A 56,947-nucleotide genomic window follows, 5' to 3' on the forward strand; every position below is an offset into this window, starting at 1 on the left:
GCGCACGGCGCACGGCGCACGGCGCACGGCGCACGGCGCACGGCGCACGGCGCACGGCGCACGGCGCACGGCGCACGGCGCACGGCGCACGGCGCGTCAGGATCCGAGCAACATCGGCGATAGTGCTGCTTCCGGCGGGCGGGCGGCAGCAGTTTCGGTGTTGTTGCTCGGATCCTGGACAGCCGGGGGGTCGGGGCAGCGGGTCAGCGGCCGCTGGCACGCTCGGCGAGACGGGCCTGGTGCGCCTCGTGCAGTCGCCGCAGCGCGCGGACCCCGTCGACGGCCAGCTCCTTGTCGGCGGCCTGCAGGGCAACCATCGGCAGGAGATCGTCGTCGTGCAGCTCCAGGCTGGCCCACGGGGCGCCCCGGTCGAAACGGACTCCCCGGACAACCTCCCAGGGCAGCTCGTAGGAGCTGATGACGTTGCGGACCCGAATGCCGCGAGCGTCCGCCTCCACCCGCGGACGGGTGAACAGCAGGAAGCCCAGCGCGCCGAAGATGCCCAGGCCGATCATGGCGATCTGGTCGCCGCGTTGGAAACTGCCGTAACCGTCGCCAGTCGGCCCACTCAGCGAGGTGGCGACCAGGCCGAACACGACCACCAGCGCGACCGCCGCCGACCAGCAGACCACGCGGATGCGGCGGGGCTTCAGGTGGACCAGTTCGGTGTCACTCACCCCACCAGTCTGCCATCCACACCCGCCCGTCGAGCGCACCACCCGCCGAGCCACCGCTCAGCCCGCACCGCCCGCGCAAGCCGCACCGCCCGCGCAAGATCGTGCTCGATCCGGGATGTCAACGCCGTTGCGTGAGGCGGAATGACTGTTCGTCAACCGATCCTGCATCGCGATCTTGCACTTTCTGCCCCGACATTAGGGTGCATTACCGCCTAAATCGGCGACAGAAGGTGCAAGATCGGCGCGATTCTCCTGCTTGACGTGGCTTGAGCATCGGTGGCGCTGGAGGCCACTGAATCGATGATCGAGCGCGATCTTGCGTGGGCGGTGCGCCCACCACGGGCGTCGACACCGCCGCCCCGAACCCCGCGGCGGCGCGAATGACAGATCCACTCGGCATCAGCGAAACGGGGGTGTCCCAGGCATTCGGACACCCCCGTTCCAGCGAGACCGAGTTGATCAACCGCCGGGGCCCAGCGGTGGATGCCGCCGGTCAGAGGCGACAGGCGTGGATGTTGGTGACGAGGATGGCGCGGGCGCCCAGCTCGTACAGCTCGTCCATGATGCGGTGGACGTCTTCGCGGAGCACCATCGCCTGCACCGCCACCCACCCCTCGCGGTGCAGCGGCGACACCGTGGGCGACTCGATGCCGGGGGTGAGCCCGCTGGCCCGTTCCAGCAGACCCGCCGGCACGTCGTAGGCGAGCATCACGTAGCGGCGGGCGACCAGCACACCGTGCAGGCGACGCAGCAACTGCGCGGCCTGCGGGTGGGCCGGCGCGGCGGCGCGGCGGACCAGCACCGCCGAGGACCGCAGCAGCGGCTCACCGAACACCACGAGGCCCGCCTGACGCAGGGTGGCGCCGGTCTCCACGACGTCCGCGATCACGTCGGCGACGCCGAGGCGTACGGCGTTCTCCACCGCGCCGTCGAGGCGGATCACGTCGGCCTTGACGCCCACCTCGCCGAGGTGCCGCTCGACCAGCCCGGGGTACGCGGTGGCGATCCGGTGCCCGCCCAGGTCCCGCACGGAGGCGATGTCGTCGGGGCGGGCGGCGAAGCGGAAGGTGGCCTGCCCGAAGGCGAGGTCGACGACCTCCTCCGCCGGCGCGGCCGAGTCGATCAGCAGGTCCCGGCCGGTGATCCCGAGGTCGAGGTCACCGGACCCGACGTAGGTGGCGATGTCCTTGGGGCGCAGGTAGAAGAATTCGACGTCGTTGGCCTCGTCGCGGCAGACGAGGTCCTTGGGGTCGGTGCGCTGGCGGTAGCCCGCCTCACGCAGCATCTGGGCGGCCGGCTCGGCCAGGGTGCCCTTGTTGGGAATGGCGACACGCAGCATGACGGGAGTGCTCCTTCGATCCGGATGGCGATCAACGGGTGGGGATGCACTCACAGATGTCGGTAGACGTCCTTGAGGTCGAGACCACTGGCGAGCATGAGCACCTGGACCTGGTAGAGCAGTTGGGAGATCTCCTCGGCGGTGCGTTCCGGCCCCTCGTGCTCGGCGGCCATCCACGACTCGGCCGCCTCCTCGACGACCTTCTTGCCGATGAAGTGCACGCCCTTCTCCAGGGCGGCGACGGTGCCCGAGCCCGGGGTGCCGGCGGCGGCCTTGGCCTGCAGCTCGGCGAACAACTCCTCGAACGTCTTCACGGTGGACGATTCTTCCAGCCACCGGGGCGGCACCCCGCGTCCGGGTCCGCCGAAATCCAGCAAGCGGACAATTCCCTATCAACATGGTGGGATAAAACCCCAAGCAGACTGGTCGATACCTCTACGCTGTCGGCCATGGCCAGCAGCTCACGTCTCCTCGCGCTCACCCTCGCCGGTGCCGCCGTCGTCGCCACCGCCGGATGCGCACCACAGGAGCCAACCCCCACTGTCACCGCGCCGTCCTGCGCCAAGGACAGCCTGCCCACGCGGACGCCGGGCAAGCTCACCATCGCCACCGACCAGCCCGCGTACGAGCCGTGGTTCGCCAAGGACAAGCCGGACAACGGCGAGGGCTTCGAGTCCGCCGTCGCGTACGCGGTGGCCGAGAAGCTCGGCTACGCCCGCGCGGACGTCTCCTGGACCCGGGTCAAGTTCGACACCGCCATCGCACCCGGGCCGAAGGCCTTCGACTTCGACATCAACCAGTTCTCCATCACCGAGGAACGCAAGCGGGCGGTGGACTTCTCCGCGCCGTACTACCTGGTCCGGCAGACCGTGATCGCGTTGAAGTCGTCCAAGATCGCCGGCCGGAGGTCGTTGGCGGAACTTCGTGACGCCCGACTCGGCGCCCAGGTCGGCACCACCAGCCACCAGGCGATCGTCGACGTGCTCAAGCCGACCAGGAAACCCCAGGTCTACAACAGCAACGACGACGCCAAGAAGGCCCTGCAGAACGGGCAGATCGACGGTCTGGTGGTGGACCTGCCGACCGCCTTCTACATGACCGGCGCGGAGCTCACCGACGCGACGATCGTCGGGCAGGTGCCGCAGGTCGGCTCGCCCGAGGCCTTCGGGCTGCTGCTGGACAAGAACTCGCCGCTGACCTCCTGCGTCACCGGCGCGGTCGGTCAGCTCACCGAGGCGGGCACGCTGAAGGAACTGGAGCAGAAGTGGCTCGCGCAGGTCGCGGGGGCGGCCGAGCTGCGGTGACCCTGCTCCAACACGTTCCCTCCGAGGCGCAGCGGCGGCGGGCGGCGTACCGGCATCGGCAGACCGTCTACAGCGTGCTGGTCGCGGCCAGCTCCACGGCGGCGCTCGGCACGCTGCTGGTCGTCGCGCTGACCGGCGCGCCCGGCTGGGACCGGGTCCGGCAGTCGTTCCTGGACCCGGCTGTCGCCTCCGACGCGCTGCCGGCGGTGCTGGGCGGGCTCTGGCTCAATGTCCGACTGCTGGTCTGCTGTGCCGTCGGCGCGCTGGTGCTCGGGCTGGTGATCGCGGTGCTGCGGACGTTGCGCGGCCCGATCTTCTTTCCGGTCCGGGCGCTGGCCGCCGGATACACCTACACCTTCCGCGGTCTGCCGCTGATCATCGTGCTGTACGTGCTCACCCTCGGCGTGCCCGGCCTGCGCCTGCAGGGCATGCCGCCGGCGCTGGTGCTCGGCGGGCTCGCGCTGGTCCTCACCTACGGCGGGTATCTCGCCGAGGTGTTCCGGGCCGGAATCGAGTCGGTGCATCCCAGCCAGCTCGCCGCGGCCCGTTCGCTGGGCCTGACCTACCGGCAGACCATGCGGCACGTGGTCCTGCCGCAGGCCGTCCGCCGGGTGGCGCCACCGCTGCTCAACGACGTGGTGGCGTTGCAGAAGGACGTCGGGCTGGTCTCGCTCGCCGGGCCGATCGACGCGGTCCGGGCCGCCCAGATCGCCACCGCCCAGACCTTCAACTACACGCCGTACATCGTGGCGGGGGTGCTCTTCGTGCTGCTCGCGATCCCGTTGATCGCGGTCACCGACTGGGTGACGCTGCGGGCGGCCCGCCGACAGTCGGGAGGCTGACCATGGCGGTGCTGCGGTGCCGGGGCCTGCGCAAGGAGTTCGCCGGTCAGGTCGTGCTCGACCAGCTCGACCTGACGGTCGCCGAGCATCAGGTGGTCGCGCTGATCGGCGCCTCCGGCTCGGGTAAGTCCACCCTGCTGCGCTGTGTGAACCTCCTGGAGGAGCTCGACGACGGCACCATCGAGTTGGACGGGGAGGACATCTCCGATCCCCGGGTGGACCCGGACCGGGTCCGCCGGCGGATCGGGATGGTGTTCCAGGCGTACAACCTGTTCCCGCACCTGAGCGTGTTGGACAACATCACCCTCGCGCCGCGGCGCGTACACCGGCGGGATCGTGCGGAGGCGGAGGCGCAGGCCCGGGAGTTGCTCGACCGGGTGGGTCTGGGCGCCCGGGCGGACGCCTACCCGGATCGGCTCTCCGGCGGTCAGCAGCAGCGGGTGGCGATCGTCCGGGCACTGGCGAACTCACCTCGACTGATGCTGCTCGACGAGATCACCTCCGCGCTGGACCCGGAACTCGTCGGCGAGGTACTGGCGATGATCCGCGACCTGAAGGCGGACGGCATGACGATGGTGCTGGCCACCCACGAGATGGGCTTCGCCCGGGAGGTCGCCGACCAGGTCTGCTTCCTCGACGCCGGGCGGGTCGTCGAGAGCGGCCCGCCGGAGCAGGTGTTCGGCGAGCCGACCCAGCCCCGGACCCGGCAGTTCCTGCACCGGATCATCGAGGCCGGTCGTCTCTGAGGGCCCACCCTCAGACACGACCGGGGCGGCACGGGCGTCAGCCGCTGAAGCCGACCCGCTGGGCGTTGCCCGCCGCGACGGTTCGCACGGCAAGCGCCGCGTCGAGTGCGGCCACCGTGGCGGCCCAGCCCTTGTCCTCGGCCGAGCCGGGCAGACCGGCCCGGTCGCGGGCCTGCTCGATGGTCTCCACGGTCAGCACCCCGTGCGCCACCGGCTTGCCCTCGTCCAGCGCCACCCGGGTCAGCCCGTCGGTCACCGAGCGGCAGACATAGTCGAAGTGGGCGGTGGAACCGCGCACCACCACGCCCAGAGCGACCACCACGTCACAGCGACGCGCGAGGGCCTGCGCCACCACCGGCAACTCGACCGAGCCGGCGACCCGGGCGACGACCGACCGCGCCCCGCACGCCTCGGCGGCGGCCACGGCCCGCTCCAGCATGTGGTCGGTCAGGTCACCGTGCCAGCGGGCGGCCACGATCCCGACGGTCAGCCCCGCGGCGTCCACCGCGTCGACTCCCGGCTCACCAAAACCCGCCATCGTCATGCTCCGATCTCGTCGTTGGCGACCGGGCGCCCCAGCGGCGCCTCGGACACCTCGTCCAACTCGTCCAGCAGGTGACCCATCCGGTCCCGCTTGGTGCGCAGGTAGCGCAGGTTCTCCGGGTGCGCGCCGGCCGGCAGCCCCTCCCGGCCGGTGATGGTCAACCCGTACCCCTCCAGCCCGGCCCGCTTGGCCGGGTTGTTCGTCAGCAGGCGCATCGAGCGCACGCCCAGGTCGTAGAGGATCTGGGCGCCGGTGCCGTAGTCGCGGGCGTCGGCCGGCAGGCCCAGGTCGAGGTTGGCGTCGACGGTGTCTCGGCCGGCGTCCTGCAACTGGTACGCCTGCAGCTTGTGCAACAGCCCGATGCCGCGCCCCTCGTGTCCGCGGACGTAGAGAACCACGCCCCGGCCCTCGCGTCCGACCCGGGCCAACGCGGCGTCCAACTGCGGCCCGCAGTCGCAGCGCAGCGAGCCGAACACGTCACCGGTCAGGCACTCCGAGTGCACCCGGACCAGCACGTCCTGGCCGTCGCCGAGGTCACCCAGCACCATGGCGACGTGTTCGGCCGGATCGTGCGCGGCCCGGTAGCCGAGCGCGCGGAACACCCCGTGCCGGGTGGGCATCCGGGCGTCCGCGACCAACTCGACCTGCTTCTCGGTACGCCGCCGGTAGGCGACCAGGTCGGCGATGGTGATCAGCGTGAGGCCGTGCTCGGCGCAGAACTTCTCCAGGTCCGGCAGCCGCATCATGGTGCCGTCGTCGTTGACCAGCTCGCAGAGCACGCCCGCCGGGCGCAGACCGGCGAGCCGGGTCAGGTCGATCCCCGCCTCGGTGTGCCCGGGGCGCCGCAGCACCCCGCCCTCGCGGGCGCGCAGCGGCACCACGTGTCCGGGTCGCGCCAGGTCGGTCGGGTCGGTCGCCGCCGAGGCGAGCAGCCGGCTGGTGTGCGCGCGGTCGGCCGCCGAGATGCCGGTGCTGACCCCCTCCCGGGCGTCCACGGTCACCGTGTACGCGGTGCCGCGCCGGTCCTGGTTGGTGTGGTGCATCGGCGGCAGGTCGAGGCGGTCGGCCTCGCTCTCGGTCAACGCCACGCAGACGTACCCGGAGGTGTAGCGCACCATGAATGCCATCAGCTCCGGCGTGGCCAGCTCGGCCGCGAAGATCAGGTCGCCCTCGTTCTCCCGGTCGGCGTCGTCGACCACGACGACCGGCCGGCCGGCGGCGATCTCCGCGATCGCCTGCTCGATGCTCCCAAAACTGGTCACGCGACGGCCTCCGTGTAGGTGGGACGGACCGGGGCCGGTCGGGTGGCGCGCGAGGTGCGCCACCAGGCGGCGAAGCCCCAGGCGCAGATGGCGCCGTAGACCAGGTACATGACCGCCGACGGATAGAAGCCGCCGCGTAGCAGCAGCGGCACGCCGACGGCGTCCACCGCGATCCACAGCAGCCAGAACTCCACCCAGCCACGGGCCATGCCGTAGGTGGCCAGCAGGCTGCCGGTGAGGATCCAGGCGTCGGGCAGCGGACCCCACGAGCCCAGTGCCTTGAGCACCGGGTACGCCGCGGCGGTGCCGACCACCGCGGCCAGCAGCAGCATCAGCCGCTCCCGCCCGGTGGCCCACCGCGGGACGACCGCCGCCTGGCCGTCGCCGGCGCGACGGTTCGACTGCCAGCGCCACCAGCCATAGACGCTGACCGCGAAGAAGAACACCTGCCGGCCGGCCTGCCCGTACAGGTCGTGTTCCTGCGGGGTGGCGAACACCCCGCCGAGGAAGACGGTGAGCAGCAGCGCGTTACCGACCATGCCGACCGGCCACGCCCAGACCAGCCGGCGCAGCCCGAGCAGCGCGGAGACCAACCCGAAGGCGTTGCCGACGATCTCCCGGGCCAGCACCGGCGAGCCGGCCACCTGCACCTGGGCGTCCAGCAGCCAGCTGAGCGGACCCATCAGGCCACCTCGCCCAGGGTCGAGGCCGTCGGGCGAGCGTCGGTGAGCCGGTCGCCGAGCAGCCGCTCGACGTACTTGGCCAGCACGTCGACCTCCAGGTTGACCGGGTCGCCGACACCCTTGGCGCCGAGCGTGGTCAGCGCGAGCGTGGTCGGGATCAACCCGACGGCGAACTCGTCCGCGCCCACCTCGGCCACGGTCAGCGAGACGCCGTCGATGGTGATCGAGCCCTTCTCCACCACGTACCGCGACAGCGCGGCGGGCAGGCGGAACCGGACGGTCTCCCACTGCTCGGCCGGCTCCCGGGAGATCAGCTCGCCGACGCCGTCGACGTGGCCCTGGACCAGGTGCCCGCCGAGCCGGCTGCCGAGGGCGGCGGCCCGCTCCAGGTTGACCGGGTCGCCGACGTTCAACGCGCCCAGCGCGGAGCGGCGCAGCGTCTCCCCCATCACGTCGGCGGTGAAAACCCCGTCGGTGACCTCCACGACGGTCAGGCAGACGCCGTTGACCGCGATGGAGTCGCCGTGCCGGGCGTCGGACGTGACGAGCGGACCGCGAACGGCGACAAGCGCCGAATCGCCTGCCGTCGCCGTGACCCGGACGATCCCACCCAACTCCTCGATAATGCCGGTGAACATGTCAGCCCTCCCTTTTGCGGGGCGAAGCGGTGATCCGGAGATCCGGACCGATCTGCGTAACGTCGACGAACTCCAGATCGATGGCCTCGGCGATGGTGGTCACTCCCGCGTCGACGAGAGCTGTCGGGCCGGCGCCGAGCAACCGGGGCGCGACGTAGGAGACGATCTTGTCGATCAGGCCGGCCCGCAGGAACGCGCCGGCCAGTCGGGGGCCGCCCTCCAGCAGCACCGCGCGGACCCCGCGCTGGTGCAGCGCCGCGAGCAGCGCCGACAGGTCGACGCGGCCGTCCGGGTCGGCGCCGACCTCGTCGGCCGTCGCGATCCACGTCCGCGCGGCGCCGTCGCGGACCCGGGCGTCGGCCGGGGTACGCCCCGAGCTGTCCACGACCACCCGCAGCGGCTGCCGGATGGCCAGACTGCCGTCGCGCAGGTTGCGGGCGGTCAACCGGGGGTCGTCGGCGAGCACCGTGCCCACCCCGGCGAGCACCGCGTCGACGGTGCCGCGCAGCGCGTGCACGTCGCTCCGGGCCGCCTCCGAGGTGATCCACATGCTGGTGCCGTCCGCCGCGGCGGAGCGCCCGTCGAGCGTGGCGGCGTACTTCCAGATGACATACGGCCAGCCGCGGCGCATCGAGGTCAGCCAGGCGACATTGCCGGCCTCGGCGTCCTCGCCGCGTACCCCCAGGTCGACCCGGACCCCGGCGGCGCGCAGCGTGGCAGCGCCCCCGGACGCGACCGGGTTCGGGTCGGGTACGGCGATGACCACCCGGGAGACCCCGGCCTGGACGAGCGCGGAACTGCAGGGGCCGGTGCGGCCGGTGTGATCGCACGGTTCCAGAGTGACGATCGCGGTGCCGCCCTTGGCGCGTCGCCCGGCCTGCGCCAGCGCGACGATCTCGGCGTGCGGCCCGCCGGCGTACGCGTGGAAGCCCTCACCGACGACCTGGCCGTCCTCGTCGAGCAGCACGCAACCGACCACGGGGTTGGGACTGGTGGTGCCGAGCCCGCGTGCCGCCAACTCGATCGCACGCCGCATCGCCTCGTCGACGGAGACGCTGGCCATCGCCCTGTCCTGCCCTCTCACTCGCCGGTCCGCGCGCGGCGGTCAGGGAGGCTGCGGCCATGGGGCCGCGGGCAGGCGGTGGCGGATCCGGGAACGGCGCGAGCCGCCCACGGATTCCGGGAACGGCACAGCCGCCCCCGGAGGGTCGGCGCGGCACGCTGAAGCCAGCGGCCGGCTCGGACCCGTCCGTCCCGCGCGCTGTCTCCCATCCGGACTGTCTGGGAGCGGACGAACCGCTCCCAACCGTCGGCCCCGGATTTTCACCAGGTCCACCGGGCAGCAGAGCCGTCCGGGTCGCGGGCTGACCACGGTTGGACCGTGGATCACCGCCGGTTCGGAATTTCACCGAGTCCCGCCAGCGCGTGGTGGGTACAGGAAAGTGTTGCACGTCGACGGGCGGGCGTCGCCACCTAGGCGAGCTACTTCACAGGGCCGTCATGCTCACGTGACACCACGGCGCCGGTCCACCGCGACGTACGACCCCGGTTGACTCTTGGCCACCGTCTTCATCTCCGAGGCCACCGCGATCGCCTCCAGGGGGTCGGTGAACCGCTTGCCGGCGTCGGAGAGGGACACCCCGATGGAGAGCGTGACCAGGGCGGCGCGGCGGATGGTGCCACGCCGGTCCTTCAGCTCGACGAAACCGCGCTCCCGGTCGGTCGGGTCGTAGAGCGTGTCGGCGGCGTTCTCGAAGTCGACGACCGCCCGGGACGTCAGTGGGCGCACCTGGTCCGGTGCGCAGACGATGACGAAGTCGTCGCCGCCGACGTGACCGAGGAAGGCCGGTGGCAGCCCGACGCCCACCACCGCCCGGTGCAGGCTGCGGGCCAGCGCGGAGATGAAGTCGTCGCCCCGCACGAAGCCGTACCGGTCGTTGACGCTCTTGAACCGGTCGATGTCGACGTAGCCGACGGCGTAGTCCACGCCGTTGCGGACCCGGTCGCTGATCTCCCGACGGATCCGGCTGTTGCCGGGCAGCCCGGTCAGCGGGGAAACCTCCCGGAACTCCTTGTTGCGGCGCAGGGTGGACGAGACCCGGGCCACCAGCTCGGCGGTGTCGAAGGGCTTGACCAGGTAGTCGTCGGCGCCGGCGCTGAGCCCGTGCACCTTGTCGACAGTCATCCCCTTGGCCGTCAGCATGATCACCGGAAGGGCGGAGGTCATCGGGTCGGCGCGCAGCCGCCGGGTCAACTCCAGCCCGTCGATGCGGGGCATCATGAGATCGACCACCGCCAGGTCGGGTCGCTGACGCTCGATGACCTCCAGGGCCTCCTGGCCGTCGCTGGCGTGGATCACCTCGAAGCCGTGCAGCCGCAGGTTGAACTCGACGAAACGAGCGATGTCCGCGTCGTCGTCGACGACGAGGATGATGTCCTTGCGGTCGACCTCGGGTTCCACCTCAGGCCCCGGGAGCCGCGCGTTCCGCCAGCGCCCGCAGGTGTCGTACCGCCTCCGCCGGGTCGGCGGCGCCGTACACGGCGGTGCCGGCCACGAACGCGTCGGCGCCGGCGGCGGCCGCCTGCTCGATGGTGTCCGCGGCGATCCCGCCGTCCACCTCGATGCGCAGCTCCAGGTGCCCGGCCGCGACGTGCCGGCGGGCGGCACGCACCTTCTCCAGCAACTGCGGAATGAACCGCTGCCCACCGAAACCGGCCTTGATCGTCATGATCAGGAGGGTGTCGAAGCTGGGCAGCAGGTCCAGATACGGCTCGATCGGAGTGTCCCGGTCGATGGCCAGGCCGGCCTTCGCACCCGCCGAGCGCAGGTCCTTGGCCAGCGCCACCGGGTCGTCGGCCGCCTCCGCGTGGAAGGTGACGTTGTACGCCCCCGCGTCGGCGTAACCGGGCGCCCACCGGCGCGGATCCTCGATCATCAGGTGCACGTCGAACGGCATCGCGGTGACCGCCCGCAGGCTCTGCACCACCGGCAACCCGATGGTCAGGTTCGGCACGAAATGGTTGTCCATCACGTCGACGTGCAACCAGTCCGCGGCGTCCTCGACGGCACGGACCTCTTCGGCGAGATGGGCGAAATCGGCGGCCAGGATGCTCGGCGCGACGATCGGCGGCGGTACGGTCACGGGGCCAGTGTACGAACGCGTTCACGCGCGACCCGCAGCGCGGCACCAACTCCGACGCGTTGTGATGCGACAGTGACCAGTGGTGCAGAATTAGGCGCTCCGGACTGCCGAATCCGGACGAACAGACATGAGTGGCTGGCCGATCGACGGAAACGCGACGACACTCCAAGCGGGACGGTGCCGAAGGGCGCACGCCCGCCGGGGTTTCGCCGCGGGGCGCGGTGACCGGCCGCCAGCTCCCGAAAGGGCGGACAATGCGACGGTGGCTTCCAGCGCTGGTGCTGGCCGGCGTCACGACGATGCTGCTGGCCGGCTGCTCGCCGGCGCGGGGCGCGGACGGTGACCTCACCGACGACTGGCCGGCGCTGCGGGACCCGACGCCGTTCACCCCCGCCACCGACACCTGCCTCCCCCGGATCACCGGCGTCGTGCAGGCCAGCACCTACGAGACGGTGGACTGCGCGCGCAACCACCTCGCCGAGGCCATCCACGTCGGCACCTTCGTCGGGCCCGACGCGCTGACCGAGACCCGACCGGAGCCCGGATCGGCGGCGCTGCGCACGGCCCGCGCCGAGTGCGACCAACGGGCCCGGGAGGTGCTCGGCGGCGACTGGCACACCGCCCGGCTCACGCTGTCCCTGGCGCTGCCGTCGGTCCCCTCCTGGACCGGCGGCGCGCGCTGGTTCCGCTGCGACCTCAGCGAGACCGGCAGCATCGACAACACCCGCCCGGTGAACCGCACCGGCAGCCTGCGGGGCGCGTTGATCGGCGACAGCCCGCTGACCCACCGCTGCTTCGACCCCAAGCTGATCGGCGACAACCTCAACTACATGGCACCGGTGCTCTGCACCGAGCCGCACCGCGCCGAGTTCGTGGGCGTCTACCAGGAACGGGACGCCAGCTGGGCCGAGTTCACCGCCTCCGCCGCGCAGTCGCACCGACGCTGCATGGAGTTGATCGCCGCATACGCGGCCGTGCCGAACAACAAGGACCTCCCGTATCGGGCTGGGTCCATCTACTACCCGCCGTCGCAACGGGAGTGGGAGGAGGGCGACCGTGGCGTGCGCTGTTTCCTGTGGAGCGACGACCGCAAACTCACCCGCTCGATGCGCGGCGCCGGCCCCGAGGGACTGCCCGCCATCTGAGGATGAGTGCCGTATGCTGCTGCGCCGTGGCGCTACCGACCGGCGGGGTCCGGCCGGAGGCCACAGTGGCGGGAGGTCAGGGATGCGACGGTGGTGGGCGGCGTACGCCGGAGGTGCGGCCCTGGCCCTGGTGCTGACCGGGTGCAACGCACCCGCCGGAGTCGACACCGACCTCGTGGACGACTGGCCGGCACCCGTCGCGGCGCAGCAGTTCGTGCCCGCCGCCGACGTCTGCCACCTGACCTCTCAGCAGGTCGGCTTCCTGACCGGCTACAACCCGACGGCGTGCACCGAAGCGCATCTGGTCGAGACCCTGCACGTCGGCACGCTCACCGGCCCGAACGCCCAGCCCGGCGCGCCCCCGCAGCCCGGCTCGGCGGGCATGCGGGCCGCGCAGGCGGGGTGCGACACGGAGGTCAACAAGGCGGTGGGCGCCGACTGGCGTTCCGGGCGGGTCGGCCTGACCGTGGTGCTGCCGTCGCCGCAGGCCTGGGCGGGCGGCGCCCGGTGGTACCGCTGCGACGTCAGCGAGATCGCCAGCATCGACGACACCACCGTCGGCCCGCGCACCGGCAGCCTCCGGGGCGCGCTGTCCGGCGCGGCACCGCTGGCGTACCGCTGCTTCAACCCCAAGCTGGTCAAGGACGACATCGACGAGATGCTGCCGGTCTCCTGCACGGCCAAGCACCACGCCGAGTTCGTCGGGATCTGGCAGGCCCCGGCGGTCAGTTTCGCCGAGTTCTCCCGCACCGTGAAGAAGACCCACCGGGCCTGCCAGACGATGATCGCCAGGTACGCCAAGGTGCCGGACAACTCCCAGCTCGAGTTCCGCGCCGGCACGATCTTCTACCAGCCGTACGAGGAGGAGTGGCGCAACGGCAACCGCGGCGTGCAGTGCTTCCTCTGGATCTCCGATCGGAACCTGACCCGCTCGATGCGCAACGCCGGCACCAAGGGGCTCCCGGTCACCTGAGCGTCAGGCGTCCGGCCGGTCGGGTGACCGGCCGGACGTGAGCCCCGTCAGCCTCGCCGCAGGACGGCGAGGAACATCGCGTCGGTGCCGTGGCGGTGCGGCCAGAGCTGCACCGTCGGCCCGTCACCCAGACCGGGCATGCCGGCCGGCAGCAGCGGCCGGGCATCGACGAAGTCCACCGCGACACCACTGCGGCGGGCCGCCTCGGTCACCGTCACGTGCGTCTCGACGGTGTGCGGCGAGCAGGTCACGTAGGCGACCAGACCACCCGGGCGGACCGCCCGCAACGCCGCGCCCAGCAACTCCCGTTGCAGCCGGGTCAGCGGCGGCAGGTCGGACGGTTCGCGACGCCACCGCGACTCCGGCCGACGCCGCAGCGAGCCCAGCCCCGTGCAGGGGGCGTCCACCAGCACCCGGTCGAAGTGCTGCTCCGGCAGCTTCGGGTCGGCGCCGACGTCACGGCCGTCCATCGTCAGCACGGTCACCGGCAGGTCGCGGGTGGCCAGGGAGACCAGCCGGGCGCGGTGCTCGGCCACCTCCACCGCGGTCACCCGCGCGCCACGCTGCGCGGCCAACGCGCCGAGCAGGCCGGCCTTGCCGCCCGGGCCGGCGCACAGGTCCAGCCACCGCCCGTCCGGGCCGTCCAGCGGCGCGTCGGCGAGTGCCGCCGCGACCAGTTGGGAACCCTCGTCCTGGACGTGGGCACGGCCGTCGACCACCGCCGGGATGTCGCCCGGCGCGCCGCCGGGCAGATAGACGGTGTACGGCGAAAAGGCGCCGGGCGCCCCGCCGACCTCATCGGCCAGCTCGATCGGGTCGATCAGGCCCGGCCGGGCGCACAGGTGCACCGGGGGACGCTCGTTGTCCTCGATCAGCAGCCGGGCCGTCTCACCGAGATCGCCGTCGAGCGCTTCGGAGAAGGCCCGCACGATCCACTGCGGATGGCTGTACGCCAACGCCAGGTGCCCGACCGGATCGGTCTCCATCGGTGGGGCGAGTTTCGCCACCCAGGCGTCCGCGTCCCGGCTGGACACCTCGCGCAGCACGGCGTTGGCGAAGCCGGTCGCGCTCGGTGCCACCGAACGGACCAGGTCGACGGTCGACGACACCGCGGCGTGCGCGGGCACCCGGGTGTGCAGGAGTTGGTACGCCCCGAGCCGCAGCGCGTCGCGGACCGGCGGGTCGATCCGGGCCACGTCCCGGCCGGCGGCGTCGGTCAGGATCGCGTCCAACGTGCCCAGGTTGCGCAGGGTGCCGTAGGTCAGCTCGGTGGCGAAGGCCGCGTCCCGGCCGAACAGCCCCTCCTCCCGCAGGATGATGGGCAGCACCAGGTTGGCGAACGCGTCGTCGCGGTGCACGGCGGCCACCGCCTCGTACGCCGCACGGCGCGGGCGGTCCAGTGGTGGCCGGACCGGCCGGCGGTCCCCGCCACGACCCGGAGGCGGGCCGGAGCGGCTCGGGCGGGTGCCTTCCGGGGCGGTCACGCGAAGTCCTCTCCGGCGCCGACCCGGACGCCGCGCGCCCAGTCGGTCGCGCCCATGGCCCGCTTGCCCGCGGCGCGGACCTCACCGAGGCGCACCGGCACGCTCGCCGTGCCGGCCAACACCCGGGACTTCTCCACCAACAACTCCCCCGGCTTCAACTCGGGGCCGTCGGGCACCGGCACGACCGGGCCGAGCTTCACCCGCTCACCCCGGAACGTGGTCCAGCCGCCCGGGGCCGGCGTGCAGGCCCGGATCCGACGGTCCACGGCGAACGCCGGGTCACCCCAGCGGACCCGGGCGTCGTCCACGGTCAGCTTCGGCGCCAGCGACACCCCGTCGGCGGGCTGCGGCTCGGCGCGGGCGGTGCCGTCGGCGATCGCGTCGAGCACCGCCACGAGCAACCCGGCACCGGACTCGGCGAGCCGATCCAGCAGGTCACCGGAGGTGTCGGCGGCCCGGATCTCGTCGGTGAGGGTGCCGTAGACCGGGCCGGTGTCCAGACCCTCCTCCAACTGGAAGACGCTGGCCCCGGTCAGCTCGTCACCGTGCAGCACGGCGTGCTGCACGGGAGCCGCGCCCCGCCACGCCGGCAGCAGCGAGAAGTGCAGGTTGATCCAGCCGTACCGGGGGATCTCCAGGGCGGCCGGTGGCACCAGCGCGCCGTAGGCGACCACCGGCACGCACTCCGGTGCGAGCTCGCGCAGCCGGTCGAGGAACTCGGGCTCGCGGGGACGGGCCGGCGTGAGCACCTCCACGCCGTGCGCGTCGGCCCACTCACCGACCGGGGAGCGGGACAGGCCACGCCCACGCCCGGCGGGCGCGTCCGGCCGGGTCACCACGGCGACCAGGTCGTGCTGGGACGCGGCGACGGCGGCCAGGGCGGGAACGGCGACGGCCGGCGTACCGGCGAAGATCACACGCATCGGGGTCACCGACCCAGACCGAACGGGTCACTGATGTGCGGGCTCAGCTTGACCGTGGGTGGGGCCGCCCCGTCGTACCAGTCGGCCTGACGGATCGCCTTCATGGCCTCCTTGCGCCCCTCCTGGTCCAGCCGGTCCAGGAACAGCACCCCGTCGAGGTGGTCGGTCTCGTGCTGCACGCAACGCGCCATCAGGCCGGTGCCGACGATCTGCACCGGGTCACCGAAGGAGCTGAAGCCCTTCGCGATGACGTTCTGCCGACGCTTGGTGTCGAAGTAGAGCCCGGGAATCGACAGGCAGCCCTCCGGGCCGTCCTGCTCCTCCTCGTCCGGAAACTCCAACACCGGATTGATCAGGTGCCCGAGCACGTCGTCGACGTCGAAGGTGAACACCCGCAGACTCACGCCGAGCTGCGGCGCGGCCAGGCCGGCGCCGTTCTGCTCACGCATCGTGTCGGTCAGGTCGGCCACGAGCCGACGCAGCTCGGCGTCGAAGGTGACCACCGGATCGGCCGGCGTGCGCAGCACCGGATCCCCAAACAGACGGATGGGCTGAACGGTCACGCGGGATGGCTCCTTCGACAGGTGGACGGGCGTCGCGTACCAGTCTACGGAGTGCCCGGCCGCGCGCTGGCCGGCGTACCTCGATCGGCCACCGCAGGTGTGCCCAGCGTCACCGGCCGGCCGCCGGGCACCGGCCGAGCGCGCCCGGCCCCGGCCCCTCGCCGACGTCCGGGCGGCGGCCCGTGGGAAGCGTCAGCCCCGCGCCGAGCACCTGGGCGTCGCCCGGCTCAGCAGGTCACGTACCCGCTCGACGTCGGGGTGGCCGAGATCGTCGAGGATGCCCAGGGCCCGCCGCCAGGTGCGGACGGCGCCCGCCGTGTCCCCCGCCGCGTCTCGGCTCTCGCCGAGGCGGGCCAGGGTGTCCGCCTCGTCGTAGCGGTCGCTGACCCGCCGGTACAACCCGAGCGCCCGTTGGAAACAGCGGATCGCCGCGCGGTGGTCACCCAGCCGGGCGTGGATGAAGCCGAGGCTGTCCCAGGTGTTCGCCTCACCGTGCCGGTCCCCGGTCGGGCGCAGCAACACCAACGCCTGCTCGCAGTGCGCGAGCGCGAGCCCGTACTGGCCGAGTTGGGCGTGTGCCCAACCGACCGCGTTGCGGGCGCTGGCCTCCCCGGCCGGATGACCGGCGGCCCGGTACAGCGCCAGGGCCCGCTGGCCGTGGTCCAGCGCCTCGGCGTACCGGCCGAGCCCGTCGAGCATCGCGCCGAACGCCCGGTGGGTGCGCGCCTGCCCGGTGTGGTCACCCAACGCCTCGAAGATCACCAGGGCCTGGCGGTAGTTGCGGGCCGCCTCGTCCACCCGACCCAGTCGGGAGAGCACCCGGGCCAGGTCGCGGTGGGCGTTCGCCTGCCCGAGCCGGTCACCCGCGCGCCGCGCCCCGGCCAGGGCGGCCCGCTGGGCGACCGCCAGGTCCGTCCACCGCCCCCGGCGTTGCAGGAAATCCACAAGTGTCCAGGCCAACTGCCAGGCGTGGCCGTCGAACCCGGCACGTCGCGCGTGTGCGACCGCCGCCAGCAGCACCGGGTACTCGATGGTGAACCAGGTGAGCGCCTGACCGTGATTGGTGATCTCCTCGGGCAGCACGCCCGGTGGGGCGGCGGCCAGGGCGACCGGATCCCGGCCCGGTTGCAGCAGCAGCGCCGCCGCGTGGGCGGTGTGCAGGTAGTGGTCCAGCCCACGCCGGATCGCCGCCCGCCGGGCCTGCGCCGGTTCGAGGCGTTCCGCCAGCTCCGCCGCGTACGCCCGGAGGAGGTCGTGGGCGCCGAACCGGCCGGGGGCCTGTTCGGTGACCAGGTGGGCGTGGGCCAGCTCCGCCAGCAGTCGAGGCACCTGACCCCGGGGCAGCCCGGCCAGGCTGGCCGCCGCGGCGACCCCGATCTCCGGCCCCGGATGGCAGCCGAACAGCCGGAACAGGCGCGCCGCCGCGGGCGTGAGGCTCCGGTACGACCAGGAGAAGACCGCCTGGACGTCGCTGCCGGCGTCGCCACCGTCGAACGAGTCCAGCGGGTGCGGCGCCTCCCGCAGCTCGTGGGCGAGGGCGGCCAGGCCGAAGGCGGGGTTCGCCGCGCCTCGGGCGGCGAGCACCGCCAGCGCCAACGGCAGCCGCGCGCACCGCTCGATGATCTCGTCCACCGCCCGCGGTTCGGCCGCCAGCCGGTCCGCGCCGAGCCGCCGGGCCAACAGTTGCCACGCCTCGGCCGAGCTGAGCAGGCCGACGCCGATCGGCCGGGCGCCGTCGGCGGCGATCAGACCGGCGAGCCGGTTGCGGCTGGTGACCAGGACCAGGCAGCTCGGGCTGCCGACCAACAGATGACGGACCTGGTCGATGTCGCGGGCGTTGTCGAGCAGCACCAGCATCCGGCGGCCGGCGAGCAGGCTGCGGTAGAGGCCCACCTGCGCGGGAAGGTGGGTGGGGATGCGTTCGGGCGGCACCTCGAGGGCCTCCAGGAACCCCCGGACCGCCTCGACGGCCGTCACCACCGCCCCGGAGGCGTCGAACCCACGCAGGTCGACGTAGAGCTGGCCGTCCGGGAAGCGGTCGGCGACCCGGTGCGCCCAGTGCACCGCAAGCGTCGTCTTGCCGACCCCGGCCGTGCCGGACAACGTCATGACGGTGGCCGTCGCCAGGCCGTCGTCCCCGGACCCGCCAGGGTTGGCGCACGCCGCGTCGAGCTCGGCGAGCTGGGCGGCACGCCCGACGAAGCCCGGCAGCGCCGGGGGCAGTTGGCGGGGCACCGGGAAGCGGGCCGCCGGCGTACCGGGGCGCGGGCCACCGGCCCTGGCTCGTCCGGCCCCGGCGCTCGCCCGTCCGGTCGTCGCGTGGTCCCGGGTCGGGCTTCGGCGGCGCTCCTCGACCCGGTCCCGTGCCGTGGCGAGCACACCCTGCTCGGCGGGGGTTGCCCCGAGCAGCCGGATGAGCGCGTCGAACCGCTCCGGCGGAGGCAGGATGTTGCCGGCGAAGTACTCCCCGATGATCCCGCGCGACCAGCCGGTCTTCGCGGCCAGTTGCCGGTACGTCAGCTGGGTCTCCCCCTGCTGCCGGGCTTCCCGACGGCGCAACTGGCGCAGCAGCCCGGCCAGCTCCTGCAGTGTCTGCGCCGCCGCGCCGCCGCGGGCCACCTCGAACGCCGCCGACGATCCCGGTGCCGCCGGTCGAACGGAAGGTACCCGTTGGTCGGACATGCGGCTCCCACCCCCCCGGTCACCCGGCCCCCCGGATGCGCACGGGCAGGCTAAGTCCGTCGCGGCACCACTCGATAGGTGAGCGCCGATGTCTGACAGTTCCATCCCGGAGGGTGGACGTCCGGCGCTGTCCGGCGGTGTCCAGCGCCGTCCAGGATGCGCCGCGTGGAGCGGACCTCCCATGCCACCGTCCTGGTGCGGGTTCGACCCGCTCCACACACCCCTGGGGGAAGAGGTACTGATGATCCGTCCACATCTGACCGTCCGGCGGTCTCCGTCGCTGCTGCGTCGCGCCGCCGTCGCCGCGTTCGGCCTCACGCTGCTCGCCGCGGGTGTGACCGCCGCACCGGCCACCGCCGCGCCCGCAGGTAAGGCCGCCAAGACCGGATCGTTCGTCGACAGCACGCCGGTGCCCGGCGGCTTCGCCTCCTGGTCTGAGCTGCTCCGGCTGCAGGAGCGCATGAACACCGCCGCCGCGCGGATCACGAAGGCCGCCGAGCGCAGCGCGACCTCCGGCTTCGCCGGGATCGTCGCCGACCCCACCACCCGACAGCTCCAGGTCTACTGGAAGGGCGAGCCGCCGGCCAACCTGGTGGCCACCGCCCGGGCCACCGTCGCGACAAAGGTGCTGTCCGCCCCGTACTCACAGCGGGAACTCCTCGCCGCGGCCGAACGGCTGCAGGCCAAGGTCGGCGACCAGATCACCACGGTCGGACCACGTGCCGACGGCGCCGGCCTGCTCGTCGGCACCCAGGACGGTCTGCTCGGCGCGACGGCACTCGCCGGCGTCCCGGTGACCGTGCAGACCCGGGTCGCCGCCGCGCCGGCCACCCGCTGGGACGACTCGGCGCCGTGGTGGGGTGGCGCCGCGTGGCGCAACACCGCGAACGGCGGTGGCTGCTCGACCGGCTTCGGGGTCTACCAGGGCGGGGTGACGCGGGTGCTCTCCGCCGCGCACTGCGCCAACCTCAACGTCCTGGCGGTCGACCCGACCTGGCAGACGATCGGCACCGTCACCACCCGCAACGTCAGCACCGACACCCTGCTGCTCAACGGCAGCGGGGGCGGCCGGGTCTTCAACAACAGCACCGACGCGGCCGGCCACGTGATCAGTGAGTTCAACAACCAGGTGATCGGCGCGACGCCCAGCCAGGTCGGCAACTGGGTGTGCAGCTCCGGCGCGTACTCCGGGACCCGCTGCTCGATCCAGGTGAAGGCCCGCAACCTGTGCATCAACGTGCGCGACTTCGGCAGGGTCTGCGGCCAAGTCCAGGCGGAGAACACCACCGGCGCCAACGCCGTCGGTCAGGGTGACAGCGGCGGCCCGGTGGAGATCGTGAACGCGGCGAACACCCTCCAGGTCTGGGCGACCGGGACCACGACCGCCATCGACGACACCAACACCTCGGTGGCCTGCACCGGCTACGTGGACAGCGGCCGGGTCTGCGCCTGGCGGATGTACTACGAGGACATCTTCTCGGGCATGGCCGGCGTCGGCGCCTCCGGCGTGGTCCTCGGCTGAGGCATCGCCTCGACGCACCGACTGCACAAGTGGCCGGGCCGGCGCGCACCCCGCGTGCCGGCCCGGCCCATCGCTGGGCTCAGGCGCCGGCGGCCGGGTCCCCGGCGAGCACCGCGTCACCGCGCAGCAGCGCCGGCTCGGGCAGCGGCAGCTGGATCTTGTGGGCGGCCTCCCAGTCGTAGATCAGGCCGGGGCGCACCTGGGCGGCGAAGTAGTCGATCGCGCTCATCCCACCCACCACCGGCTCGTCGACCTCGGCGACCAGTTGGGCGGGGACCAGCGAGAACCCGTTCTGCAGGGCGGCGCTGAGCCGACGGTGACCGTCGACGACGAAGAAGTACTCGCCGGTGAACCCGATCTTCAGCGGTTCGAGGGCCTCGTCGCCGGCCTCGGCCACGTCGCCGACGAAGTCGGTGTCCCACAGACCCCGCAGGGTGGCGATGTCCTCGGTCGGGTAGACGCGCGCCGGATCCAGCAGCAGCAGCGGCGGACCGTCGCGCAGCACCTCGGCGCCGAGCGTGCCCTCGTACGCGGCGACGATGTGCTCGATCACCTCGGCCGCCGAGGCACGGGTGGTGTCGCAGATCAGGTCGTAGTTACGCAGTCGGGCCTTGTCCACCCCGTACCGGACGATGAACCGGCTGCGCTCGCTCGCGCTGCGTTCCCGAAGCTTGGCCTTGGCCTCCTCCAGGGAGGCGTAGCTCTCCGCCGGCCCGGACGGACGGGCCAGCACCCGGCGGGCCGCCTCACCCGGCTCGGTGATCATGTGGACCTTGAGCGCGTCGGTGAAGAAGTGCCAGGCCAGCCGGGAGTCCATGACGAGTCGCTCACCGGAGGCGGCGATGTTCCGCTGGAGCTGGTCGACGTAGCCGTCGACGGCCTGGTCGAGCTCGGCGTGCAGATTGAGCTGCAGAGCGGTCATCTGCCGCTGCTGCGCCATCTCCCGGTAGAGGTCACCCACACTGACCCGGCGCATGCCGAGCCGCTTGGCGATCTCGACCGACACGGTGCTCTTGCCGCTGCCGAGGTCGCCGTTGAAGACGATCGATTGTCCAACGGTCACGACTGGTCCACCCCTGCTCACCGGCTCAAAGACATCATCGACATCGCGTCCGACCGACGCGTTCCCGCCATCGTCGCGCCATCCTGCGGCGGCCCCAGCACGGCGCCTGTGACGCTCCGTCGCAATCTGGAGCCGTCGTACGCCTTGGCATGACGGGCGATGCTACCACTTTGCCGCCACCGACCTGTCGGACGCGGTGTGCGAGGACCAGCCGCGCGGGCCGGGCCCGACGCCCCCCGAAACCGCTCAGAACAGGCTCAGCGGGTCGACCTGGAGACGAACCGGATCGGCGGCCTTGCGGGCGGCGCGCACGCCCGCGGCCGAGTGCAGCGCCTCGGCGAGCGCCGCAGCCCGCGCCCGGGGCACCCGGACCAGCATCCGCTCCCGGCCCTCCTCGGCCGGCACCGGCCCGAGCACCTCGGCGTCGTCGGGCAGCCGGGTCGCGGCGAGCAGGTCGGCCACCGCCTCGGCCGCGCCGGTGACACTCGCCATCCGGACGGCCGGTGGGAAGCCCAACTCCCGACGCTCGGCCAACTCCCGGCCGGCGAACCAGGCGGCGTCCCAGCGCAGCAGCGCCTGCACCGGGGCGAGCGCACCGTCGGCGACCACCACCACCCGGCCCGCAGGTGCCGGGCGGGCCAGGGCTGCCGCTGCCAGCCAGCGACGCAACGCCTCCTCACCGGCGCGCAGGTCGGCCCGGGTCAGCAGAGCCCACGAGTCGAGCAGCAGCACCGCTCCGTAGCCGCCCGCGGCGACCGGCTCGGCGCCGGGCGTGGTCACCACCAGGGCGGCGCCGCCGGGCACGTCGGTCAGCACCTCCTCGCGCCCCGAGGTGCGCACCGGCACGCCGGGGAACGCCCGACCCAGCTCCTCGGCGGTCCGCCGGGCGCCGGTCACCGCGGCCCGCAGCCGCCGCCCACCGCACTGCGGGCAGGCGTACGCGGCAGCCACCCGAGCGCACCACCGGCAGGCCGGGGTGCCACCGGCCGAGGGCAGCGCGAGCGGCCCGGAGCAGTGCTCGCACCGGGCCGGGGTGCGGCACTCGGCGCAGGAGATCGACGGCAGGTAGCCGCGACGGGGCACCTGCACCAGCACCGGCAACTCCTGCCGGAGAGCGTCGCGGGCGGCCGTCCAGGCCAGGCTGGGCAGTCGGGCGGTGGCGGCCCCCGGGTCGCGAGCCAGTTGCGGGTCGTCGCCGGTCGGCGCGATGGCCGGAATCCGGGCCCGCACGGTGGCCCGGTCGGCGACCACCTCCCGCGCCCAGCCGGTCTCCAGCAGCAACTGCGCCTCGGCGGTGCGGGCGTACCCGCCGACCAGCGCGCCGGCCTCGGCGAGTTGGACGCGGGTGAGCAGCACATCACGGGCGTGCGGATACGGCGACCGGGGCTCGGAGTGCAGGTCGTCGCCGTCGTCCCAGATGGCGACCAGGCCGAGCCGGTCTACCGGGGCGAACATCGCCGCCCGGGTGCCGATCACCACCGGCACCCGCCCGCGGCGGGCGGCGAGGAACGCCCGGTAGCGCCGGGCCGGACCGAGGGCGGCGGAGAGGCTGACGTGCCGCCCCGGGCCGAGCACGCCGGTGAGCGCGGCGTCCAGCCGGTCGAGGTCGCGGGCGTCGGGCACCACCACCACCGCGCCGCGCCCGCCGGCGACGGTGGCGGCCACCGCGTCGGCGTAGCGGGCCGCCCAGTCCTCGCCGGGCAACGCCGACCAGACCGCGCGGGGCGCCCGGCCGTCGGTGAGTGCCCGCAGCAGCGCCGGACCCGTCGGGTAGTCCCGCCACCCACGCGGGTCGACCGGGTCGGCAGCCCCGACCGGGTCGACGGCCGCCGGGTCGGAGTTCCCGAGCCGCACGGTCTCGGGCGCGGACGCGGAGTGCCCCAGCCGCGCGGTCGCGGGCGCGGCGGCGGGCGGGTCGAGGGTGTCGGCGTCCGGTGGATCGGGTGTGCCGTCGTCGCGGGGCTCCTTCTCGACCCGGGCGTGCCGCGGTGGGACGGCGAGCCGGAGCACGTCGGCGAGGCTGCCCGCGTACCGGTCGGCGACCGCGCGGGCCAGCCGGGCGATCTCGGGCGCCAGCACCGGCTCCGGCGAGACGACCTTCTCCAGGTACGCGAGGCGGCCGGTGTGCCCGGAGTCGTCGGCGCGCGACAGCAGCCACCCGTCGACGAGTTGCCCGGCGAAGCGCACCTTCACCCGGGTGCCGGGCACCGCCACCTCGTCCAGTTCTGCCGGCACCAGGTAGTCGAACGGCCGGTCCAGGTGCGCCAGCCCGACGTCCACGCAGACGCGCGCGACCGGCGAGGAGTCCGCGGGTCGCCGGTCGCTGCGCTTGGTGGCGGTCAGGCTCCCGCGGCCGACTTGAGGTCGGCGGCCCGGTCGGTGCTCTCCCAGGTGAGGTCCGGCAACTCCCGGCCGAAGTGGCCGTACGCGGCGGTCTGCTGGTAGATCGGGCGGAGCAGGTTGAGGTCCCGGATGATCGCGGCCGGACGCAGGTCGAACACCTCGGTGACGGCCTTCTCGATCGAGGAGACCGGCACGGTCTCGGTGCCGAACGTCTCGATGAACAGGCTCACCGGGTGGGCCTTGCCGATGGCGTAGGCGACCTGCGCCTCGCACCGCTCGGCCAGACCGGCGGCGACCACGTTCTTGGCGACCCAGCGCATGGCGTACGCGGCGGAGCGGTCCACCTTGGACGGGTCCTTGCCGGAGAACGCGCCGCCGCCGTGGCGGGCGTACCCGCCGTACGTGTCAACGATGATCTTGCGACCGGTCAGCCCGGCGTCGCCCATCGGGCCGCCGATCTCGAACCGGCCGGTCGGATTGACCAAAAGCCGGTAGCCGTCGGTGTCCAGGCCGAGGCTCTCCAACTCCGGAGCGATCACGTGGTCACGCACGTCGGGAGTGAGCAGCGAGTCCAGCGAGATGTCCGCGGCGTGCTGGCTGGACACGACCACGGTGTTCAGCCGGACTGGGCGCAGCCCCTCGTACTCGATGGTCACCTGGGTCTTGCCGTCCGGACGCAGGTAGGGGATCGTGCCCTCCTTGCGCACGGCGGCCAACCGGCGGGCCAGCCGGTGGGCGAGGGCGATCGGCAGCGGCATCAGCTCGGGCGTCTCCGAGCAGGCGAAGCCGAACATCATGCCCTGGTCGCCGGCGCCCTGCGCGTCCAGCGCGCTCTCCGACGCCCCGGTCCGCAGCTCGAAGGCGTTGTCCACGCCCTGTGCGATGTCCTCGGACTGCGCGCCGATGGAGACGCTGACGCCGCAGGACGCGCCGTCGAAGCCCTTCTTCGACGAGTCGTAGCCGATGTCGAGGATGGTGCGGCGGACGATCGTCGGGATGTCCGCGTACGCCTTGGTGGTCACCTCACCGGCGATGTGCACCTGGCCAGTGGTGATCATGGTCTCCACCGCGACCCGGCTGTGCGGATCCTCGGTCAGCAACGCGTCGAGGATGCCATCGCTGATCTGGTCGGCGATCTTGTCCGGGTGGCCTTCCGTGACCGATTCGGACGTGAAGAGGCGGCGTGTCACGGCACTCCTAAGCGTGTGAGGTCGTTCCGCGGCAGTCTAATCACCACTGCGGCCGGTGCAGGGACCGGTCGCGCTCCGTTCCACCCGTCAGGAGCGGACCGGCAGTCGCGCCACGACGAGATCCCAGACGGTGTCGGCCACGGCTTCCTTGGCCTGCTCGGGCAGCCGGCTGACCGAGCCGTCCGCGCCGATGACCGTCACCGTGTTGGTGTCGGCGCCGAAGACCAGGTCGGGACCGACCTCGTTGACGACGATCAAATCGGCCCGCTTCCGAGCGAGTTTCGCTCGGCCGTTGGCCTCGGCGTCGCCGGTCTCGGCGGCGAACACCACAAGCAACTGCTCCGGTCGTTTGCGCTGGCCGAGCTCCGCCGCGATGTCCGGGTTCGTGACGAGCTCGATGGTGGGCGCGACACCGTCGTCCGACTTCTTGATTTTGCCAGGCGCGTAGGCCGCCGGCCGGAAATCGGCCGGAGCCGCCGCCATCACCACCGCGTCGGCCTCGACGGCGGCCTTCACCGTCGCCTCCCGCAACTCGGCGGTGGTGCCGACCCGGATCAGGTCGACGCCGGCGGGGTCGGCGAGGGAGACGTTGGCCGCGATCAGGGTGACCCGGGCGCCTCGGGCGACCGCCGCGCGGGCGAACGCGTACCCCTGTTTGCCGGAGGAGCGGTTGCCGAGGAAGCGGACCGGGTCCAGCGGCTCGCGGGTGCCACCGGCGGTGACGACCAGCCGGCGGCCGGCCAGGTCGGCGGGGGCGGAGGCACCTCGGGCCAGGACCCGACGGGCGACGGCGAAGATCTCCGCCGGGTCGGGCAGCCGACCCTTGCCGGTGTCGACGCCGGTGAGCCGCCCGACTGCCGGTTCGATGACCCGCACCCCCCGGGAGCGCAGCGTGGCGACGTTGGCCACGGTGGCCGGGTGCTCCCACATCTCGGTGTGCATGGCCGGGGCCAGCAGCACCGGACAACGGGCGGTCAGCAGGGTGTTGGTCAGCAGGTCGTCGGCGAGCCCGTGCGCGGCCTTGGCGAGCAGGTCGGTGGTGGTCGGTGCGACCACCACCAGGTCGGCCTGCTGACCGAGCCGGACGTGCGGCACCTCGTGGACGTCGGTCCAGACGTCGTCGGCGACCGGCTGGCCGGAGAGTGCCGCCCAGGTCGGCGCCCCGACGAACCGGAGCGCCGACGCGGTCGGCACGACCCGGACCCGGTGACCTGATTCGGTGAAGAGTCGCAGCAGCTCACACGCCTTGTAGGCGGCGATGCCGCCGCCGACCCCGAGGACGATCGAGGCGGACATCGGCCGGCGAGTGCTTACGGCTGGTCGGTCGGCTCGGCGGTGAGCAGGCCCGAGTTGATCTCGCGCATGGCGATGGAGAGGGGCTTCTCCTGCGGAGTGGTCTCGACGAGCGGGCCGACGTACTCCAGCAGGCCCTCGCCGAGCTGGCTGTAGTAGGCGTTGACCTGGCGCGCGCGCTTGGCGGCGAAGATGACGAGCGCGTACTTCGACGTCGTCTTCTCGAGGAGCTCGTCGATCGGCGGGTTGGTGATGCCTTCGGGGTTGGCGATGGATCCCACGAATTTGACCTCTGCGTCTTTCGAGCCGCGCGCACGCGGTGTTGAGTCTCAACGGCGGCCGGCGGTCAGCCGCGCACTCGCGACCAGGCCGGATCCGGATAAGAAGAACCGAGTAAGCCTACCAGCTCGTCGACCACCCGCTCGGTGCGGTCGTGGGTCAGCGTGTGCGTGAAGGCGGCCGCCACGGTGGGGGCGGGTTCGTACCCCGGTGGGCTTAGCAGCACCAGCCGCGCATCGGGCCGGCGGGCCCGCACCGCCGCCGCGCCGGGCAGGTCGAGCGGGAGCAACACCGGCTGCCCGGCGTCGAGCCGGGCGCGTAGCGGTGGGTACGGCGTGCCCCGGCGGTATGCGCCGATCCGGGACCACTCCAACAGCTCGCCCGCGGCGAGCCGGCGATCGAACTCGGCGGGGGCGAGGAAAACGCGGTCGTACCCGTCGATCTCCGCCTCCCGGCGCGGCCTGGTCGTGGCCGGCACCGGGATCCACACGGACGGAGAACGCGCCCGGACCAGCTCGACGACACTCTCCCTGCCGGAACCCGAAGGTCCAGCCAGGACAGTGAGCCGAGCAGCCGGGCGCGCCTCGTCATCCGTGCTCACTGCTTGTTTCTACACGCTGCCAGGTTCAGTTGGCGGCGAACTCTCCAAGCAGTGCCTTGCGCTGCTGCTCGCCGAGGCCGCGCAGGCGACGGCTGTCCGCGATCTTGAGCTTCTCCATGATCTGGGTAGCCCGGATCTTGCCGATACCCGGCATGGCCTGCAGGACGGCCGACACCTTGAGCTTGCCGACGACATCGTCGCTCTCGGCGCGCTCGAGGACGGCACCAAGAGTGGTCTTGCCCTGCTTGAGCTGCTCCTTCAGCTGAGCACGGGCCTTGCGGATCTCCGCGGCCTTCTCGAGCGCGGCAGCGCGTTGTTCGGGGGTCAGTGACGGGAGCGGCACCAGTTCTCCTCAGGTCCCTATCGCGGCGGGCGGGGCGCACCGCCGCATCTGTGAAACGTGGTGTCGCTGTGAACCAAGGTGTCCATGGTTCCCAGCGCCGGGAAAACTAGCGGCCAACGGAGCTTTCGGCAACGTGGGGGCCGCATGATCACCGTAAGGTGACCGACCCGTCAGTCAGTCACCGGGCAGGCAGGACGGCCCGACAGTCGGCCAACACGCGGTCCGCGGCGGCCCGCAGGGCGTCGACATCGGGGCCGGCGGAGAGCACCTCCCGGGAGTACGACGGGAGCACCGAGGCGAGGCTCGAACCGAAGACGGTACGCAGATCGGCGGCACCGGCACCCTGCGCGCCGAGCCCCGGAGCGAGTAGTGGACCCCCCACGCCGGAGAGGTCGTGACCGGTGTCACCGATGGTCGCCCCGACCACCAGACCGAAGCTCCCGAGCGGAGTCGCACCCTCGTTGAGCTGGGAAATCTCGTCGATCACGGTTTGCGCCACGGTGCGACCGTCGGCCGTGCGGGCCCGCTGCACGGCCGCGCCCTCGGGGTTGGAGGTGAGGGCCAGCACGAACACGCCAGCGCCGTGCTCGGCGGCCAACTCGAACATCGGCGCCAACGAACCGACTCCGAGGTAGGGGCTCGCGGTGACCGCGTCGACATATATCGGGCTGGATGGATCGAGGTACGCGGAGGCGTACGCGCGCATCGTCGAGCCGATGTCGCCGCGCTTCACGTCGAGGAGAACGAGCGAGCCGGCCTTCCGTAACTGTCGGATAGTTGACTCAAGAATCTCCACTCCGCGGGATCCGAATCGCTCGAAAAAGGCCGACTGAGGCTTCACCACCGCAACCCGGTCACCGAGCGCCTCGACGACGGTCCGCGCGAACCGATCCAGCCCCGAGACGTCATCCGGGAGGCCCCAACCGGCCAGCAGACCCGGATGCGGGTCGATGCCCACACAGAGTGGCCCCCGCTCGCCGATCGCCCGGTGCAGCCGGGTTCCGAAGCTCTCCATCCGGTACTCCCTCTCTCCTGCCGGGCGGCGGACCGCCTCCCGGGTGTGCGTTGACGACGGCGGTTCAGCCGGCCGCCACCGCCGCCGCCACCCCGGCCGTGATCCGGGCCAGGTCGGCATCGTCGGTGACGTACGGCGGCATCGTGTAGACGAGGTCGCGGAACGGGCGCAGCCACACCCCCTGATCCGTCGCGGCCACGGTGGCCGCACCGAGGTCGACCTCGTGGTCGAGTTGGACCACCCCGATCGCGCCGAGCACCCGCACGTCGGCCACGCCGGGCGCACCGCGCAGGGGCTCCAGGCCGGCGCGCAGGCCGGCGCCGACCCTGGCCACCTGGGCCGACCAGTCCCCGGCCCGCAGCAGCCCGATGGAGGCGTTGGCCACCGCGCAGGCCAACGGGTTGCCCATGAACGTGGGTCCGTGCGCGAGGACGCCGGCGGCGGAGATGCCCCGGGCGACCTCCGGGGTGCAGAGCGTCGCCGCCAACGTCAGGTAGCCCCCGGTGAGCGCCTTGCCCAGGCACAGGACGTCCGGCGTCACCCCGGCGTGCTCGGCGGCGAACATCGCACCGGTACGGCCGAACCCGGTGGCGATCTCGTCGAAGATCAGCAGCACCCCGTGCGCCCGGGTCACCTCGCGCAGCACCCGTAGGTAGCCCGGATGGTGGAACCGCATCCCGCCGGCGCCCTGGACGACGGGCTCGACGATCACCGCGGCCAGTTCGTCGGCGTGCCGCTCGACGGTCTCCACCAACGCCGCCACGTACGCGTCGTCGGGCGGGTCGTCGAAGCCGCCGGGCGGGACCGGGGCGAACACCTGCCGGGGCAGTACGTCGCCCCAGAGGTGGTGCATGCCGCCCTCCGGGTCACAGACGCTCATCGGGTGGAACGTGTCGCCGTGGTAGCCACCCCGCCAGGTCGCCAGCCGGCGCCGCTGCGGTCGGCCGACGGCCCGCTGGTACTGCAGGCACATCTTCACCGCCACCTCGACGCTCACCGAGCCGGAGTCGGCCAGGAACACGTGCTCCAGCCCATCCGGGGTCAGCTCGACCAGGGTCCGGGCGAGCCGTACGGCAGGCTCGTGGGTGAGCCCGCCGAACATCACGTGGCTCATCCGGCCGAGCTGGTCGGTCACCGCCGCGTCCAGCACCGGGTGCCGGTAGCCGTGGATCGCCGCCCACCAGGACGACATCCCGTCCACCAGCTCCCGCCCGTCGGCGAGCCGCAGCCGCACCCCCTCGGCGCTCTCCACCACGTACGGCGGGTTCGTGGGGGGCAGCGCGGCGTACGGATGCCAGACGTGCGCCCGGTCGAAGGCCAGGATCTCCTCGGGTGTCACACCTACTCCTTCCAGACACGGACGGGCCGGGCGCCCCACAGCCGAGAGTCATCCCCGCGCCCTTTGCTCTGCTTCACCGGACGCAACATCCGGTGTCCGGAGATCGGACGTCGGCCGTCGCGTGGGTTGAAGCAGAGCAAAGGGCCAGCAGCGAGGATCGCCTCCCGGGCGCGCGCCGGTTCGGCGGCGAGCCGGCGCGGGCCTGGTCGACCCGGCGAGCCGGCGCGGGCCCGCCCGACGCGAGACCGGGCGAGCACCGGGCCGGGGCGGTCACCGGCCGGCGACCGCGTCCGGTGCCACGGGCGCGGCAGTCGCGCGGGCGGCGGCCCGGACCAGGGCCGGACCGCGGTAGATGAAGCCGGTGTAGAGCTGCACCAGGGCGGCCCCGGCGTCGAACATCCGCGCCGCGTCGTCCGGATCCAGCACCCCGCCGACGCCGATGATCGGCAGCCGACCACCGGTCTCCCGGTGGACGAAGTCGACCACCTCGCGAGCCCGTCCGGTGAGGGGCCGACCGGAGAGCCCACCGGCCTGGGCGCCGCGTTCGGCGTCCACCGTGGCCAGCCCGGTCCGGGACAGCGTGGTGTTGGTGGCGATCACCCCGGCCGCGCCACGGGCCAGGCAGACCTCCAGCAACTCGGCGATCGCCGCCTCGGTCAGGTCGGGCGCGATCTTGACCAGCACCGGCTTCTCCCCCACCAGCGCGCCGAGCAGCGCGTCCAGGTGGGCACGGTCCTGCAACGACCGCAGGCCCGGAGTGTTCGGTGAGGACACGTTCACCGCGAAGTAGTCGCCGTGGCCGCGCAGCGCCCGGTACGAGGCGAGGTAGTCCTCGACCGCCTCGTCCAGTGGGGTCACCTTGGACTTGCCCAACGAGATGCCCAGCGGCACCCCGAGCGGGCGGGTGAGCGCCGTCAGCCGGGCCGCCAACGCCGCGGCCCCGGCGTTGTTGAAGCCCATCCGGTTGACCACGGCCTCGCTGGCCGGCAGGCGGAACAGCCGCGGCCGTGGGTTGCCCGGCTGGGCGTGCGCCGTGACCGTGCCGACCTCGACGAACCCGAAGCCGAGGGCCGGCCAGGCCGGCAGCGCCGCGCCGTCCTTGTCCATCCCCGCGGCCAACCCGACCGGGTTGGGGAAGCGCACCCCGAACACCGTGCGCGGCGCGTCGACCGCGTAGCGGGTTCGCAGCGCGGCGAGCGCGGCCGGCCGCCGCGACAGGGCCGCCAACCGCCGCAGTGTCCACTCGTGCGCCGCCTCGGCGTCCCCACCCCCGATCCGGAACAACCAGGGCCGTACCGCCTGCTCGAACAGGGTCACTGGGCGGCCCGCAGGATGGCGTGCAGATCCTGCAGGGGGCGCACCTGCATGTCGCCGCGGATGCGCGCCTCGATGCCCATGACCGCCGCCGCCGCGCCGGGGACCGTGGTGATGCAGGGGATGTCGGCGGTGACGGCCGCGCTGCGGATCTCGTAGCCGTCGGAGCGGGCGCTGGCACCCGAACCCTGCGGCGTGTTGATCACCAGCGCCACCTGGCCACCGGCGATCAGCGACACCGCGTCATCGCCCTCGCCAGCCTGGTAGTGCTTGCGGACCTGCTCGCAGGCGATGCCGTGCCGGCGCAGCACCTCGGCGGTCCCGGTGGTCGCCACGATCTCGAAGCCGAGATCGGCCAACCGCTTGATCGGGAAGATCATGCCGCGCTTGTCCCGGTTGGCCACCGAGACGAAGATCTTCCCGGCGGTCGGCAGCGACCCGTACGCGGCGGACTGGCTCTTGGCGAAGGCGTGCCCGAAGTTGGTGTCGATGCCCATCACCTCGCCCGTCGACTTCATCTCCGGGCCGAGCAGCGAGTCGATGCCCTTGCCCGCGCGGGTCCGGAAACGCTTGAACGGCAGCACCGCCTCCTTGACCGCGACCGGCGCGTCGGCGGGCATCGTGCCCCCGTCCCCCGCCGCCGGGAGCAGGCCCTCGGCGCGCAACTCGGCGATCCTCGCGCCGAGCGCGATCCGGGCCGCCGCCTTGGCCAGCGGCACCGCCGTCGCCTTGGAGACGAACGGCACGGTACGCGACGCCCGCGGATTGGCCTCCAGCACGTAGAGCACGTCGTCCTTGAGGGCGTACTGCACGTTGAGCAGGCCGCGGACGCCGACGCCACGGGCGATGGCCTCGGTGTAGCGGCGGACCTCGGCCAGGTGCGAGCCCGCGAGGGTGATCGGCGGCAGCGCGCAGGACGAGTCGCCGGAGTGGATACCGGCCTCCTCGATGTGCTCCATCACGCCACCGATGTAGACCTCGCCGTCGGCGTCGCAGAGAGCGTCCACGTCGATCTCGATGGCGTCGTCGAGGAACCGGTCCACCAGCACCGGGTGATCCGGCGAGATGTCGGTGGCCCGACCGATGTAGTCGCGCAGCGTCGGGTCGTCGTAGACGATCTCCATGCCCCGCCCGCCGAGCACGTACGACGGCCGGACCAGCACCGGGTAGCCGATCTCGTCGGCGATCGTCTTGGCCTCGTCGTAGGACGTGGCCATGCCGTGCGCCGGCGCGCGCAGCCCGGCGCGGGCCAGCACGGCGCCGAACGCGCCCCGCTCCTCGGCCAGGTGGATCGACTCCGGGGAGGTGCCGACGATCGGCACACCGGCGTTCTTGAGCCGTTGCGCCAGGCCCAGCGGGGTCTGCCCGCCGAGCTGCACGACCACCCCGACCACACCCGGCCCGCCGGCCGCCCGGCCGGACGAGTCCTCGGCGTGCCAGACCTCCAGCACGTCCTCGAAGGTCAGCGGCTCGAAGTAGAGCCGGTCGGCGGTGTCGTAGTCGGTGGAGACCGTCTCCGGGTTGCAGTTGACCATGACGGTCTCGTAACCGGTCGCAGCGGCTGCGCCGATCGGCGCGCTTCGCAGCGCTTGTACCGCGTGCACACAGGAGTAGTCGAACTCGATGCCCTGCCCGATCCGGTTCGGGCCGGAGCCGAGGATCAGCACCTTCGGCCGGTCCGACGGCGCGACCTCGGTCTCCAGGTCGTACGTCGAGTAGTGGTACGGCGTGGTCGCCTCGAACTCGGCCGCGCAGGTGTCCACCGTCTTGTAGACCGGGCGTACGTCGAGGCGGTGCCGCAGAGTGCGGACGCCGTCCTCGGCGGCCAGCTCCGGGCGCAGCGCGGCGAGCTGACGGTCGGACAGGCCGGCCCGCTTGGCCCGACGCAGCAGGTCGGCGTCGAGTACCGGCGCGTCGACGATCTCGCCGCGCAGCTCGATCAGCGCGGCGATCTGGTCCAGGAACCACGGGTCGATCCCGCCGGACGCCTCACTGACCTCGGCGATCGACGCGCCGAGGCGCAGCGCCCGCTCGACGGTGTAGAGCCGGCCGTCGTGCGGGATCCGCAGCGCGGCGAGGGTGTCGGCCAGGGTGGTGTCCGCCGGGTCCGGCACACTCCAGAAACCGGCCGACTTGGTTTCCATCGAGCGCATCGCCTTGTTCAGCGCCTCGGTGAAGTTGCGCCCGAGGCTCATCGCCTCGCCCACCGACTTCATCGTGGTGGTCAGCTCCGGGTCCGCGCCGGGGAACTTCTCGAACGCGAACCGGGGGATCTTCACCACGACGTAGTCCAGGCTCGGCTCGAACGCCGCCGGGGTCTTCAACGTGATGTCGTTGGGGATCTCGTCGAGGGTGTAGCCGATGGCCAGCTTCGCGGCGATCTTCGCGATCGGGAAGCCGGTCGCCTTCGAGGCCAGCGCCGAGGAGCGCGACACCCGGGGGTTCATCTCGATCACGACGATCCGGCCGTCGACCGGGTTGACCGCGAACTGGATGTTGCAGCCGCCGGTGTCCACCCCGACCTCGCGCAGCACCGCGATGCCCAGGTCCCGCAGGCGCTGGTACTCCCGGTCGGTCAGCGTCATGGCCGGGGCCACGGTGACGCTGTCGCCGGTGTGCACGCCCATCGGGTCGATGTTCTCGATCGAGCAGACCACCACCACGTTGTCGTGCCGGTCGCGCATCAGCTCGAGCTCGTACTCCTTCCAGCCGAGCACGCTCTCCTCGATGAGGACCTCGTGCACCGGGCTGGCGGTCAGGCCGTCGCCGGCGATGCGGGCCAGGTCCTCCGGGGTGTGTGCCATGCCGGAGCCCAGGCCACCCATGGTGAACGACGGCCGGATCACCACCGGCAGGCCCAGCTCGGCGACTGTCGCCTCGACCTCGTCCATCGTGTGGCAGACCCGGGAGCGGGGCACCAGCCCGGTCGGGTCGTCGACACCCAGCCGTACGCCGGCCTTCGCCACGATCTCCTTGAACAGCTGCCGGTCCTCGCCCCGGTTGATGGCGTCGATGTTCGCGCCGATCAGCTCCACGCCGTACTTCTCCAGGACGCCGGCGGAGTGCAGGGCGACGGCCGTGTTCAGCGCGGTCTGCCCGCCGAGGGTCGCCAGGATCGCGTCCGGGCGTTCCTTGGCGATGACCAGCTCCACGAACTCCGGGGTGATCGGCTCGACGTACGTCGCGTCGGCGAACTCCGGGTCCGTCATGATCGTCGCCGGGTTGGAGTTGACCAGGCTGACCCGGATCCCCTCGCTGCGCAGCACCCGGCACGCCTGGGTGCCGGAGTAGTCGAACTCGCAGGCCTGCCCGATGACGATCGGCCCGGAGCCGATCACGAGGATGTGCTTGAGATCGGTCCGCTTAGGCATTGCTGCGCCCCCTGCTGTGGGTCCGGCCCTCGCTGGGCCGCTGGTCGATGGCACGGCCCTCGATCAGATCGGCGAATCGGTCGAAGAGGTAGTCAGCGTCGTGTGGGCCGGCCGCCGCCTCCGGGTGGTACTGGACGGTGAACGCGGGCAGGTCCACGGCCCGCAGCCCCTCGACCACGTTGTCATTGAGGCAGACGTGCGACACCCGGACGCCACCGAAGTCGGTGTCGATCACCTGGTCGGGGACGACCGCGCCGTTGCCCGAGCCGGGGACCTGCACGGCGAAGCCGTGGTTGTGGCTGGTCACCTCGACCTTGCCGGTGAGCCGGTCGAGCACCGGCTGGTTGATCCCCCGGTGGCCGTAGCCCAGCTTGTAGGTGCCGAAGCCGAGCGCCCGACCGAGGATCTGGCTGCCGAAACAGATGCCGAACAGCGGCACCTCCCGCCGCAGCGCCTCCCGGGCCAGCGCCACCGGGGCGTCGGCGGTCGCCGGGTCGCCCGGACCGGGCGACAGGAAGATCGCGTCGGCGCCGGTGGCGAGCATCTGGTCGATGCTCGACGACGCCGGCAGCACGTGGGTGGTCACCCCACGGGTGGCCAGCCGACGCGGCACGTTGCGCTTGATGCCCAGGTCCAGCGCCGCCACGGTGAACCGGTGCTCGCCGAGGGCCTCGACGACGTACGGCTCGGCGGTGCTCACCTCGGCGGACAGGTCCGCGCCGACCATCTGCGGTGACTGCCGGACCCGGGCCAGCAGGCTCTGCGGGTCCTTCTCGACGCTGGAGATGCCCACCCGCATGGCGCCCCGCTCGCGCAGGTGCCGGGTCAGCGCCCGGGTGTCCACCCCGCTGATGCCCACCACACCCTCGGTGGCGAGGCGGTCCTCCAGGCTGCCGGTGGCCCGCCAGTTCGAACCGATCCGGGCCGGGTCGCGCACCACATAACCCGCCACCCAGATCCGGCCGGACTCGTCGTCCTCGCCGTTGACGCCGGTGTTGCCGATGTGCGGGGCGGTCTGCACCACCACCTGCCGGTGGTAGGACGGGTCGGTCAGGGTCTCCTGATAACCGGTCATGCCGGTGTTGAAGACCGCCTCGCCGAAGGTCTCCCCGACGCTGCCGTACGCCTCACCGGGGAACGTGCGCCCGTCCTCGAGCACCAGGATTGCGGAACGTCTACGAGTCACTTGACTGCCTTTCCGTCCAGGACCGTCGGCTCGCCACGCAGGAAGGTCGCCACGATGCGACCCGGCAGCGTCATGCGGGCGTACGGGGTGTTGCGACTGCGGCTGGCCAACTCCGTCGGCTCGATGGTGCGGCGGGCGGCCGGGTCGATCAGGGTCAGGTTGGCCGGCACACCCGGCGCGGGGTCGACGCCGTGCCCGGTCAGGCCGGCGATCCGGGCAGGGGTACGCGACATCCGCTCGGCGATCAGGTCCCACTCGGGGCCGAGCACGTCGAGCGCGATGGACAGGGCTGTCTCCAGACCGAGCATGCCCGGCCGGGCGTACGCCCACTCGCACTCCTTGTCCTCCACGGCGTGCGGAGCGTGGTCGGTGGCGATCACGTCGATGACACCGTCGGCGAGCGCGGCGCGCAGCGCGGCGATGTCCGCGGCCGTCCGCAGCGGCGGGTTGACCTTGAAGACCGGGTCGTAGCTCTCCGCTCGCTCGTCGGTGAGCAGCAGGTGGTGCGGGGTGACCTCGGCGGTGACGCGTACCCCACGGGCCTTCGCCTGGCGCAGCACCTCGACGCTGCCGGCGGTGGAGACGTGGCAGACGTGCAGGCGGCTGCCCACGTGCTCGGCGAGCAGCACGTCCCGGGCGATGATCGCCTCCTCGGCGACCGCCGGCCAGCCGATCAGCCCGAGTCGGGTGGAGACCTCACCCTCGTGCATCTGCGCGCCCTCGGTGAGCCGGGGCTCCTCGGCGTGCTGGGCGATGATCCCGTCGAACGCCTTCACGTACTCCAGTGCCCGGCGCATCAGCTTCGGGTCGGCGACGCAGTGCCCGTCGTCGGAGAAGATCCGCACCCGGGCCGCGGAGTCCGCCATCGCGCCCAACTCGGCCAGGCGCTCGCCGGCCAGCCCGACGGTGACCGCGCCGATCGGTTGCACGTCGACCAGACCTGCCTCGCGGCCGAGTCGCCAGACCTGCTCGACCACGCCCGCGGTGTCGGCGACCGGGGACGTGTTGGCCATCGCGCAGACCGCCGTGTAGCCACCCATCGCCGCCGCGCGGGAACCGGACTCGACGGTCTCGGCGTCCTCCCGGCCGGGCTCGCGCAGGTGGGTGTGCAGGTCGACGAGGCCGGGCAGGGCGACCAGCCCGGTGCCGTCGACGACTCCTGCGTCCGGCGCGGACAGGCCGGCGCCGACCTCGGTGACCAGGCCGTCGCGGATCAGCAGGTCGGTCGGCGCGCCGCCGACGACACTCACGTTGGTGATCAGGTACGCGCTCACCGGTTGTTCCCTCCGAGCAGCAGGTAAAGAACAGCCATCCGCACGGAGACACCGTTGGTGACCTGTTCGACGATTGTGGAGCGGGGTGAGTCGGCGACCTCCGGGGTGATCTCCATCCCCCGGTTCATCGGGCCGGGGTGCATGACGATCGCGTGCTCGGGCAGCCGGCGCATCCGTGGACCGTCCAGCCCGTAGCGGCGGGCGTACTCGCGCGCGGAGGGGAAGTAGGAGTCGTTCATCCGCTCCCGCTGCACCCGCAGCATCATCACCACGTCGACTCCTGGCAGCACGGAGTCGAGGTCGTAGGAGACGTCGGTGGCGGGGGCGAGGGCTCCCGCGATGTCGACCGGGATGAGGGTCGGCGGGCCGACCAGGGTGACCTTCGCGCCCAGGGTGGAGAGCAGCAGCACGTTGGAGCGGGCGACCCGGGAGTGCAGCACGTCCCCGACCACCGCGACCGACAGCCCGGCGAGCCGGCCCAGCCGGGACCGCATGGTGTACGCGTCGAGCAGCGCCTGGGTCGGGTGCTCGTGGGTGCCGTCCCCGGCGTTGATGACCGAACCGTCGACCCAGTTCGCCAGCCGGTGCGGCGCGCCCGAGGCGGGGTGTCGGACGACCACGGCGTCGGCGCCCATGGCCTGCAGGGTCAACGCGGTGTCCTTCAGGCTCTCGCCCTTGGTGACGCTGGAGCCCTTCGCGGAAAAGTTGATCACGTCGGCGCTGAGCCGCTTCGCCGCCGCCTCGAAGGAGATCCGGGTGCGGGTGGAGTCCTCGTAGAAGAGGTTGACCACGGTCCGGCCGCGCAGCGCGGGCAGTTTCTTGATCTCCCGACCGGCGACGGTGGCCATCTCGGCGGCGGTGTCCAGGATCTCGGTGGCGGTGTCGGCGTCCAGGTCCGCGCCGGAGAGCAGATGCTTGATCATGAGGTAGGTCCCCCGTACAGCTTGACCTCGTCGGTCCCGTCGGTCTCGGCGAACGTCACCTTCACGCTCTCGGCGAGCGAGGTCGGGATGTTCTTGCCGACGTAGTCGGCGCGGATCGGCAACTCCCGGTGGCCACGGTCGACCAGAACGGCGAGTTGCACCGACGCCGGGCGGCCCACGTCGTTGAGCGCGTCGAGCGCGGCCCGGACGGTACGGCCGGAGAAGAGCACGTCGTCGACGAGGATGACCCGCTTGCCGTCGATCCCGCCGGACGGCAACTCGGTCGGGCCGATCGCGCGCGTGGCCTGCCGGCGCAGGTCGTCGCGGTACAGGGTGATGTCGAGCACACCTACCGGAACGGCGACGTCCTCGAAGGTGCTGATCCTGTCGGCGAGCCGCCGGGCGAGGGGTGTCCCCCGGGTCGGAATGCCCAGCAGCACCGTGTTGGCGGCGCCCTGCGTCTTCTCCAGGATCTGGTGGGCGATGCGGTCGACCACGCGTTGCACGTCGGCGCTGGCGAGGATCACCTTCACCGAGGGTTGTCGCGGTGGTGACGGGCGGGCAGCCGGTGGGTATGCCACGGCGGACCTCCTTCCCCGCCTCACGGGACGGGTCGTTAAAGGATGTCGGGCACCTCCGGCCGGACCGCGCAGCGGACCTGACCGGGGCTTCGCGCCACGTTACCAGTGGTCACCGGGCCGATGGACGGCGGCCGCTGATCACCGGGTCAGGACCAGGAATCGGGGACAACTTCCCGGACGCTCCTCAACGGTCGGGGCACGACCACTTGACCAGGTGTCGCATTCCCCGTACCGTCACGCTCCGTAGCGATCGACGGGAGAACCCCGAGCAGCACTGGGAGTGTCCGAATGCCCTCTGAATACGCCAAGTCTCTGGGCGCCCGCCTGCGCTCCATCCGCCAGCAGCAGGGTCTGTCCCTGCAGGGTGTGGAGGAGAAGTCGAATGGGCGGTGGAAGGCCGTGGTGGTCGGCTCGTACGAGCGCGGCGACCGGGCCGTGACCGTGTCCCGTCTGGCCGAGTTGGCCGAGTTCTACCGTGTCCCCGTCTCGGAGCTGCTGCCTGACGGCAGTGGTGTCCGGCACGAGCCCACCAGCAAGATCGTCCTGGACCTGGAGCGGCTCTACGACGAGGCCTCCGAGGACCTGGCCTACGTCGCCCGCTACGCCCGCGCCATCCAGCAGCAGCGTGGTGACTACAACGGCCGGGTGCTCTCGATCCGCGCCGACGACCTGCGGGCCCTCGCGATCGTCTACGACGCCTCACCGTCGGGTCTGATCGAGCGGCTCACCGAGCACGGTGTGCTGGTGGCCGACCCGCGGGCGTTCTTCGCCTCCTGAGCTGTCGCTGTACCGAAAGGGGCCCGTGCCATCTGGCACGGGCCCCTTCCGGTAACGGCGTTCGGTGCTGCGACGCTCAGCGGGTGGCGTACTCGGCGATCCGGCCGAGCACCCCGTTGAGGAAGCGCGGCGAATCATCGGTCGACATCTGCCGGGCCAGCTCCACAGCCTCACTGATCGCGACCGCGTCGTCGATCTCGTCGACGTAGAGCAACTCGTAGACGGCGATCCGGGCCAGATTCCGGTCGACGACCGGCATCCGCTCCAACGTCCAACCCTCGGCATAGCTGGCGATCAGCTCGTCGATCCGGTTGAGGTGCTCGGCAACACCCTCGACCAGGCCCACCGCGTAGCCGAGGTGCTCCGGTCGGGGCTGCTCGATCCGCTGCACGTAGCCGGCCAGCACCTCCACCGGAGGCTTGTCCCGCAGGTCGGCCTCGTAGAGGACATCCAGCGCCCGCTTGCGCGCCTTGCGGCGTGCCGGCATCTGCTGCTTGGAACCCTCAGCCATCAGGCGCGGCCGAGGTAACGGCCGTCGCGGGTGTCGACCTTGATCTTCTCACCGGTGGTGATGAACAGCGGCACCGGCACGGTGGCGCCGGTCTCCACGGTCGCCGGCTTGGTGCCGCCGGTCGAGCGGTCACCCTGCAGGCCCGGCTCGGTATAGGTGACCTCCAGCACGACGCTTGTGGGCAGCTCGATGTAGAGCGGCACACCCTCGTGCTGGGCGACGGTCGCCTCCGCCTCGGGCAGCAGGTAGTTGGCTGCCTCGCCAACGGTGACGCCGAGCACGGTGATCTGGTCGAACGTCTCCAGATCCATGAACACGAAGTCCTCACCGTCGGCGTACAGGTATTGCATCGTGCGCTTGTCAACGGTCGCGGTTTCGACCTTGGTGCCCGCGTTGAAGGTCTTGTCGACCACCTTCCCGGACAGCACGTTCTTCAGCGTGGTGCGCACGAAGGCACCACCCTTACCGGGCTTGACGTGCTGGAACTCGACGACAGCCCAGAGCTCGCCGTCCAGGTTGAGTACCAGGCCGTTTTTGAGGTCGTTGGTGGAGGCCATTTCCTGCCTTGATCATCAATTGGCGGACAGACCTTACGAGTCTACTAGCTGCGCCGAGACCCGCTGACCACCCTACGCGGGCGGGGGCCGACCAACGGGCATCGACGCCCACAACGGTGACGGAGCGTGACCCTCGCGCCGGCAGCCGTTCCCCTCGTCGAACCCTTTGCTCTGCTTCAACCCCCGCACCGGTCACCCACCGTGCCGGCCAGACCGTCGCCCTCGGTACGACACAACTCACAAAACCGCAGCTCACCGCACTGTTGCGCCAGTTGAAGCAGAGCAAAGGATCTGAGCAGGTACGCACACCCGGCACCGGACGCGGCGCACCAGGTGACGCTCGGCGACGCCGATAACGCTCACTATCGGTAATTTGTCGCAGCCGGTGGGAAATGGGCGGGAAACCGGTGGTCAGGCGCCTCGGCCGGCCAGGTGGTACAGAGCGAGGCGATAGCCGTCGATGCCGAGGCCGCAGATCACCCCGGTCGCCACCGCGGACACCACCGAGTGGTGCCGGAACTCCTCGCGGGCGTGGATGTTGGACAGGTGCACCTCCACCAACGGCCCCCGCAGCATCGCGCACGCGTCCCGAACTGCGTACGAGTAGTGCGACCAGGCAGCCGGGTTGAGCACCACCGCGGCAGCCTCGTCGGCGGCGGTGTGCAGCCAGCCGAGCAGCTCGTGCTCGGCGTCGGTCTGCCGGACCGTCACGTCCAATCCCAACTCCCGGCCGGTGGCCTCGCAGAGCGCCACCAGATCGGCGTAGGTGGTCTTGCCGTACACCTGGGGCTCCCGGGTGCCCAGCCGGCCCAGGTTCGGCCCGTTGAGGACGTACACCTTCACCGGCTGGCCACCTCCTGGTAGGCGGCCTCCAGCAGCGCGTCGTCCGGGCCCTCCAACATCGCCGGACGGGCGAGCCCGTCCAGCACCACGAAACGCAGCCGGCTGCCCCGGGCCTTCTTGTCCACCCGCATCGCGGCCAGCAACCGCGGCCAGGCGTCGGCCGGGTAACTCACCGGCAGGCCCAGCGCGCTCAACGTGGCCCGGTGCCGGTCGGCGGTCGGCGCGTCGAGCCGGCCGGCAAGCCGGGCCAGCGCGGCCGCATAGACCAGGCCGACGGCGACGGCGTGCCCGTGCCGCCAGCGGTAGCCCTCGTTCTGCTCGATCGCGTGGGCCAGGGTGTGACCGTAGTTGAGCACCTCCCGCACGCCCGACTCGCGCAGGTCACCGGCGACCACGTCGGCCTTGACCCGGATCGCCCGCTCGATCAGCTCCCGCGTCACCGGCCCGCGCGCGTCGGTGGCCGCCTCCGGGTCGCGCTCGATGAGATCCAGGATCGCCGGATCGGCGATGAACCCGCACTTGACCACCTCGGCGAGCCCGGCCGCCAGGTCGACCGCGGGCAGGCTGTCCAGGGTGGCCAGGTCGGCCAGCACACCGACCGGCGGGTGGAACGCGCCCACCAGGTTCTTGCCGGCAGCCGTGTTGATGCCCGTCTTGCCGCCCACCGCGGCGTCCACCATGCCCAGCAGCGAGGTCGCCACCGGCACCCAGCGCACCCCGCGCAACCAGCAGGCCGCGACGAAGCCGGCCAGGTCGGTCACCGCGCCGCCGCCCACCCCGACCACCGCGTCGGTACGGGTGAAGCCAGCCGCGCCGAGCCGGTCCCAGCAGGCGGCCGCCACGTCGATCTGCTTGCCCGACTCGGCGTCGGGCACCTCGATCGGCAGTGGCTCGACGCCGGCGGCGCGCAGCCGCTCGCCGAGCGCGTCCGCCAGGGCCTTGAGCGGGGGCGCGTGCAGCACCGCCGCCCGACTCGCGCCGGGCAGCAGGCCCGGCAACGCGCCCAGCAGGTCACGCCCCACCAACACGTCGTACGGTCGCTCGCCGCCGACCGGAATCCGGGTCACCTCGTTCATCGCCGGCAGCCTAGTCCAGCGGGCGGCGCGGTGACGGCATCTGCCCACCTGCTGGCCGGGTCGCCCAGGCGGCGAGCAGGCGGGCGTGCTCGGCCACCGCGGCGCGCAGCGCCTCCGGGTGCCGCACCGTGAACGGGCAGCCCAGACCGGCGAGCAGCGCGGCCATACCGGGCAGGCTCTCCGCCCGGGCCCGCAGCAGCACCCCCTCGGCGGTGCCGGTCAGCTCGGCCACGCTGGGCGGGATGCGACGACGCGCCGCGTCCACATCGGTCTCCAACAGCACCTCGACCTCGTGCGAGTAGGGCACGCCGGCCAGCGACCTGGTCACCCGGGCCACCGGGTCGAAACCGTCCGGCACGGTGAACGTCGCCGCCGTGGGGGTCGCGGTGCCGATCCGGTCCAGCCGGAAGGTGCGGACCTCCCCGCGCCGGTGGTCGTGGCCGGTGACATACCAGCGGCCGGCGTGGAAGACCAGCCCGTACGGGTCGAGCTCACGGCGCGACTGCTCGCCCCGCCAGGAGCGGTAGTCCAGCATCACCCGCTGCCGGTGCCGGGCGGCGGCGGCCAGGGTGAGCAGGGTGCCCGACGCCGGCCCCCGCTCCGGCTCCGTGCGCCGCAGGGTGAAACCGAGGTGTTCCTGCACGGCGGTCAGTCGGTCGGCCAGCGGCACCGGCAACACTCGGCGGATCTTGGCCAGCGCGGTGGCGGTACCCGGCAGCTCGGTGGCCAGCCCGACCCGTTCGGCGACGACAAGGCCGAGCAGCACCGCCAGCGCCTCGTCGTCGGTGAGCATCAGTGGCGGCAGCTTGTAGCCGGAACGCAGCCGGTAGCCGCCGTAGCGGCCCCGGTCGGCGATGACGGGGATGCCCAACTCGACAAGGGTGGCGGCGTACCGGCGCACGGTCCGCTCGTCCACGCCGAGCAGGCCGGCGAGCTCGACAGCCGTCGACCGGTGCCGCGTCTGCAGCAGTTCGAGCAGGGCCAGCACACGACCGGCGGGATGTGACACAGACCACTCCATTAAACCGGGCGGATTCTGTCCGGATTCGATCGTACGGTCTGTCGGTAGCCGAGAGAAGGAGCGACAGATGGCGACGTACGTGCTGGTGCCGGGGTTCTGGTTGGGCGCCTGGGCGTGGCGGGAGGTGACCTCGGCGCTGCGCGCGCAGGGGCACGAGGTCCACCCGATGACACTGACCGGGGTGGCCGAACGCCACCATCTCGCCGGTCCGGAGATCGGCCTGGAGACGCACACCACCGACATCGTCCGACTGATCGAGGTTGAGGATCTGCGCGACGTGCTGCTGGTCGGCCACTCGGGCGGCGGGATGCCGGTCGCCCAGGCGGCGGACCGCATTCCGGACCGGATCGCCCGGGTGATCTACGTGGAGAGTGGGCCGTTGCCGGACGGCGTCGCGCAGTTCGACACGGTGCCACCGGAGGAGCAGCAGCGGCTGCGCGCGGCGATCGGCACCGGCCACCTGCTGCCGCCGCCGGCGTGGGACCCGGCCGCCGACCCCACCAACCTGGCCGGCCTGGACGAGCCGACGCTGGCCCTGCTGCGTGCCCGGGCCACCCCGCAGCCGCTGGCCGCCGCCACTGACGCGGTACGCCGTACCGGTGGGCGTCCGGTGCCGACCGCGCTGGTCGCCAGCACCTTCCCGCTCAGTGTGGTGCGGCAGATGATCGACGAAAGGCACCCGTTCTTCACCGGGCTGGCCGACGGTCAGCTGTTCGAACTGCCCACCGGGCACTGGCCGATGCTCAGCGAGCCGAAGGCCCTGGCTGAGTTGCTCGACACCGCCGCCCGAGCCTGAAGCCCTCTACCCCGCGCCGATCTTGCACTTACTGTCGCCGATGCGTCCTGATTTGCCACTCTTGTCGCGACACAAAGTGCAAGATCGGCGCGGGGCGGGGCGGGGCGGGGGTTAGCGGGGGAGTACTGCCGCTACCTCGGCTACTACCTGGGCTGGGGCCTTGCCGTCGGTGACCACCGTCTCGGTCGCCACCTCGGCGTAGAGCGGCCGGCGCTGGTCCAGCAGGTGCTTGAGCGTGGCCCTGGGGTTGATCGCCAGCAGCGGCCGGCCGGCGCCGAGCCCGACGCGCTTCACCGCGTCCGGCAACTCGACCGAGAGATGGACCACCCGGTGCCCGATCAGGGCGGCCCGGGTCTCCTCGGCCAGCACCGCGCCGCCGCCGAGGGCGAGCACTCCGGTGCCGGAGGCCAGCGCCGCGGCCACCGCGGCCCGCTCCAGGGTACGGAAGTGGGCCTCACCCTCGTCGATGAAGATCTCCGGGATCGGCTTACCGGCCAACTGCTCGATGTCGATGTCGGTGTCGCGGAACTCCAGACCGAGGGAGCCGGCGAGCGCCCGACCGACGGTGGTCTTGCCACAGCCGGGCGCGCCGACCAGCACGACGACCGGTGCCATCAGCGGATCACCAGGGCGTCGAGGTAGCTGGCCAGGTTGCGGCGGATCTCGGCGATCGAATCGCCGCCGAACTTCTCGGTGGCCGCCTCGGCGAGCACCAGCGCCACCATCGCCTCGGCGACCACCGCCGCGGCGGGCACCGCGCAGACGTCGGAACGCTGGTTGATCGCGGTGGCCGGCTCGCCGGTGGTGATGTCCACTGTCGCCAGCGCCCGGTTCAGCGAGGAGATCGGCTTCATCGCGGCACGGACCCGCAGTGGCTCACCTGTGGTGATGCCCCCCTCCAGCCCGCCGGCCCGGTCGGTGACCCGGCGGACACCGGTCGCCGACGGGATGATCTCGTCGTGTGCCTCCGAGCCCCGGGACCGGGCCTGCTGCCAACCGTCGCCGATCTCCACGCCCTTGATCGCCTGGATGGACATCAGCGCGGTGGCCAGTCGGGCGTCGAGTTTGCGGTCCCACTGCACGTGACTGCCCAGACCCGGCGGCACCCCGTACGCCAGCACCTCGACCACGCCCCCGAGGGTGTCGGCGGCCTTCTTCGCGGCATCGACCTCGGCGACCATCAGCGCGCTGGCCTCCGGGTCGAGGCAGCGCAGCGGGTCGGCGTCGATCCGGGCAGCGTCGGACGGCACGGGACGCAGCCCGGGCTTCGCGGCCACCGGACCCAACTCGATGACGTGCGAGACGATCTCGATGCCGAGCGCCTGCCGGATCAACGCCTTGGCGACCGTGCCGACGGCCACCCGGGCGGCGGTCTCCCGGGCGCTGGCGCGTTCCAGGATCGGCCGGGCGTCGGTGTGGCCGTACTTCTGCATGCCGGCCAGGTCGGCGTGGCCCGGCCGGGGACGGGTCAGCGGCGCGTTACGGGCCTGCCGGGCCAACTCGTCGGGGTCGACCGGATCGGCGGCCATCACGGTCTGCCACTTCGGCCACTCGGAGTTGCCCACCCGGATCGCCACCGGGCTGCCCAGGGTCACGCCGTGCCGCAGACCGCCGAGCAGCTCGACCTCGTCGCGCTCGAACGCCATCCGGGCACCACGGCCGTAGCCCAGCCGCCGACGGGCCAGCTCGTCGGCGATTTCGGAGGAGGTCACCTCGATGCCGGCCGGCACCCCCTCCATCATCGCGACGAGGGCGGGACCGTGCGATTCACCTGCAGTCAACCAGCGCAACACAGCGGCCAGTCTGTCACGGCGCGCCACCGACCCGGCACGCTGCCCGCCGTGTCCCGCCCTGCGGACACCGGTGCCCGGTCGACCGGGCACCGGTGTCCAGGTCAGATCCCCCGACCGCGCTTGTGCAGGGTGCGCAGGACCGCGTCGGCCCGGACCACCCGACCGGCGACGGCGAGGGCCAGGTAGGCGCGCGGCTCGCGGGGATTGCTCCGCAGGGTGCGCCGAGCCCACCGCAGCGCGCCCCGGCGGTTGCCGGCGGCGGCCTGGGCGAACGCGATCTGACCGGCCACCCGCGCCGCGCCGGCCGGTTGGCCGGCGAACTCGGGGTAACGCCGCAGCAGCCACTGCAACGCGTCGGAGATGGTGTCCCAGCGTTGCGAGAAGTACGAGCGCTTGTGCCACCGGACCAGCACCGAGGGCGTCCGCAGGTTGATCAGTGGCGCGCTGCGCGCCGCCCGCAGCAGGAACTCGTAGTCCTCTGCGTAGCTGCCCGGGATCTCCTCGTCGACCAGCCCGAACCCGTCGCGCAGCGCACTGGCGCGGATCAGGAAGGTCGACGGGTGCAGCTCCGTCAACCGGTCGCGTAGCAGGTCGTCCAGGCTGATCCGGTCCTTGTCCAGCACCCGGTCGACGGTGTGCCCGTCATAGCTGACCCGGATGCCGGAACAGACGAACTCGGCAGCCGGGTCGGCGGCCAGCGCGTCGACCTGCGGGGCCAACTTGCCGGGCAGCCACTCGTCGTCGTCGTCGCAGAACGCGACAAGCTCACCCGCGCCGGCGAGGGTGCCGCTGTTGCGGGCCCCGGCCAAGCCCGGAGTACGGGTGTTGCCGATCACCCGCACCGCACGGGTCGGGCCGCCGGCCAACTCGGTCAGCGACTCGTCCTGCGCGGACTGGTCGAACACGACCACGACCTCGATCGGCCCCTCGTACTCCTGCGCCAGGATCGCGCGCACCGCCGACCTCAGCAGCTCGGGGCGGTCCCGGGTGGGCACCACGACACTGACGCTGGGCTGGTGGGTCATCGGATCTCCTTCGCACCCGGGCGCGGCCGGGACCAGGCCCGCCACCGGAGTGGGCGCGGGGTCGAGCGGGCCACCAGGTCGTCGACGATCCGCCCGACCCGGGCGACCGCCGCCCGTTGCGCCTCGTGCGCCTGCGGGTCGGCCGCCACCGCGTACCGGGATGGGTCGGCCGACCCGTCGGTCAACGCGCCGTGCAGCGCCTCCCGGGTCTCGCAGAGCGCCACCAGGCCGGCGGCGCCGAGCCGGCGGGCGAACAGGAGCTGGTGGTCGTCGACGTGCTCACCGCGCGCCGGGTCGCGAGGCACCACGATGGGCAGGTGGCCGTGCCGGCGTGCCTCCAGGATGGTCGCGGGGCCACCGTGGCAGACCACCAGGTCGGCCTCGGCCATCGCCTGTTGCAGCGCGTCGTTGCCGAGGAACGGCGCGGCGCCGGGCAGGTGCGGAGCACGGGTGTGTCCGTGCTGCACCGTCAGGCTGACCTCGTCGGTGGCCTGCGCGTGCCACTGCGCCAGCCAGTCGACGAGCCGGTCGAAGGGGTGCTTGTCGGTGCCCACCGCGACCAGCAGCCGGAGCTGGCCGGTCGGGGTGTCACGCTGGCGCGGCGGCCGGGGCTCCTCGTCGGTCGAGGCGGGTTGCGATCGCCGGGCGGTGCCGGCCTCCCCCGTCACAGCAGCGTCCCGACGACTGTCGCCTCGGGATACTGCCGGCGCTGCTCGTCCCACTGCACGAGCATCGCGGACAGGAACGGCCGGCAGAGCCGTGCGGTCAACGTCGGGGTGTCGATCCGGTCGTACACCTCGATGTAGACGGTCGGGATGCGCCACAGCCGGGCCAGCACCACGAACGGCACCGCCACCCCGGCTCCGGTGGTGACCACCGCGGCGACCCGCCGGGCCCGCAGCACCCGCCAGGCCAGCAGCGCGTTGCGCAGCAGGTTCGGGATGTTGCGGGTGGTCGGGTGGTGCGCCGGCACCAGGTCCTCGCCGGTCAGCAGGGACACCGCCTCCGGGGTGTCGAAGGTGACCCAGCAGCGCCGCCACTGTTCGTACCAGGGCCGCAGGGCGAGTAGTTGGGCCAGATGGCCACCGCTGGAGCCGACCAGCAGAAGCACTGGCGCGGCATCGTCGTCGATCTTCGTGTCCACGCGACTCCCCACAAGTTCGCTTGGAATTTCAGTGCACGCCACGCAGAAGCAGATCACACGTTCTCCGGTCGTTGAATAGCGCGACCGGCCGAGACGTCGATCTCCACATCGGGCACCCGGGCGCGTCGAACGCCCGAGGTCCATCGATCGTTATCACCACCTGCCATTATGTCGTCACTCTGTGGCGCGCCTCGATGCCACGATTCCTCCGGATCAGCCGCTATGTCTTTTCTCGATGACGTCCAGAAGCGCGGGATGCAGCGCGGTGTTCCAGCCCGCGCCCGCGTCGGCCAGCCGCCAGGTCCGCAACCACATCTCCACCAGGTACGCGTCGGCGACCAACCGGCGCTGCGACGCGCCGAGACCGAGTCGCTCGCCGTGCCGGCCCAGGTACGCGTCGACGGCCGTCGCCGCGACAGCGGCCGACTCGCCCCGCAGCACCAGTGCCCGCTGGAACGCGTCGTGCGCCAGGTCGAACCCGAGGGGCACGTCCGCCCCGCTGTGCTCCCAGTCCCAGGCGACCAGCCGGCCGTCGTGCCGACCCAGGTTCCAGGGCACCCAGTCGCCGTGCCAGTGACCGAACTCGACGCTGGTGTCGCCGTGCCGACGAGCCAGCGCGGCGACCGCGGCGACCGCCCGCGCACCGGACTCCTCGGCCGCGGCAGCCCGGTCGGCCTGTCCGGCCAGACGGGTCAGGAAGGTCGAACCGGCCAGCGCCCGGGGTGGACCCGGCGGGCCGCCGCGTCGGGCGACCGCGAGCAGCGCCGCGATCCGGGGGGCGTCGTCGACCGGCACACCGCGTACCGTCGGTGGCAGCGGCTCGATCACCGCGACCACCTGGCCCGCCCACGTCGTCTCGGTGAGCAGCCTCGGCGGCGTCGGGTGGTCGGCGACGCCGGCCACCGCGGCCAACGCCCGCAGCGCCGCCGCCTCGGCGGTGACCAGCGCGCGGGTCGCGTCGTTCCAGCCGATCTTCGCGTAGCCGCGCGGACGACCGTCGGCGCTGAAGAGTTGCAGGGTGGGCTTGCCGTTCGGGTCGGGTGGGCGGACCCCGCACGCGGCCAGCAGCGGCGTGCCGCCCAGCTCGGCCGCGAGTCGCTCGGTCAGCAGCAGATCCGCGGCCACCGCCCCGGCGGGCACCGAGACGGTCAACGACGGGAAGGGCGCGAGCCCCACCGCACCGAACCGGGCCAGCCCGCCGAGCACCGCCCGCACTGCGCGCACCTTCGGTGGTCGCAGGGCGTTGTACGCCAGCAGTGACGCCGCCCCGGCCGCAGGCGCGCCCAACGGCACCAGGAACCGCGCCCGGGTGACCGACGGCACCACCGCGTACCGGGCCACCGTCCGGTGACCGGCCGGCGCGGACCCGCCCACGGTCAGGTTCACCCGCTCGTCCGGGAAGACCGCGCGGCTCACCCAGCCCAGACCGTCGACCCGGGCCCGCGGGTCGGTGGCCGGACGCACAGTCGTCGTCACGCCGACCGGTCCGCCCAGTCGAGGTCCAGCCCGAGCCGCTGGCGCAGCGCGTCGTTGTGCGGCCGGTAGTAGTCGGTCAACTCGGCGCGCACCGCGGGCTCCAGCGGCGCCGAGCGGCGGTCGTTGTAGACCTTGAAGTCCGGCAGGTCGTACGCCGGCAGCCCGAGGAAGTCGAGGGTGCGCCGGTAGGTCGCCCGGGAGTCACGGTAGAGGTCCTCACTGGGCAGGAAGAGGATCTGCTGCCTGTCGAAACGCTCCAACCACGGCTCCAGGTGCTCCAGGTAGCGCCCCCGCGCCCGGTACGTGTACCAGTCGTACGCCTCGCTGAACGACTCCGGCTCGGCGATCAGCCGCTCCCGCTCCCCCGCCGTCCGCTCCGGCTCGGCGGCCAGCGCGGCGGCGAAGTCCAGCGGCTCGATGCCGTGCGTGCGGCGCTCCTTCCAGTGCGAGTACGCCCGCTCCACCGGGTCCCGCAGGAGCACGATCAGTTTCACCTGCGGCAGCAGCGCGGCGACCCGCTGCGCGGCGAGCGGGTGGAACATGTACAGCGGCGCGGCCTCGCCGACCCGGACCGGCCCGCCGTGCCGCTTCGCCAGGGCGTCACGGTGGCGCTGGGTCGGGAAGTGCGAGCGGTACCACGCCTCGCCGCGCCCCCAGTGCTCCTCGAAGTAGTGCGCCGACTTGGTGTTCCACGCCGGGAAGAGGCGGGGCACCAGCGGGTGCTGGATGAGGTAGTTCCACAGGGAGGTGGTGCCGCCCCGTTTCGTGCCGATGATCAGGAAGTCCGGCAGGGGCCGCCGGTCACTCGTGCGGACCCCGTAGTCCACCAGGGACTCCTTCACCCGGCCTGTCACCTGGGTCGGGACCAACTGCTTGACCCGGTCACGGATGGACGCCACGACGGACCTCACCTGCCTCTCGTCGATGCCGGGCCGGGGCCGGCGGCCGTGGCCGCGGTCTCCCGTCCACGGACCTGCCTCATGATCTCCCGGACGCCGGCACGCACCCGGGGCAACGTCAACATGCCGACGCAGCCGGCCAGCAGCACACCCAGCGCCACCGCCAGGCCGGGCAGGCCGCGCCCGCCCACCAGCACACCGGCGCCGGCCGCCAGGCCCACCGCGGCGACCGTGGCCGCCGCGGCACGCACCGTCGCGCGGTCGAACAGCGGCTCCCGGACCACCGACCGGGCGAACCCGGCGGCGGTCAGATTCTCGGTGGCGATGCCCGCGGCCCAGGCCACCGCCGCTCCCGTGGCACCGTGCCGGGGGATCAGCCAGAGGCCCAGCGAGACGGTCACGGTCAACCCGGCCACGGTGGCCACCAGGTGCAGCCCGCTGCGCCCACCCATCAGCAGCAGGCTCTGCACGTTGCCCACCCCGGTGTTGACGAGCATCGCCAGCGCGAGCACGGTCATCGCCGGCACACCGGCGGTGAACTCCGGCCCGAACAACTGCAGGAAGGCCAACGCGAAGACCGCGAGCAGCAGGTACACCGGCCAGGAGAGCACCAGCCCCCAGATGGTCAACTGCCGGTGCACGGCCGCCGCCGCGGCCCGCTCACCGCGCCCGAGCAGCCGGGACAACTGCGGTGACACCGCCACCCGCAACCCCTGCATGGCGAGCTGGCCGGCCAGCACGTACCGGCCGACCGCGCCGAACACGCCGGCGTCCGTCGGCCCGGCCAGCACGGAGGTGAGCAGCACACCCACCCACATGCTGCCCGCGTCGATGGCCGCCGACGCGGCCCGGGGCAGCGCGAAGCGCCAGAACGTCGACCAGTCGTCGCCTGTCGGTCGCAGCGCCGCGCCCCGGCCCAGCCCGAGCGGGCCGGCCACGAGGATGAGGCAGACCAGCAGCGCCACCGCCGCCGGCACCAACCAGCCGGTCATGCCGGCGACCAGGCCACCGCCGGCCAGCGCGGCGGCGCCGACCAGCAGCGGCCGGGCGACCGGCAACAGCAGGAACTGAACCCCGACGTACGCCCGGATGGACCGCACGCAGCGCAACGCGGCCAGCAGGAGGGTCATCGCGACCACCACCGGCACCGCGGCGAACGTGATGGTGAGCAGCGCGTGGCCGCTCGTACCGGAGCCACCCAGCAGCCGGGGCGCGAGCGCGTCGGCGGCCAGCACGCCGATGCCGGCCACCAGGAGCCCGGCCAGCAGCGGCGGGATCAGCGCCACCGGAAGCACCCGGGCCGCGTCGCCGCGCACGCCGACGGTGCGCCGGGGCAGCGACCACATCAGGCCGGTCTCCGCCCCGAGCGTGCAGATCGCGGTGGCCACGGTGACCACCCCGATCGCCGCGAAGAACGCGCCCGCGCCGGCCGTGCCGTACGACCGGGTGATCACCACGGCCAGCACGAAGCCGAACAGGCCGCTGGTGGCCGCGCCGAGCAGCCCGGCCACGCCGCTGCGCGCGCTACGTCGGGTCTCGGTCGAGCCCGCGTCGGCGACCACGGCCGGGTCGTGGGCGCCGGCGGGCACCGGCGTCCGGTGCTCCGGGCCGGTCGGCGGTCGGGTCGCGGCGGTCACGCCGGCACCACCGCGGCCGGCGCGGCGGGCTGCGACCACCCGGGCGCCCGGGGCGACCCGGTCCACCGTTCCCGTTCGGTGAGCGCCATCGCGAAGCCGACCGCGAAGAACGCGACAGCCAGATTCTGGTTCGCCATGCCGTAGAACGGGACCTGCACCAGGCAGACCACCGGCACCACCGACAGCCACTGCCCGGCCGCCGACGTCGCCCGCGCGCAGATCACCGCGGCGGCGACGAACCAGGCGAGGAAACAGACGAGCGCGGGTACGCCGTGACTGAACAGCACCATCCAGAGCTGCCCCTGGGTGCCGATCGGCGCGTCCGCCGAGACGGTGTCGACGTTCACCGGCGCGCCGTAGCCCAGCCACGGTGACTCCTGCACCCGGCGGATCACCTCGGTGTAGAGCGAGAGCCGGTCGGTGTTGGTGTCGCTGGAATCGACCCGGTTGCTGATCAACTCGGTGACCGGGATGAACAGTGTGGCCAACGCGCCGATCACCACCACGCCCACGATGGACGCGGCCACCCGGATGTTGCCGCGCAGGCTGGCCCGCACCCCGAGCACCGCGAGCCCGGCGCCGAGGCTGAGGAACATCGCCCGGTTGAGGGTGAGGAACGCCGGAGCGAGCGACAGCGGCAACGACGCGAGGAGCGCCCAGCGCAGGACACCCCGCCGATGCAGCATCGTGAAGGCCACCACGCAGGGCAACGTCATCGCGTACGCGCTGCCGTAGTTGTTCGTGTACGCGAACGGCGCGGCCGGTCGGTAGATCGGGTTGAGCGACCGGGTGCTGTATTCCGCGGTGGTCAGGTGCACCATGTCCTGGATGAACGGGGTGCGGGCCACCCCACCCGGCAGCAGCACCTCCATCGGGGTGGCCATGGCCAGCCGGGGCACCAGCACCCCGAGCCAGCCGAGCGCCACCAGCGCGAACCAGAACGCGCAGAGCGGGCTGAGCACCGCCACCAGGCTCGCGCGTTCCCGGGCGGCGACGTAGACGTAGACACCGACCACGAGCGCGGTCAGGTAGAACGCCAGGCGCAGGGCGAACGTCAGCAGCGAGGCGGGCGACGGCAGTTGGGTGGCGCTGACCACCACGATGGCGAGGAACAGCAACCAGATCCCGGCCGCCGGCGGCAGTGGCACCCGACCCCGGGTGAGCAGCAACGCGAACAGCAACCCACCCAGCAGCGGCCAGCCGAGGTAGAACGCACCGAACAGCCACCAAAGCGGCACCACGCCGAACATCAGCGCCAGGGGCCAGAGCGGCAGCCGGGGCGGCAGCGACGGCGGCGGCACCGGGGCGACGCCAGCGCTGACGCCTCCGGGCGGCGGATCGGTCGCCGGGGCACGGGTGACCGACACGCTCAGGCCCGGCCGTTACGGGTGAGCACGAAGCCCAGCGGGGTGACCCCGGCGGCGCGCAGCCGCTCCACCAGGCGTCGCAGGTCGCTCTGCCGGGTGCGGTCCCGCTCCACGACCACCACGGCGCTGCCCTGCCGGGCGACGGCGACGCCGCGCTCGTCGGACTCCGCGGGCGGGGCGTTGAACAGCACCAGGCCGTGGTCGGCGCCCTGTCGCCAGGTGCCGAACCGGACGCTGCCCACCCCGACGCTCACCTCGTCCGGGTCGACGACCCGACCGTTCTCCGGGCGGGCGGACGACACCCGAGGCAGCGTCAGCGTGGCGTCCGCGTCGGTGGACGGGCGGGCGCCGGGCGGATGCGGGGAGGGTCGGCGGGGAGTCGCGGCCTCGCCGGCGGGCGGCGGGCTGCCGGCCGGGCGGGGCTTCGGCACCAGCGGCCGGGACGGGTCGATGGGCAGCCGTCCCCGGTCGGCGAGCACCGTGGCGCGCAGCAGTTCGGTGCGCCCGCTGTCGTCGGCGACGAAGACGTCGCGGCCGTCCGCGGCGAGCGCCACCGCGAGCCCGGCGGTGAGCGCGGAGGCGTCCTCCCGGGCACTGACCAGCGCCACCCGCGCGGGTGGACGGACCCGCTCGGCGACCGCCATCGCCACGTACCGGACGTCGGCGTCGACAGCCCGAGGGCTGCCCCGGAACGCCGGCCGCCGCACGGTGCCGAGCAGCGGTAGGCCGGTGGCGTCCCGGCCGTCGGCGACCGAGCGGACCCGCCGGTCGGCCGACTCCCAGGCGTACGCGAGCACGATGCCGATGAGCGCCCCACCGAGCAGGCCGGCGACCAGGTAGAGCGGCCGGTGCCCGGCCGAGGCGACAAGCGACTTCTCGGCGGTCTGGGTCACCCAGCCGGGGTTGACGTCGACCGCGGCGATCTCGGTACGCGCGGAGTTGAGCTGGGTGAGCTGGTTGTTGATCCCGGCCAACTCCGCGACCACCGCGTTGCCGGCGGCGGGGTCCTTGGTGGTGCTGGCCCGTTTCTGCAGCGCGGCCTGCTGGGCGGCGACCTTGGTGATGCTGACGTCGTAGGAGCGCAGCATCTCGGCGCGCTGCTGCTCGTACATGGTGCGTCGCACGTCCAGGTAGGTCTGGGCGGCCAGGTTGGCGCCCTGCACCGCCCGCTGCGCCTCGCCCGCCTGGTAGCTGAAGCGCAGGATCTGCCCACCGGTGGGCACCTCGACCTCGAGCGCGCCGCGGATGTCGCGCGGGTGCCCGCCGGCCGCGTCGGCGAGCCGCCGCACCACCTCGGTGCCGGTGGCGATGCCGCTCTCCACGTTCATGTTGACCGCCCGGTCGGCACCCGCGCCGCTGGGGGTAAACGCGTCGGTCACCACCGGCCGGACCGCGACCACGGCGTTCGCGGTCAGCGCCGCCGGCACCAGCAGCACGTAGCCGAGCGCGGCGAGCAGACCGACCAGGGCCGCCGCGCCGACCAGCCGGAACCGGTGCATCGGCACCCGCAGCAGGTCGGTCAGTGTCACCGCGCCGGGGGTCGCGGTGGACGGGCCGTCCGTGGTCCAGGAGCCGGAAGTCGCATCAGTCATGGAACTTCTTCACCGTCTGTTGAGGATTGCCGACAACCACGACGCCGGGAGGGACGTCCGTGCGGACCACCGTCGCCGCGCCCACGACGCTGTCCCGGCCCACCCGGACGCCCTTCAACACCAGGGCGTGCGCGCCGACCCACACGTTGTCCTCGAGGACGATCGGGGCGCGGGTGGCCGGGCCGGGCGGGGCGTGCCGTTGCGCGGGCGGCAGGTTGTGGAAGTCGTTGTCGAGCAACTCGCAGTCCGACAGGAGGCACCGGTCCCCCACGGTGACCGATGTCCAGGTGCCGATCCAGGTGGCGTTGAGCAGACAGTCGGCGCCGACGCGTACCTCACCGGGACCTGCGAAGCGGACCAGCTTGTTGATCCGGGTGCGGTCCCCGATGGTCACTCGCACGCCTCGGCGCAGCCGGACCCGGCCCCGGATCTCCACGTCCCGGCCGAGCGTCAACCGCCGGTAGCGGAGCTGGTACCACACGCGTTTGACCGCGAAGATCAGACGCACCGCGCGTCTCGTACGGATGCCAGCGGCGCCGAGCAACGAGCCTCCCCACATCACGGGGCCGGTGGCGGTGTGCCCGCCACCGACCCAACGTGAACAATCTACCGACGCTCCGTTACGAACGGTTGACCATTACTGCACGGAGAAGAACGTCGAGGGGGTGGACCAGGACAACTCGGGCGTTGCGGCGCTGATCACGGTCGTCGTCGTGCCATCGACCGCCATGCTCGCCGCAGCCGTCGGGTCGAACGGCACACTGCGCAGGGCGCCGTCGGTGCCACCGTAGACGATCCGACCGCCCACCCAGGCCATGCCACGCACTCCGGACCAGGTCACACCGGTCGTCGGCAGGGCGAACTCGGTGGCGCCGAGATAGTTGCCGTCGATCTCGAAGTAGCGGTAGTAGAGATTGTTGGCCCCGGTGCGGGTGTAGTAGAGCCGGCCGTCGAGGAAGAAGGCGCCGGTCAGCAGCGCCGGGTTGTACCAGTCGTTGTAGCCGGACGCCTCCCACGGCGAGCCGATCGCGCCCCCGTTGAACAGCGAGACGTCGATCCGGCTCCCGGTAGGCGTGCCGGCCACCGTGTGCGACCAGTAGATCCGGTCGCCCACCCGCCACGTCGCGCCGGCCGCCGCGTAGGCGGGCTGGCTGACGGTGGTCGCGGTGCCCAGCGCGGTGCCGTCGAAGGGCACCTTCGCCAGCGTGCCCGGGGCGGTGTTCAGGTAGAGGTTGCCGGTGGTGGCCGACGGCGGGTTCATCGGGCTGAAGGTGCGCCCCCCGGCGAGCGGGAACATGCCGAGCCGGCCGTGGTACTCCTCGCCCATGCCGTCGGAGTTGTGCCCGAAGTAGAGGCCGTCCGATCCGCGCCAGAGCACCGGCACCGCCGAACCCCAACTGCTGGTGCCCGAGGGCATCGAGGCGCCGCCGCTGCGACGCGGATTCCAGTTCACCGGCATCCCGGTGGCCGGGGTGACGGCGGCGATACCGAGCCGGTCGACCGCGCCCGGGCCGGCGTTGTCGCTGGCGTTCGGGTTGTTCATCCAGCGGAAGTGCCCGCCCAGATAGATCACGTTGTCCGCCACCTCGACCGAGGTGATGGTGTCGTTGCCGGTGAAGTCGGCCCAGGTGGCGACCAGGCCGCTGCCCCGCGCTGCGGTCTCGAAGCGGACCAGCACGTCGCAGTACGCGGTCGGCCAGCCACCGCCACCGTTGCTGCCGACGACGAACCAGCTGCCGTCCTCGCCGAACTTCACGTCCTGCACGTAGTGCACGAAGGTCGTCGGCGAGGCGCAGGGCGAGGTGTACTTCTCGGTGCTCCAGTCGAGCAGCGCGGGCGTCGCGGAGA

54 protein-coding genes and 1 riboswitch (1 of these 55 cut by a window edge) are annotated in these 56,947 nt (G+C 72.5%); of the genes, 8 read left to right on the forward strand and 46 right to left on the reverse strand.

Annotation, left to right across the window (positions count from 1 at the left end; all coding sequences use genetic code 11):
* Positions 1-203: 203 nt before the first annotated feature.
* From ACFYPM_RS11770 to ACFYPM_RS11780, 3 genes are all read right to left on the reverse strand, one after another.
* Entirely contained in the window at positions 204-677 is a 474-nt protein-coding gene (locus ACFYPM_RS11770) for a PH domain-containing protein (RefSeq protein WP_357254878.1), read from the reverse strand.
* 493 nt (positions 678-1,170) lie between these two features.
* The gene (hisG, locus tag ACFYPM_RS11775) at positions 1,171-2,016 is read right to left on the reverse strand and encodes an ATP phosphoribosyltransferase (protein WP_357375488.1); all 846 of its coding nucleotides are present in this window, start codon (positions 2,014-2,016) and stop codon (positions 1,171-1,173) included.
* A gap of 50 nt (positions 2,017-2,066) precedes the next feature.
* Positions 2,067-2,330: a phosphoribosyl-ATP diphosphatase gene (locus ACFYPM_RS11780; RefSeq protein WP_088947482.1), complete on the reverse strand. Its 264-nt coding sequence runs from the start codon at positions 2,328-2,330 to the stop codon at positions 2,067-2,069.
* A gap of 135 nt (positions 2,331-2,465) precedes the next feature.
* On the opposite strand from ACFYPM_RS11780, the gene ACFYPM_RS11785 reads away from it, so the two are divergent.
* From ACFYPM_RS11785 to ACFYPM_RS11795, 3 genes are read left to right on the forward strand one after another with little or no spacing between them, the layout of a single operon-like run.
* On the forward strand, positions 2,466-3,320 hold the full coding sequence (locus ACFYPM_RS11785; protein ID WP_387194463.1) for a transporter substrate-binding domain-containing protein: 855 nt from the start codon (positions 2,466-2,468) through the stop codon (positions 3,318-3,320).
* The gene (locus tag ACFYPM_RS11790; protein WP_387194466.1) at positions 3,317-4,162 is read left to right on the forward strand and encodes an amino acid ABC transporter permease; all 846 of its coding nucleotides are present in this window, start codon (positions 3,317-3,319) and stop codon (positions 4,160-4,162) included. The genes ACFYPM_RS11785 and ACFYPM_RS11790 overlap by 4 nt, the downstream gene beginning before the upstream one ends.
* 2 nt (positions 4,163-4,164) lie before the next feature.
* A complete protein-coding gene (locus ACFYPM_RS11795; RefSeq protein ID WP_387194469.1) occupies positions 4,165-4,908 on the forward strand; it encodes an amino acid ABC transporter ATP-binding protein in 744 nt (247 codons plus the stop codon).
* 37 nt (positions 4,909-4,945) lie between these two features.
* Here the strand turns inward: ACFYPM_RS11795 and ribH are convergent, their stop codons facing one another.
* From ribH to rpe, 7 genes are all read right to left on the reverse strand, one after another.
* Positions 4,946-5,446 (reverse strand): 6,7-dimethyl-8-ribityllumazine synthase, encoded by a 501-nt coding sequence (ribH, locus tag ACFYPM_RS11800; RefSeq protein ID WP_357375587.1) that lies wholly within the window; start codon positions 5,444-5,446, stop codon positions 4,946-4,948.
* 2 nt (positions 5,447-5,448) lie between these two features.
* Positions 5,449-6,714, reverse strand: coding sequence for a bifunctional 3,4-dihydroxy-2-butanone-4-phosphate synthase/GTP cyclohydrolase II (locus ACFYPM_RS11805; protein WP_387194472.1), 1,266 nt, complete (start codon positions 6,712-6,714; stop codon positions 5,449-5,451).
* Positions 6,711-7,397, reverse strand: coding sequence for a nicotinamide riboside transporter PnuC (gene pnuC, locus ACFYPM_RS11810; RefSeq protein WP_387194475.1), 687 nt, complete (start codon positions 7,395-7,397; stop codon positions 6,711-6,713). The genes ACFYPM_RS11805 and pnuC overlap by 4 nt, the downstream gene beginning before the upstream one ends.
* Positions 7,397-8,035, reverse strand: a complete 639-nt coding sequence (locus tag ACFYPM_RS11815; protein WP_387194478.1) for a riboflavin synthase — start codon at positions 8,033-8,035, stop codon at positions 7,397-7,399. Before ACFYPM_RS11815 ends, pnuC begins: the two co-directional genes overlap by 1 nt.
* A gap of 1 nt (position 8,036) precedes the next feature.
* On the reverse strand, positions 8,037-9,098 hold the full coding sequence (ribD, locus tag ACFYPM_RS11820; protein ID WP_387194481.1) for a bifunctional diaminohydroxyphosphoribosylaminopyrimidine deaminase/5-amino-6-(5-phosphoribosylamino)uracil reductase RibD: 1,062 nt from the start codon (positions 9,096-9,098) through the stop codon (positions 8,037-8,039).
* A gap of 193 nt (positions 9,099-9,291) precedes the next feature.
* Positions 9,292-9,462: riboswitch (FMN riboswitch) on the reverse strand.
* A 77-nt stretch (positions 9,463-9,539) separates the two neighbouring features.
* Positions 9,540-10,496: a response regulator gene (locus tag ACFYPM_RS11825; protein ID WP_357254863.1), complete on the reverse strand. Its 957-nt coding sequence runs from the start codon at positions 10,494-10,496 to the stop codon at positions 9,540-9,542.
* Position 10,497: 1 nt separating this feature from the next.
* Positions 10,498-11,178, reverse strand: coding sequence for a ribulose-phosphate 3-epimerase (gene rpe, locus ACFYPM_RS11830; protein ID WP_387194484.1), 681 nt, complete (start codon positions 11,176-11,178; stop codon positions 10,498-10,500).
* 254 nt (positions 11,179-11,432) lie between these two features.
* Between rpe and ACFYPM_RS11835 the strand changes: the two genes are divergently transcribed.
* Together ACFYPM_RS11835 and ACFYPM_RS11840 are read left to right on the forward strand one after the other, a co-directional pair.
* Positions 11,433-12,323, forward strand: a complete 891-nt coding sequence (locus ACFYPM_RS11835) for a septum formation family protein (RefSeq protein WP_387194487.1) — start codon at positions 11,433-11,435, stop codon at positions 12,321-12,323.
* A gap of 82 nt (positions 12,324-12,405) precedes the next feature.
* Positions 12,406-13,296 (forward strand): septum formation family protein, encoded by an 891-nt coding sequence (locus ACFYPM_RS11840; RefSeq protein ID WP_387194490.1) that lies wholly within the window; start codon positions 12,406-12,408, stop codon positions 13,294-13,296.
* A 47-nt stretch (positions 13,297-13,343) separates the two neighbouring features.
* Here ACFYPM_RS11840 and ACFYPM_RS11845 read toward each other — a convergent pair whose 3' ends face one another.
* The 4 genes from ACFYPM_RS11845 to ACFYPM_RS11860 all read right to left on the reverse strand — a co-directional run bounded on the left by ACFYPM_RS11845 (position 13,344) and on the right by ACFYPM_RS11860 (position 18,948).
* The gene (locus ACFYPM_RS11845) at positions 13,344-14,822 is read right to left on the reverse strand and encodes an RsmB/NOP family class I SAM-dependent RNA methyltransferase (RefSeq protein WP_387195412.1); all 1,479 of its coding nucleotides are present in this window, start codon (positions 14,820-14,822) and stop codon (positions 13,344-13,346) included.
* Positions 14,777-15,703, reverse strand: a complete 927-nt coding sequence (gene fmt / locus ACFYPM_RS11850) for a methionyl-tRNA formyltransferase (protein ID WP_387194493.1) — start codon at positions 15,701-15,703, stop codon at positions 14,777-14,779. Before fmt ends, ACFYPM_RS11845 begins: the two co-directional genes overlap by 46 nt.
* Before the next feature lie 5 nt (positions 15,704-15,708).
* Positions 15,709-16,266 (reverse strand): peptide deformylase, encoded by a 558-nt coding sequence (def, locus tag ACFYPM_RS11855; RefSeq protein WP_387194496.1) that lies wholly within the window; start codon positions 16,264-16,266, stop codon positions 15,709-15,711.
* A gap of 192 nt (positions 16,267-16,458) precedes the next feature.
* On the reverse strand, positions 16,459-18,948 hold the full coding sequence (locus tag ACFYPM_RS11860; RefSeq protein WP_387194499.1) for an ATP-binding protein: 2,490 nt from the start codon (positions 18,946-18,948) through the stop codon (positions 16,459-16,461).
* Positions 18,949-19,189: 241 nt separating this feature from the next.
* On the opposite strand from ACFYPM_RS11860, the gene ACFYPM_RS11865 reads away from it, so the two are divergent.
* Entirely contained in the window at positions 19,190-20,470 is a 1,281-nt protein-coding gene (locus ACFYPM_RS11865; RefSeq protein ID WP_387194502.1) for a hypothetical protein, read from the forward strand.
* A 79-nt stretch (positions 20,471-20,549) separates the two neighbouring features.
* Here the strand turns inward: ACFYPM_RS11865 and ACFYPM_RS11870 are convergent, their stop codons facing one another.
* From ACFYPM_RS11870 to pyrR, 15 genes are all read right to left on the reverse strand, one after another.
* Positions 20,550-21,533, reverse strand: a complete 984-nt coding sequence (locus ACFYPM_RS11870; RefSeq protein WP_357254846.1) for an AAA family ATPase — start codon at positions 21,531-21,533, stop codon at positions 20,550-20,552.
* 246 nt (positions 21,534-21,779) lie between these two features.
* On the reverse strand, positions 21,780-23,813 hold the full coding sequence (locus ACFYPM_RS11875) for a primosomal protein N' (protein ID WP_387194505.1): 2,034 nt from the start codon (positions 23,811-23,813) through the stop codon (positions 21,780-21,782).
* A 59-nt stretch (positions 23,814-23,872) separates the two neighbouring features.
* Positions 23,873-25,066, reverse strand: a complete 1,194-nt coding sequence (metK, locus tag ACFYPM_RS11880; protein ID WP_357375455.1) for a methionine adenosyltransferase — start codon at positions 25,064-25,066, stop codon at positions 23,873-23,875.
* Positions 25,067-25,153: 87 nt separating this feature from the next.
* On the reverse strand, positions 25,154-26,362 hold the full coding sequence (gene coaBC, locus ACFYPM_RS11885) for a bifunctional phosphopantothenoylcysteine decarboxylase/phosphopantothenate--cysteine ligase CoaBC (protein WP_387194509.1): 1,209 nt from the start codon (positions 26,360-26,362) through the stop codon (positions 25,154-25,156).
* A 14-nt stretch (positions 26,363-26,376) separates the two neighbouring features.
* Positions 26,377-26,640, reverse strand: coding sequence for a DNA-directed RNA polymerase subunit omega (rpoZ, locus tag ACFYPM_RS11890; protein ID WP_030335666.1), 264 nt, complete (start codon positions 26,638-26,640; stop codon positions 26,377-26,379).
* A gap of 65 nt (positions 26,641-26,705) precedes the next feature.
* Positions 26,706-27,239 carry a guanylate kinase gene (locus ACFYPM_RS11895; protein WP_387194512.1) on the reverse strand — a complete coding sequence of 178 codons (534 nt, stop codon included), beginning with the start codon at positions 27,237-27,239 and terminating at the stop codon, positions 26,706-26,708.
* Between the two features lie 25 nt (positions 27,240-27,264).
* A complete protein-coding gene (mihF, locus tag ACFYPM_RS11900) occupies positions 27,265-27,582 on the reverse strand; it encodes an integration host factor, actinobacterial type (protein ID WP_030335662.1) in 318 nt (105 codons plus the stop codon).
* 178 nt (positions 27,583-27,760) lie between these two features.
* Positions 27,761-28,597: an orotidine-5'-phosphate decarboxylase gene (gene pyrF / locus ACFYPM_RS11905; RefSeq protein ID WP_387194515.1), complete on the reverse strand. Its 837-nt coding sequence runs from the start codon at positions 28,595-28,597 to the stop codon at positions 27,761-27,763.
* Between the two features lie 64 nt (positions 28,598-28,661).
* Entirely contained in the window at positions 28,662-29,936 is a 1,275-nt protein-coding gene (locus ACFYPM_RS11910) for an adenosylmethionine--8-amino-7-oxononanoate transaminase (RefSeq protein WP_387194518.1), read from the reverse strand.
* Positions 29,937-30,206: 270 nt separating this feature from the next.
* The gene (locus ACFYPM_RS11915) at positions 30,207-31,253 is read right to left on the reverse strand and encodes a quinone-dependent dihydroorotate dehydrogenase (protein WP_365064517.1); all 1,047 of its coding nucleotides are present in this window, start codon (positions 31,251-31,253) and stop codon (positions 30,207-30,209) included.
* Positions 31,250-34,621: a carbamoyl-phosphate synthase large subunit gene (carB, locus tag ACFYPM_RS11920; RefSeq protein WP_387194521.1), complete on the reverse strand. Its 3,372-nt coding sequence runs from the start codon at positions 34,619-34,621 to the stop codon at positions 31,250-31,252. Before carB ends, ACFYPM_RS11915 begins: the two co-directional genes overlap by 4 nt.
* Positions 34,614-35,807 carry a glutamine-hydrolyzing carbamoyl-phosphate synthase small subunit gene (gene carA, locus ACFYPM_RS11925; protein ID WP_387194524.1) on the reverse strand — a complete coding sequence of 398 codons (1,194 nt, stop codon included), beginning with the start codon at positions 35,805-35,807 and terminating at the stop codon, positions 34,614-34,616. The genes carB and carA overlap by 8 nt, the downstream gene beginning before the upstream one ends.
* On the reverse strand, positions 35,804-37,081 hold the full coding sequence (locus ACFYPM_RS11930; protein WP_387194527.1) for a dihydroorotase: 1,278 nt from the start codon (positions 37,079-37,081) through the stop codon (positions 35,804-35,806). The genes carA and ACFYPM_RS11930 overlap by 4 nt, the downstream gene beginning before the upstream one ends.
* The gene (locus ACFYPM_RS11935) at positions 37,078-38,004 is read right to left on the reverse strand and encodes an aspartate carbamoyltransferase catalytic subunit (RefSeq protein WP_387194530.1); all 927 of its coding nucleotides are present in this window, start codon (positions 38,002-38,004) and stop codon (positions 37,078-37,080) included. The genes ACFYPM_RS11930 and ACFYPM_RS11935 overlap by 4 nt, the downstream gene beginning before the upstream one ends.
* Positions 38,001-38,585, reverse strand: a complete 585-nt coding sequence (gene pyrR, locus ACFYPM_RS11940; protein WP_387194533.1) for a bifunctional pyr operon transcriptional regulator/uracil phosphoribosyltransferase PyrR — start codon at positions 38,583-38,585, stop codon at positions 38,001-38,003. Before pyrR ends, ACFYPM_RS11935 begins: the two co-directional genes overlap by 4 nt.
* Positions 38,586-38,873: 288 nt before the next feature.
* Here pyrR and ACFYPM_RS11945 point away from each other — a divergent pair, with 288 nt between their 5' ends.
* Positions 38,874-39,362 carry a transcriptional regulator gene (locus tag ACFYPM_RS11945; protein WP_007458348.1) on the forward strand — a complete coding sequence of 163 codons (489 nt, stop codon included), beginning with the start codon at positions 38,874-38,876 and terminating at the stop codon, positions 39,360-39,362.
* 76 nt (positions 39,363-39,438) lie between these two features.
* Here the strand turns inward: ACFYPM_RS11945 and nusB are convergent, their stop codons facing one another.
* From nusB to ACFYPM_RS11970, 5 genes are all read right to left on the reverse strand, one after another.
* Positions 39,439-39,849: a transcription antitermination factor NusB gene (gene nusB / locus ACFYPM_RS11950; protein ID WP_184188983.1), complete on the reverse strand. Its 411-nt coding sequence runs from the start codon at positions 39,847-39,849 to the stop codon at positions 39,439-39,441.
* 23 nt (positions 39,850-39,872) lie between these two features.
* The gene (efp, locus tag ACFYPM_RS11955; protein WP_387194536.1) at positions 39,873-40,430 is read right to left on the reverse strand and encodes an elongation factor P; all 558 of its coding nucleotides are present in this window, start codon (positions 40,428-40,430) and stop codon (positions 39,873-39,875) included.
* A 411-nt stretch (positions 40,431-40,841) separates the two neighbouring features.
* Positions 40,842-41,273 carry a type II 3-dehydroquinate dehydratase gene (gene aroQ, locus ACFYPM_RS11960; RefSeq protein ID WP_387194539.1) on the reverse strand — a complete coding sequence of 144 codons (432 nt, stop codon included), beginning with the start codon at positions 41,271-41,273 and terminating at the stop codon, positions 40,842-40,844.
* Complete coding sequence (gene aroB, locus ACFYPM_RS11965; RefSeq protein ID WP_387194542.1) at positions 41,270-42,349, reverse strand: 3-dehydroquinate synthase; 1,080 nt, start codon at positions 42,347-42,349, stop codon at positions 41,270-41,272. Before aroB ends, aroQ begins: the two co-directional genes overlap by 4 nt.
* A gap of 10 nt (positions 42,350-42,359) precedes the next feature.
* Positions 42,360-43,358: a helix-turn-helix transcriptional regulator gene (locus ACFYPM_RS11970; protein WP_387194545.1), complete on the reverse strand. Its 999-nt coding sequence runs from the start codon at positions 43,356-43,358 to the stop codon at positions 42,360-42,362.
* A gap of 79 nt (positions 43,359-43,437) precedes the next feature.
* Between ACFYPM_RS11970 and ACFYPM_RS11975 the strand changes: the two genes are divergently transcribed.
* Positions 43,438-44,166 (forward strand): alpha/beta fold hydrolase, encoded by a 729-nt coding sequence (locus tag ACFYPM_RS11975; protein WP_387194548.1) that lies wholly within the window; start codon positions 43,438-43,440, stop codon positions 44,164-44,166.
* 111 nt (positions 44,167-44,277) lie between these two features.
* On the opposite strand, the gene ACFYPM_RS11980 is transcribed toward ACFYPM_RS11975, so the two are convergent.
* From ACFYPM_RS11980 to ACFYPM_RS12035, 12 genes are all read right to left on the reverse strand, one after another.
* A complete protein-coding gene (locus ACFYPM_RS11980; protein ID WP_387194550.1) occupies positions 44,278-44,781 on the reverse strand; it encodes a shikimate kinase in 504 nt (167 codons plus the stop codon).
* Positions 44,781-45,959: a chorismate synthase gene (gene aroC, locus ACFYPM_RS11985; protein ID WP_387194553.1), complete on the reverse strand. Its 1,179-nt coding sequence runs from the start codon at positions 45,957-45,959 to the stop codon at positions 44,781-44,783. The genes ACFYPM_RS11980 and aroC overlap by 1 nt, the downstream gene beginning before the upstream one ends.
* Positions 45,960-46,060: 101 nt before the next feature.
* Positions 46,061-46,984, reverse strand: a complete 924-nt coding sequence (locus tag ACFYPM_RS11990; protein ID WP_387194556.1) for a glycosyltransferase family 2 protein — start codon at positions 46,982-46,984, stop codon at positions 46,061-46,063.
* A complete protein-coding gene (locus ACFYPM_RS11995) occupies positions 46,981-47,652 on the reverse strand; it encodes a glycosyltransferase (protein WP_387194558.1) in 672 nt (223 codons plus the stop codon). The genes ACFYPM_RS11990 and ACFYPM_RS11995 overlap by 4 nt, the downstream gene beginning before the upstream one ends.
* Positions 47,649-48,128, reverse strand: a complete 480-nt coding sequence (locus ACFYPM_RS12000; protein WP_357254811.1) for a UDP-N-acetylglucosamine--LPS N-acetylglucosamine transferase — start codon at positions 48,126-48,128, stop codon at positions 47,649-47,651. Before ACFYPM_RS12000 ends, ACFYPM_RS11995 begins: the two co-directional genes overlap by 4 nt.
* Before the next feature lie 213 nt (positions 48,129-48,341).
* Complete coding sequence (locus ACFYPM_RS12005; protein WP_387194561.1) at positions 48,342-49,604, reverse strand: hypothetical protein; 1,263 nt, start codon at positions 49,602-49,604, stop codon at positions 48,342-48,344.
* A complete protein-coding gene (locus tag ACFYPM_RS12010; protein WP_387195416.1) occupies positions 49,601-50,503 on the reverse strand; it encodes a sulfotransferase domain-containing protein in 903 nt (300 codons plus the stop codon). The genes ACFYPM_RS12005 and ACFYPM_RS12010 overlap by 4 nt, the downstream gene beginning before the upstream one ends.
* A gap of 8 nt (positions 50,504-50,511) precedes the next feature.
* Positions 50,512-52,140, reverse strand: coding sequence for a lipopolysaccharide biosynthesis protein (locus ACFYPM_RS12015; protein WP_387194564.1), 1,629 nt, complete (start codon positions 52,138-52,140; stop codon positions 50,512-50,514).
* Positions 52,137-53,390, reverse strand: coding sequence for an O-antigen ligase family protein (locus ACFYPM_RS12020; protein WP_387195420.1), 1,254 nt, complete (start codon positions 53,388-53,390; stop codon positions 52,137-52,139). The genes ACFYPM_RS12015 and ACFYPM_RS12020 overlap by 4 nt, the downstream gene beginning before the upstream one ends.
* Positions 53,391-53,509: 119 nt before the next feature.
* Entirely contained in the window at positions 53,510-55,099 is a 1,590-nt protein-coding gene (locus ACFYPM_RS12025) for a lipopolysaccharide biosynthesis protein (RefSeq protein WP_387194567.1), read from the reverse strand.
* Positions 55,092-55,658 carry an acyltransferase gene (locus ACFYPM_RS12030; RefSeq protein ID WP_387194570.1) on the reverse strand — a complete coding sequence of 189 codons (567 nt, stop codon included), beginning with the start codon at positions 55,656-55,658 and terminating at the stop codon, positions 55,092-55,094. Before ACFYPM_RS12030 ends, ACFYPM_RS12025 begins: the two co-directional genes overlap by 8 nt.
* A gap of 78 nt (positions 55,659-55,736) precedes the next feature.
* A protein-coding gene (locus tag ACFYPM_RS12035) for a hypothetical protein (protein ID WP_387194573.1) crosses the window boundary here: on the reverse strand, positions 55,737-56,947 show its 3' portion. Its footprint extends 727 nt past the window's final position; only the last 1,211 of its 1,938 coding nucleotides appear in the window; its start codon lies off the right edge, out of view — the gene reads right to left on this strand; its stop codon occupies positions 55,737-55,739.

The sequence above is a fragment of the Micromonospora sp. NPDC005203 genome, assembly GCF_042872705.1.
In the GTDB taxonomy this organism is placed as follows: domain Bacteria; phylum Actinomycetota; class Actinomycetes; order Mycobacteriales; family Micromonosporaceae; genus Micromonospora.

Excerpts from the sequence above, each read along its gene's own strand:
- hisG (WP_357375488.1), bottom strand. The coding sequence starts at position 2,016 with ATGCTGCGTGTCGCCATTCCCAACAAGGGCACCCTGGCCGAGCCGGCC.
- ACFYPM_RS11785 (WP_387194463.1), top strand. The coding sequence starts at position 2,466 with ATGGCCAGCAGCTCACGTCTCCTCGCGCTCACCCTCGCCGGTGCCGCC.
- ACFYPM_RS11795 (WP_387194469.1), top strand. The coding sequence starts at position 4,165 with ATGGCGGTGCTGCGGTGCCGGGGCCTGCGCAAGGAGTTCGCCGGTCAG.
- ribH (WP_357375587.1), bottom strand. The coding sequence starts at position 5,446 with ATGGCGGGTTTTGGTGAGCCGGGAGTCGACGCGGTGGACGCCGCGGGG.
- pnuC (WP_387194475.1), bottom strand. The coding sequence starts at position 7,397 with ATGGGTCCGCTCAGCTGGCTGCTGGACGCCCAGGTGCAGGTGGCCGGC.
- ACFYPM_RS11815 (WP_387194478.1), bottom strand. The coding sequence starts at position 8,035 with ATGTTCACCGGCATTATCGAGGAGTTGGGTGGGATCGTCCGGGTCACG.
- ribD (WP_387194481.1), bottom strand. The coding sequence starts at position 9,098 with ATGGCCAGCGTCTCCGTCGACGAGGCGATGCGGCGTGCGATCGAGTTG.
- ACFYPM_RS11835 (WP_387194487.1), top strand. The coding sequence starts at position 11,433 with ATGCGACGGTGGCTTCCAGCGCTGGTGCTGGCCGGCGTCACGACGATG.
- ACFYPM_RS11840 (WP_387194490.1), top strand. The coding sequence starts at position 12,406 with ATGCGACGGTGGTGGGCGGCGTACGCCGGAGGTGCGGCCCTGGCCCTG.
- fmt (WP_387194493.1), bottom strand. The coding sequence starts at position 15,703 with ATGCGTGTGATCTTCGCCGGTACGCCGGCCGTCGCCGTTCCCGCCCTG.
- ACFYPM_RS11860 (WP_387194499.1), bottom strand. The coding sequence starts at position 18,948 with ATGTCCGACCAACGGGTACCTTCCGTTCGACCGGCGGCACCGGGATCG.
- ACFYPM_RS11865 (WP_387194502.1), top strand. The coding sequence starts at position 19,190 with ATGATCCGTCCACATCTGACCGTCCGGCGGTCTCCGTCGCTGCTGCGT.
- coaBC (WP_387194509.1), bottom strand. The coding sequence starts at position 26,362 with ATGTCCGCCTCGATCGTCCTCGGGGTCGGCGGCGGCATCGCCGCCTAC.
- pyrF (WP_387194515.1), bottom strand. The coding sequence starts at position 28,597 with ATGGAGAGCTTCGGAACCCGGCTGCACCGGGCGATCGGCGAGCGGGGG.
- carB (WP_387194521.1), bottom strand. The coding sequence starts at position 34,621 with ATGCCTAAGCGGACCGATCTCAAGCACATCCTCGTGATCGGCTCCGGG.
- ACFYPM_RS11935 (WP_387194530.1), bottom strand. The coding sequence starts at position 38,004 with ATGATCAAGCATCTGCTCTCCGGCGCGGACCTGGACGCCGACACCGCC.
- ACFYPM_RS11945 (WP_007458348.1), top strand. The coding sequence starts at position 38,874 with ATGCCCTCTGAATACGCCAAGTCTCTGGGCGCCCGCCTGCGCTCCATC.
- nusB (WP_184188983.1), bottom strand. The coding sequence starts at position 39,849 with ATGCCGGCACGCCGCAAGGCGCGCAAGCGGGCGCTGGATGTCCTCTAC.
- efp (WP_387194536.1), bottom strand. The coding sequence starts at position 40,430 with ATGGCCTCCACCAACGACCTCAAAAACGGCCTGGTACTCAACCTGGAC.
- aroB (WP_387194542.1), bottom strand. The coding sequence starts at position 42,349 with ATGAACGAGGTGACCCGGATTCCGGTCGGCGGCGAGCGACCGTACGAC.
- ACFYPM_RS11975 (WP_387194548.1), top strand. The coding sequence starts at position 43,438 with ATGGCGACGTACGTGCTGGTGCCGGGGTTCTGGTTGGGCGCCTGGGCG.
- ACFYPM_RS11980 (WP_387194550.1), bottom strand. The coding sequence starts at position 44,781 with ATGGCACCGGTCGTCGTGCTGGTCGGCGCGCCCGGCTGTGGCAAGACC.
- ACFYPM_RS11990 (WP_387194556.1), bottom strand. The coding sequence starts at position 46,984 with ATGACCCACCAGCCCAGCGTCAGTGTCGTGGTGCCCACCCGGGACCGC.
- ACFYPM_RS12020 (WP_387195420.1), bottom strand. The coding sequence starts at position 53,390 with ATGTTCGGCGTGGTGCCGCTTTGGTGGCTGTTCGGTGCGTTCTACCTC.
- ACFYPM_RS12025 (WP_387194567.1), bottom strand. The coding sequence starts at position 55,099 with ATGACTGATGCGACTTCCGGCTCCTGGACCACGGACGGCCCGTCCACC.
- ACFYPM_RS12030 (WP_387194570.1), bottom strand. The coding sequence starts at position 55,658 with ATGTGGGGAGGCTCGTTGCTCGGCGCCGCTGGCATCCGTACGAGACGC.